37 protein-coding genes, 2 tRNA genes and 1 rRNA gene (1 of these 40 running past the window's edge) are annotated in these 42,951 nt (G+C 42.5%); 23 read left to right on the top strand and 17 right to left on the bottom strand.

The features are described 5' to 3' along the window. Positions 1–204: 204 nt before the first annotated feature. Positions 205–313, top strand: a 5S ribosomal RNA gene (gene rrf, locus ACQ93I_RS13720). A 380-nt stretch (positions 314–693) separates the two neighbouring features. Here the strand turns inward: rrf and ACQ93I_RS13715 are convergent. Further along, positions 694–1,836 (bottom strand): acyl-CoA dehydrogenase, encoded by a 1,143-nt coding sequence (locus ACQ93I_RS13715; protein ID WP_266071249.1) that lies wholly within the window; start codon positions 1,834–1,836, stop codon positions 694–696. An 89-nt stretch (positions 1,837–1,925) separates the two neighbouring features. Between ACQ93I_RS13715 and ACQ93I_RS13710 the strand changes: the two genes are divergently transcribed. Further along, positions 1,926–2,987 (top strand): anhydro-N-acetylmuramic acid kinase, encoded by a 1,062-nt coding sequence (locus tag ACQ93I_RS13710; protein WP_431698986.1) that lies wholly within the window; start codon positions 1,926–1,928, stop codon positions 2,985–2,987. 229 nt (positions 2,988–3,216) lie between these two features. Here ACQ93I_RS13710 and ACQ93I_RS13705 read toward each other — a convergent pair whose 3' ends face one another. The 3 genes from ACQ93I_RS13705 to ACQ93I_RS13695 all read right to left on the bottom strand — a co-directional run bounded on the left by ACQ93I_RS13705 (position 3,217) and on the right by ACQ93I_RS13695 (position 6,045). Further along, positions 3,217–4,326, bottom strand: a complete 1,110-nt coding sequence (locus tag ACQ93I_RS13705) for a porin (RefSeq protein WP_431698985.1) — start codon at positions 4,324–4,326, stop codon at positions 3,217–3,219. Positions 4,327–4,418: 92 nt separating this feature from the next. Beyond that, positions 4,419–5,666: an ammonium transporter gene (locus ACQ93I_RS13700; RefSeq protein ID WP_431698984.1), complete on the bottom strand. Its 1,248-nt coding sequence runs from the start codon at positions 5,664–5,666 to the stop codon at positions 4,419–4,421. Positions 5,667–5,706: 40 nt separating this feature from the next. After that, on the bottom strand, positions 5,707–6,045 hold the full coding sequence (locus ACQ93I_RS13695) for a P-II family nitrogen regulator (protein ID WP_431698983.1): 339 nt from the start codon (positions 6,043–6,045) through the stop codon (positions 5,707–5,709). Positions 6,046–6,436: 391 nt separating this feature from the next. Here ACQ93I_RS13695 and ACQ93I_RS13690 point away from each other — a divergent pair, with 391 nt between their 5' ends. The 9 genes from ACQ93I_RS13690 to ACQ93I_RS13650 all read left to right on the top strand — a co-directional run bounded on the left by ACQ93I_RS13690 (position 6,437) and on the right by ACQ93I_RS13650 (position 14,595). Further along, complete coding sequence (locus ACQ93I_RS13690) at positions 6,437–7,663, top strand: Glu/Leu/Phe/Val dehydrogenase dimerization domain-containing protein (protein ID WP_431698982.1); 1,227 nt, start codon at positions 6,437–6,439, stop codon at positions 7,661–7,663. 10 nt (positions 7,664–7,673) lie between these two features. After that, a complete protein-coding gene (gene nhaD, locus ACQ93I_RS13685; protein ID WP_431698981.1) occupies positions 7,674–9,047 on the top strand; it encodes a sodium:proton antiporter NhaD in 1,374 nt (457 codons plus the stop codon). Between the two features lie 97 nt (positions 9,048–9,144). Beyond that, complete coding sequence (locus ACQ93I_RS13680; protein WP_431698980.1) at positions 9,145–9,846, top strand: MotA/TolQ/ExbB proton channel family protein; 702 nt, start codon at positions 9,145–9,147, stop codon at positions 9,844–9,846. Between the two features lies 1 nt (position 9,847). Continuing rightward, positions 9,848–10,240: an ExbD/TolR family protein gene (locus ACQ93I_RS13675; protein ID WP_266071239.1), complete on the top strand. Its 393-nt coding sequence runs from the start codon at positions 9,848–9,850 to the stop codon at positions 10,238–10,240. Between the two features lie 72 nt (positions 10,241–10,312). After that, a complete protein-coding gene (locus ACQ93I_RS13670; RefSeq protein ID WP_431698979.1) occupies positions 10,313–11,131 on the top strand; it encodes an energy transducer TonB in 819 nt (272 codons plus the stop codon). Between the two features lie 5 nt (positions 11,132–11,136). Beyond that, positions 11,137–12,354, top strand: coding sequence for a bifunctional folylpolyglutamate synthase/dihydrofolate synthase (locus ACQ93I_RS13665; protein ID WP_431698978.1), 1,218 nt, complete (start codon positions 11,137–11,139; stop codon positions 12,352–12,354). Between the two features lie 104 nt (positions 12,355–12,458). Beyond that, a tRNA-Val gene (locus ACQ93I_RS13660) sits at positions 12,459–12,533 on the top strand. Positions 12,534–12,576: 43 nt separating this feature from the next. Continuing rightward, positions 12,577–12,651: transfer RNA gene (locus ACQ93I_RS13655), tRNA-Val, on the top strand. A 366-nt stretch (positions 12,652–13,017) separates the two neighbouring features. Continuing rightward, a complete protein-coding gene (locus ACQ93I_RS13650) occupies positions 13,018–14,595 on the top strand; it encodes an NADP-dependent glyceraldehyde-3-phosphate dehydrogenase (protein ID WP_431698977.1) in 1,578 nt (525 codons plus the stop codon). 63 nt (positions 14,596–14,658) lie between these two features. On the opposite strand, the gene ACQ93I_RS13645 is transcribed toward ACQ93I_RS13650, so the two are convergent. Next, positions 14,659–15,936, bottom strand: a complete 1,278-nt coding sequence (locus ACQ93I_RS13645; RefSeq protein ID WP_431698976.1) for a UDP-N-acetylmuramoyl-tripeptide--D-alanyl-D-alanine ligase — start codon at positions 15,934–15,936, stop codon at positions 14,659–14,661. Positions 15,937–16,000: 64 nt separating this feature from the next. Beyond that, positions 16,001–17,662 carry a gliding motility lipoprotein GldJ gene (gene gldJ, locus ACQ93I_RS13640; RefSeq protein ID WP_431698975.1) on the bottom strand — a complete coding sequence of 554 codons (1,662 nt, stop codon included), beginning with the start codon at positions 17,660–17,662 and terminating at the stop codon, positions 16,001–16,003. 421 nt (positions 17,663–18,083) lie between these two features. On the opposite strand from gldJ, the gene porV reads away from it, so the two are divergent. The 9 genes from porV to ACQ93I_RS13595 all read left to right on the top strand — a co-directional run bounded on the left by porV (position 18,084) and on the right by ACQ93I_RS13595 (position 27,471). Then, entirely contained in the window at positions 18,084–19,241 is a 1,158-nt protein-coding gene (gene porV, locus ACQ93I_RS13635; RefSeq protein ID WP_431698974.1) for a type IX secretion system outer membrane channel protein PorV, read from the top strand. Between the two features lie 122 nt (positions 19,242–19,363). Next, positions 19,364–19,846 carry a cytidine deaminase gene (cdd, locus tag ACQ93I_RS13630; RefSeq protein ID WP_431698973.1) on the top strand — a complete coding sequence of 161 codons (483 nt, stop codon included), beginning with the start codon at positions 19,364–19,366 and terminating at the stop codon, positions 19,844–19,846. 108 nt (positions 19,847–19,954) lie between these two features. Continuing rightward, a complete protein-coding gene (pdhA, locus tag ACQ93I_RS13625) occupies positions 19,955–20,953 on the top strand; it encodes a pyruvate dehydrogenase (acetyl-transferring) E1 component subunit alpha (protein WP_431698972.1) in 999 nt (332 codons plus the stop codon). A 6-nt stretch (positions 20,954–20,959) separates the two neighbouring features. Continuing rightward, positions 20,960–22,615 carry a pyruvate dehydrogenase complex dihydrolipoamide acetyltransferase gene (locus ACQ93I_RS13620; RefSeq protein WP_431698971.1) on the top strand — a complete coding sequence of 552 codons (1,656 nt, stop codon included), beginning with the start codon at positions 20,960–20,962 and terminating at the stop codon, positions 22,613–22,615. A 63-nt stretch (positions 22,616–22,678) separates the two neighbouring features. Next, positions 22,679–23,671 (top strand): M28 family peptidase, encoded by a 993-nt coding sequence (locus ACQ93I_RS13615; RefSeq protein WP_431698970.1) that lies wholly within the window; start codon positions 22,679–22,681, stop codon positions 23,669–23,671. Beyond that, positions 23,668–24,348: an SDR family NAD(P)-dependent oxidoreductase gene (locus ACQ93I_RS13610; protein ID WP_431698969.1), complete on the top strand. Its 681-nt coding sequence runs from the start codon at positions 23,668–23,670 to the stop codon at positions 24,346–24,348. The genes ACQ93I_RS13615 and ACQ93I_RS13610 overlap by 4 nt, the downstream gene beginning before the upstream one ends. A 5-nt stretch (positions 24,349–24,353) precedes the next feature. Next, on the top strand, positions 24,354–24,959 hold the full coding sequence (locus tag ACQ93I_RS13605) for a SprT-like domain-containing protein (protein WP_345597153.1): 606 nt from the start codon (positions 24,354–24,356) through the stop codon (positions 24,957–24,959). 1 nt (position 24,960) lies between these two features. Beyond that, on the top strand, positions 24,961–26,043 hold the full coding sequence (locus tag ACQ93I_RS13600) for a mannose-1-phosphate guanylyltransferase (RefSeq protein ID WP_431698968.1): 1,083 nt from the start codon (positions 24,961–24,963) through the stop codon (positions 26,041–26,043). Positions 26,044–26,046: 3 nt separating this feature from the next. After that, complete coding sequence (locus tag ACQ93I_RS13595; RefSeq protein ID WP_431698967.1) at positions 26,047–27,471, top strand: DUF389 domain-containing protein; 1,425 nt, start codon at positions 26,047–26,049, stop codon at positions 27,469–27,471. A 2-nt stretch (positions 27,472–27,473) separates the two neighbouring features. Here the strand turns inward: ACQ93I_RS13595 and ACQ93I_RS13590 are convergent, their stop codons facing one another. Both ACQ93I_RS13590 and ACQ93I_RS13585 read right to left on the bottom strand, forming a co-directional pair. After that, on the bottom strand, positions 27,474–28,238 hold the full coding sequence (locus tag ACQ93I_RS13590; protein WP_431698966.1) for an ABC transporter ATP-binding protein: 765 nt from the start codon (positions 28,236–28,238) through the stop codon (positions 27,474–27,476). Beyond that, positions 28,238–28,975, bottom strand: a complete 738-nt coding sequence (locus ACQ93I_RS13585) for an MlaE family ABC transporter permease (protein ID WP_431698965.1) — start codon at positions 28,973–28,975, stop codon at positions 28,238–28,240. Before ACQ93I_RS13585 ends, ACQ93I_RS13590 begins: the two co-directional genes overlap by 1 nt. Positions 28,976–29,086: 111 nt before the next feature. Here ACQ93I_RS13585 and pafA point away from each other — a divergent pair, with 111 nt between their 5' ends. Further along, complete coding sequence (gene pafA / locus ACQ93I_RS13580; protein WP_431698964.1) at positions 29,087–30,751, top strand: alkaline phosphatase PafA; 1,665 nt, start codon at positions 29,087–29,089, stop codon at positions 30,749–30,751. Here pafA and ACQ93I_RS13575 read toward each other — a convergent pair whose 3' ends face one another. The 4 genes from ACQ93I_RS13575 to gcvP form a co-directional block, all read right to left on the bottom strand. Beyond that, a complete protein-coding gene (locus tag ACQ93I_RS13575; protein WP_431698963.1) occupies positions 30,752–31,600 on the bottom strand; it encodes a glycosyltransferase in 849 nt (282 codons plus the stop codon). It lies immediately after the preceding gene. Positions 31,601–31,735: 135 nt separating this feature from the next. Further along, complete coding sequence (locus ACQ93I_RS13570) at positions 31,736–32,257, bottom strand: methyltransferase (protein WP_431698962.1); 522 nt, start codon at positions 32,255–32,257, stop codon at positions 31,736–31,738. Then, the gene (locus tag ACQ93I_RS13565) at positions 32,258–33,316 is read right to left on the bottom strand and encodes a 3-oxoacyl-ACP synthase III family protein (RefSeq protein ID WP_431698961.1); all 1,059 of its coding nucleotides are present in this window, start codon (positions 33,314–33,316) and stop codon (positions 32,258–32,260) included. Between the two features lie 224 nt (positions 33,317–33,540). Beyond that, positions 33,541–36,390 (bottom strand): aminomethyl-transferring glycine dehydrogenase, encoded by a 2,850-nt coding sequence (gene gcvP / locus ACQ93I_RS13560; protein WP_431698960.1) that lies wholly within the window; start codon positions 36,388–36,390, stop codon positions 33,541–33,543. Positions 36,391–36,505: 115 nt separating this feature from the next. Here gcvP and ACQ93I_RS13555 point away from each other — a divergent pair, with 115 nt between their 5' ends. Beyond that, positions 36,506–37,318, top strand: a complete 813-nt coding sequence (locus ACQ93I_RS13555; RefSeq protein ID WP_431698959.1) for a hypothetical protein — start codon at positions 36,506–36,508, stop codon at positions 37,316–37,318. On the opposite strand, the gene ACQ93I_RS13550 is transcribed toward ACQ93I_RS13555, so the two are convergent. The 5 genes from ACQ93I_RS13550 to ACQ93I_RS13530 all read right to left on the bottom strand — a co-directional run bounded on the left by ACQ93I_RS13550 (position 37,304) and on the right by ACQ93I_RS13530 (position 42,143). Next, the gene (locus ACQ93I_RS13550; RefSeq protein ID WP_431698958.1) at positions 37,304–37,564 is read right to left on the bottom strand and encodes a hypothetical protein; all 261 of its coding nucleotides are present in this window, start codon (positions 37,562–37,564) and stop codon (positions 37,304–37,306) included. The genes ACQ93I_RS13555 and ACQ93I_RS13550 overlap by 15 nt on opposite strands. Position 37,565: 1 nt before the next feature. Further along, a complete protein-coding gene (locus tag ACQ93I_RS13545) occupies positions 37,566–38,117 on the bottom strand; it encodes a sigma-70 family RNA polymerase sigma factor (RefSeq protein ID WP_431698957.1) in 552 nt (183 codons plus the stop codon). Positions 38,118–38,209: 92 nt separating this feature from the next. Continuing rightward, entirely contained in the window at positions 38,210–40,243 is a 2,034-nt protein-coding gene (locus ACQ93I_RS13540) for a M3 family metallopeptidase (protein WP_431698956.1), read from the bottom strand. A 205-nt stretch (positions 40,244–40,448) separates the two neighbouring features. Next, positions 40,449–40,934 (bottom strand): 5-(carboxyamino)imidazole ribonucleotide mutase, encoded by a 486-nt coding sequence (gene purE / locus ACQ93I_RS13535; RefSeq protein ID WP_266070208.1) that lies wholly within the window; start codon positions 40,932–40,934, stop codon positions 40,449–40,451. Positions 40,935–40,985: 51 nt separating this feature from the next. After that, on the bottom strand, positions 40,986–42,143 hold the full coding sequence (locus ACQ93I_RS13530; RefSeq protein WP_431698955.1) for a 5-(carboxyamino)imidazole ribonucleotide synthase: 1,158 nt from the start codon (positions 42,141–42,143) through the stop codon (positions 40,986–40,988). Between the two features lie 129 nt (positions 42,144–42,272). Here ACQ93I_RS13530 and ACQ93I_RS13525 point away from each other — a divergent pair, with 129 nt between their 5' ends. After that, positions 42,273–42,951 carry the 5' portion of an adenylate kinase gene (locus ACQ93I_RS13525; RefSeq protein WP_431698954.1) on the top strand. Its footprint extends 431 nt past the window's final position, so 679 of the gene's 1,110 nt are visible here — the first part of the coding sequence; its start codon is at positions 42,273–42,275; its stop codon lies off the right edge, out of view.

The raw sequence follows: 42,951 nt of genomic DNA, 5'->3' as shown, positions 1-42,951 counted from the left end.
AGCCCCTCTGCCCCCTAACCCCCAATTGGGGGAACCAGGGGCGGAGGGCGCGAAACCTAAAGCTTAATTACTTTGCTCAAAGTGTTTTCTTATATTATTATTTTCCAACTATGTCAAAGTTATTAGATGTTAGTATTGAGAATTGAGTATTGAGATTTTTTATCTCACTACTCACTACTAAAATCTCATTACTACTCAACGATTTAAGGTGGTTATAGCAACGGGGCTCACCTCTTCCCATTCCGAACAGAGAAGTTAAGCCCGTTAGCGCAGATGGTACTGCTATTTGTGGGAGAGTATGTCGCCGCCTTTCTTTTAAACCCTTCATCATTTATTTGATGAAGGGTTTTTTTATGCCCTAAAATTAGCATGGCCTGTGGCTACCCCCCGCTGGCGCGGATTTGTAATCCGTACCGTGTTCCACGGATCATGGGATCATGATCAAAACGTGGGGAATAGGCAGGAGGGGGATTGCAGTAGAAAAGCTTAATCTGGAACCAAATCTCAGCACCCCTCCTTCCAGGGAGGGGCAATCCGCCGCAGGCGGATGGGGAGGGTCTCGCTTCCGAAATGTGGCTGGCGCGGATTTGTAATCCGTGCCGGGTTCCACAACAACATCCCGGAAATATCCACAAAAAAAGCCCGATCTTAAAGACCGGGCTTATCCAATTATATTCAGTTTTTAAATCAATCCTAATCTCTCAAAATGCTCCTGGAGATCACAATTTTCTGGATCTCTGAAGTACCTTCATATATTTGAGTGATCTTCGCATCTCGCATTAATCGCTCTACGTGGTATTCTTTTACGTATCCGTTTCCGCCGTGTACCTGTACCGCTTCAACAGTGACATCCATTGCTGTTTTTGAAGCAAAGAGTTTAGCCATGGCCCCACTTAAATCATAATTTTCTCCATTATCCTTATCACAGGCTGCTTTCATTACAAGATGGCGCGAAGCCTCTATTGAAGTATGCATGTCGGCCAATTTAAAAGCTATAGCCTGGTGGTTCATGATCTCTGTTCCAAAAGCTTTGCGAACTTTCGAATATTCTTTTGCAAGCTCATAAGCCCCGGCTGCAATTCCTAAAGCCTGCGCTGCAATTCCAATACGTCCTCCAGAAAGTGTCTTCATCGCAAATTTAAAACCGAAGCCATCTTCGCCAATCCGGTTTTCTTTTGGAACCTTTACATCATTGAAGTTTAGAGAGTGGGTATCACTTCCACGAATTCCTAATTTCTGCTCCTTTGGGCCAATTTCAAAGCCTTTCCAGCCCTTTTCAATGATAAAAGCATTAATTCCCTTGTGTTTTTTTTCAGGGTGTGTTTGCGCAATCACAATGTAATAATCTGCAGTACTACCATTGGTGATCCAGTTTTTTGTTCCGTTAAGAAGGTAGTGGTCGTCTTTTTCAATCGCGGTTGTTCTTTGCGAAGTCGCATCACTTCCGGCTTCAGGTTCAGAAAGACAAAAGGCGCCAATAGATTCTCCTGTGGCTAGTTTTGGAAGATACTTTTGTTTTTGCTCTTCATTTCCGAATTTTTCAATCCCCCAACAAACCAAAGAATTGTTTACTGACATTACTACGGAAGCCGATGCGTCTATCTTCGAAATCTCTTCCATAGCCAACACGTAAGACACTGTGTCCATACCGCCACCGCCATATTCAGGAGACACCATCATGCCTAAAAAGCCAAGTTCCCCCATTTTCTTGATCTGTTCTTTCGGGAATTCCTGTTTTTCATCCCTCTCAATTACTCCGGGGAGCAACTCGTTCTTTGCAAAATCTCGTGCCGCATCGCGGATCATAATATGTTCTTCAGTGAGTTTGAAATCCATTCAGTATATTTTTAGAAAATGTTGAATTTTAAGGTCAAAGATACCCTTTTACATGCGTTTTTTCAATTGAGTTGGCTATTTTTACCGTGATGAACAAAAATAACTATAACGTTGTAGGTGTAATGTCGGGAACCTCCCTTGATGGCATTGATGTAGCCCATGTAAATTTCACCTTTTCTGAAATCTGGTCTTATAAAATTATTGCTGCGGAAACCATTCCTTATTCTCCGGAATGGGAAAAGAAACTTTCTGAAGCAGTAGGATATAATGAAGAACAGCTGCGGCAATTAGACACCGATTATACGAAATTGCTTGGAAATGTCATTTCAGAATTCCTTTCCAAAAATGACATTTTTGACACCCATGCTGTTTGTAGTCATGGCCATACAATAAAACACGAACCCGAAAATGCATACACCCTGCAAATTGGCAACCAACCAGAGCTTCCAAAGATCTTAAATTGTAAGGTGGTATGTGATTTTAGGGTGCAAGACGTGCAGCTGGGTGGCCAGGGCGCGCCTTTGGTGCCTATTGGTGACGAATTGTTGTTTGGCGAATACGATTACTGCCTTAATATTGGCGGTTTCGCAAACATTTCTACAATAAACGGTGGTAAGCGCCTGGCTTATGATATTTGCGCCGTAAACACTGTGCTCAATGTGCTTTCCCAACAAATAAACCTGCCATTTGATAAAGACGGAGAAGTGGCGGCTTCGGGAGAAGTGCTGCCAAAGCTTCTGGAGGAACTCGAAAAAATGCCATTTTACGGACTCCGTCCTCCAAAGTCCCTCGGAATAGAGTGGGTGCAAAAGCACATTTTTCCGCTTTTGAAAAAGTATGATGCTATTCCCGATCTTCTGAGAACCTATACCGAACATGCTGCGGAAATGATCGCCAATGAATTTCGGGATTCTTCCGAAGAAAAAGTTTTGGTAACAGGTGGTGGCGCTTTTAACAAATTCCTGATCCAGGAAATTAAGAAGCGTACTAGAACTCAAGTTGTAATTCCGGCGCCCGAAGTAGTGAATTTTAAAGAAGCCCTGATTTTTGCCTTTTTGGGTGTACTTAAACTAAGAGGAGAGAATAACGTGCTGGGTTCGGTCACAGGAGCTTCAAAAGATCATTCTTCAGGAAATATTTTTAATCCATAATTCTCATTAGATAATAGACAGGCTGCGCGACTACTAAAATCGCCAGTCATAGTCAATATTTATTCATAGGAGGGTAAATACCCCGAGGCTTGCCTCGTTAGTAAATGTTGTAAAGTTAGAAAACGTGTTCCACTAAAATGCTCCGTGGGCTTGCCCCGGAGAAATTTACTTAAGCTGAAATATAAGCAGGATAGAGATGCCAGGGGGCAAATCTATCCTGCCCGGATTTTTAAAAAGCATAAACTGCTGCGAGAACAAAAGAGGATAGATTATCTATTGGTTCCAGGTCCTGGTTTACAAAAACATCCCTGTCAACGCTGTCCAGTCTTAATTCGGGCTTAATAGTTAAGCTTCCAACAGTATAGTTGCCGGTAAGGGTAAAGGCGGTTAGATTCGCATCAGAATTGTACACTACTGTTTCATCGTGGCCATTTGCCAGTTCTTTAAAATATTCGGCTCTTAAGCCGATTGCAAAATTTTCAGAAGTTTGTATTTGCGGGTATAGTGCGACACCATAGAACCCAACATCATCTGTACTATTGTAGGTTGTATTAAGCCCCAGGTAAAAAGCCTCAGAGAAATCCCAACCGGTGGTGAGATCTATTTGAAAAGTGGGATCGAGGCCTGGAGCCTGTTCTCCATAAATGAGATTTAGGTATGCACTTCCGGAACTATTAGAGTAACCAAGTTGAGCTCCAAAGGTGTACACTCCAAAAGGATCAAATTCAGTATAATCTGTGGGGTTCATAATAGCTAACATGGCACTCCAGTTATTGTTTAGTGCGATGTCTGCTTTTAAACCGGTATGGGAAAAAGGGCCATAGGAAAACATATATGAAGTGGAGTAGTTGAAATTATCTACGGGTGAAATCACTTCATAGCCCAAAAAGGTATTGAAATCTCCCAGGGTAAGCCGGACATTCTCACTCACATTATAATAAACGTACAGCTGATTGACAATATTACTGGAGCCCATAGAAAGAAAAACCGCTTCTTCGCCGCGGGGACCAAAAACAAGATCGGCCACGAAGCCTATTTTTTCACCTTCATACCCAAGAATGACATTGACCATTCCTAATGCAAAACCGGGATCATTGGCAAAAGCGGTGGCGGGAGCCTGTGGGCCAGCAATTGGAGTTTCCCCATCGGGGCCATAGACATATTTATTGAGGCCATTGAAATTTGTCCTGAAATAGGTGTCTACAGATCCCCCAATACTAAAACCGGGTAATGCTTCTTCCAGTACTTCAGATTCCTGTGCAGAAACTGAAAGATTCCACAGCCCGATAGAGGCAAAAATTAAAAATTTCTGCATTTTTGTAATAGTGATTTGTTTCATGTTAAAACTTTGTTTGATTAGTTGAAATGAGTTGAACTGGTTTTTTTGAAATGAATTCAGGAGGGGCGCCCTGCCAGGCGTTCCTCCTTTTTTTATTGTTTTGCAGGTTCTACTTTGCCTGCGAACTCGGCATAAGCATCCATACCATGTTCATGAAGATCGAGGCCTTCCGTTTCTTCATGCGTTTCCATGCGAAGTCCCAGGGAACGTTTAATTGCAAAAAGAATCAAAAATGCCGACACACAGCAAAAAGCCCCAATTACAGCAACTCCTATAAGTTGGTTGACAAATTGCTCAAAGCCTGCCAGTGCTCCAAATATCCCAACGGCCAGGGTGCCCCATACTCCGCAAATAAGATGTACGGCTACTGCACCTACAGGGTCATCCAGTCTTACTTTGTCAATAAGTGCAACGCCTGCAACAATGAGTATTCCGGCAATTAGCCCAATTAGAACAGCATCTGTAGGGGACATGAGATCTGCTCCTGCCGTGATACCTACAAGTCCGCCCAAAATTCCATTGAGGAACATAGTGAGATCGTAGTTTTTATACCACATGGTAGATGCAAGGAAAGCAGAAATACCTCCGGCTGCAGCGGCAAGACAGGTGGTAACCAGAGTGAGAGAAGTTGCAGATGGATCTGCAGAGAGTACTGAACCTCCGTTAAAGCCAAACCATCCAAGCCAGAGGATGAAAACCCCGGCTGTTGCTAAAGGTACATTGTGACCGGGAATAGCATGAGAGCTACCGTCTTCTCCAAATTTTCCAATTCTTGCTCCCAACAATGAGATTGCTACAAGCGCAGCCCAGCCACCAACAGAGTGTACCAGGGTAGATCCGGCAAAGTCATAGAACCCAAGTTCATCAAGAAATCCGCCTCCCCATTTCCAGGAACCAGCGATTGGATAAACAATAGCAAGGTATATAATGGAGAACAGCATAAAAGCTGACAGCTTGATCCTTTCGGCGACAGCTCCCGATACAATAGTGGCAGCAGTTGCAGCGAACATACCCTGAAACAAAAAGTCGGTCCAGTAGGTATAACCTTCATTGTAAGAAAGATCGAGAGCACCGTCGGCTACCGGAGCGTGTAATCCAAAAAGTCCCACAAAATAGTCGGGGATAATTCCCATAATGAAAGAGCCGGGATACATGAGGTTAAAGCCAATGAGGCTATAAAGAAGAAGTCCGGTGCAAATGATAAAAACATTTTTAAAGAGGATATTAATGGCATTTTTTTGCCGGGTGAGTCCCACTTCCAGTAAAGAAAATCCTAGATGCATAAAAAACACCAGTGCGGTGCAGACCATCATCCATACGTTATTAGTAAGTAATTCCATTTTTTATAATATTAAGTTGAATAGTTTTGTAAGTAGTTAATTATGCCAGCGAGGGGGTACCTCTTTCTTTTGTTCTAATTCTATAAGCTTCCTCCACAGGGGAAACAAATATTTTACCGTCGCCAACAGAGCCGGTATATGCTGCATCGAGAATTGCCTGTACTGTTTTTTCGAGGAATTCATCAGAAACAACCACAGATATTTTCCTGCGTTGAATATCTGTTGTACTGTAGGCGACACCCCTGTATACATGTCCCTGTGTTTCATTACCTACTCCGGTAACATCCCAATAACTGAAGAAATTGACACCAATTTCATGAAGAGCCTTTTTTACATCGTCAAATTTTGACTTTCTAATGATGGCTTCGATTTTTTTCATAAAGACCTAATTTTGTGTTAAGACACATAAAATTATACTAAAAAACTGTTTAAGTCTAAAAGAATGGGGGTTAAGTATGTAAAAAAATTAGTTTCACATTTTACACCCCTATAAAATTAGGGGGGTGGTAATAAATAATATCTTTTTTTATTACATAAGTAAAATGAAAGCCACTCGTCGGGTTGATATTTTCGTTTTTCAGGAGGAAATCAGGAGAAAAATTGCGCAAAAACTTCAGAAAAAGAAGATTGGGTTCTAAAAAGCTATCAGATAAGGGAGTTCGAATTCATTTCTTGCAAACTCATCTTTTTTGTGAAATTCAAAATATATCATGCCAATAACACTACGCAATTCATAGTTTTTTATATTTGTTCAGCAATTTTTAAATATTATGAAAGAATTACTTAATCTATATCAAAATAAAGCTCCAGAAATTGTTTTTAACTGGAAAGATCCTGAAACCGAAGCCGAAGGCTGGGTGGTAATCAACTCCCTGCGTGGTGGAGCTGCAGGTGGTGGTACCAGGATGAGGAAAGGCCTTGACATGAATGAAGTGCTCTCCCTGGCTAAAACTATGGAGGTGAAATTCACTGTTTCGGGTCCTGCTATTGGCGGAGCAAAGTCGGGTATAAATTTTGACCCCAATGATCCTCGCAAAAAAGGCGTTTTAGAGCGTTGGTATAAAGCCGTGTCTCCGCTGCTGAAAAGTTATTACGGTACCGGTGGTGACCTGAACGTGGATGAAATACATGAAGTAATTCCCATTACAGAAGATTCTGGGGTGTGGCATCCGCAGGAAGGGGTTTTTAACGGGCATTTTAAACCTACCGAAGCCGATAAGATCAACCGTATAGGCCAGTTAAGGCAGGGCGTGATCAAGGTGCTTGAAAATAGCAAATTTTCACCCGATGTTTCCCGGAAATATACTGTGGCCGATATGATCACCGGTTATGGAGTGGCCGAAGCCGTGCGGCATTACTATGACGTTTACGGCGGAAATGTACAGGGGAAGAAAGCCATTATCCAGGGATTTGGAAATGTAGGTTCTGCCGCAGCATATTATCTCGCGCAAATGGGTGCAAAAGTTGTTGGGATCATTGATCGTGCAGGCGGATTAATCAACGAAGATGGTTTCTCTTTTGAGGAGATCAGGGAGTTATTCCTGAATAAAGAGGGTAATTCATTAAAATCGGAAAAGATGATCCCTTTTGAGGAGATCAATGAGCGCATCTGGAAACTGGAAGCACAGGTTTTTGCGCCATGTGCCGCTTCGCGTTTAATTACGCGTGAGCAGGTAGATCAAATGGTGAGTTCTGGTTTAGAAGTGATCTCCAGTGGAGCCAATGTTCCTTTTGCCGACAAGGAGATCTTCTTTGGCCCCATCATGGAATATTCCGATGAGAAGATAAGCGTGATTCCCGACTTTATTGCGAACTGCGGAATGGCCCGGGTTTTTGCCTATTTTATGGAACGCAGGGTACAAATGACCGATGAAGCGATCTTTAACGATACTTCAATTACCATCAAGAACGCGATTCAAAATACCTTTAACCACAATAGCAATAAGACAAATGTGAGTAAAACTGCATTTGAAGTCGCATTGACAAAGCTGGTGTGATGCTATGGTTATGGTAAGCATCTTAATTGTAATTTTTATTATTGGATACCTGGCAATAACGCTGGAACATCCATTAAAACTTGATAAAGCAGTTTCCGCCCTTTTAATGGCGACCGTTATTTGGGCCGGAATCGCTTTTGGTTTTAATAATGGGCTTCTTTCTATCGTAGATTATCACGGGGAAGTTTTTAACGTAACTAAAGGAAACCTGGCAGAACAAATGTGGGGTTTTAAAGCAAATCTCATGCACCACTTTAGTTCTATAAGTGAGATTTTGTTTTTTCTTATTGGAGCAATGACCATTGTGGAGATCATAGATCTTCATCGTGGGTTTGCTATTATTAAGAAAACCATTGTCACTACCGACAAAAAGAAGCTGCTGTGGATACTGGGGTCTCTTGCGTTCGTACTTTCTGCAGTCATTGATAACTTAACCGCTACAATCATTCTTGTTACGCTGCTGCGCAAGCTGGTTCCCAAACGAGATTACCGGGTATGGTTTGCTGCACTTATTGTAATTGCTGCTAATGCCGGGGGAGCCTGGTCGCCCATTGGTGATGTGACCACTACCATGCTCTGGATAAACAACAAAGTAACGGCAGCAGGACTGGCAGAGCATCTCATCATCCCTGCATTATTCTGTTTTATACTTCCGTTTGCTGCAGCTATGCGTCTTAAAGCATTTCAGGGAAAAACGGTTTTAAAGAAGAAAGTGATTGATGATGATTCTGAAAGGTTATTGAGTAGCCGAAAAATGCTTTATGCAGGTTTGGGTGCTATTCTTCTGGTTCCAATTTTTAAGGCAGTTACTGGTTTGCCACCATATATAGGTATGTTGTTTAGCTTAAGCCTTGTCTGGATGCTTTCAGAATATGTAAAGCCGGTGAAAAATATCAGCAAAAACGAGAAGAATTTATACTCAACGCATAAAGCTCTTTCGAATATTGAATTTTCAAGTATCCTGTTTTTCCTCGGAATTTTACTGGCAGTGGCAGGGCTGGAGAGCCTTGTGTTTGGAACTCTTCAGGGGCAGCAGGTTGGCACATTGTTTTATGCCGCCAGTCAGCTTTCTGAGGCGATTCCGAGTATGGACGCTGTAGTGGTCATTCTCGGGGGGCTTTCCGCAGTAATAGATAATGTACCACTGGTAGCAGCTTCTATGGCTATGTACGACTTCCCAATAGATGACAGGATATGGCATTTTATAGCCTATAGTGCGGGTACAGGAGGTAGTCTTCTCATCATAGGGTCTGCTGCGGGTGTAGCAGCTATGGGAATGGAAAAGATCAACTTCATGTGGTACCTAAAAAACATTGCGCCTCTCGCTCTATTAGGATTTTTAGGGGGAGCTGTGAGTTTTATAATCCTTAATAATTTCTTCTAGATTTATATTTGTGCTTTTAGGTTGTAATAAATCAAAGGCTGTTTATCTTTACAATTAAAATTGTATTCTCACGTTACATAAAAAACCAGATACACAAATGCTATACTTTTTTCAGGAAGATGGTCTTGCCCAGGCCGTAGAGGGGGCAGAGCCGGTAGTAGAGGAAAAAACTCTTTCTTTACTTGACTTGTTTCTAAGCGGTGGAATAGGAGGACAGGTGATCATCTTTATTCTCTTTATACTGTTGTTTGCCGCCATATACATTTATTTCGAGAGGTTGTTTGCTATCAAGGCAGCTTCAGAAACAGACAGTAACTTTATGAACCAGATCAAAGATAGCGTACTGCACGGCAATATTGAGTCTGCACGAATTCGTTGTGCCCAGGCTAATTCGCCTGTAGCCAGGCTTACTGCAAAGGGGCTTGATCGTATTGGGAGTCCGTTAGAAGATATCAATACTGCTATCGAGAATGCCGGTCGACTTGAAGTCTACAAACTCGAAAAGAATGTGAGCGTACTTGCTACTATTGCGGGAGCTGCGCCTATGATTGGTTTTCTTGGAACGGTTATAGGAATGGTCATCGCTTTTCATGAACTGGCAACCAGTAGCGGGCAGGCCGAAATGGGGGCCCTTGCAGAAGGTATTTACACCGCGATGACCACTACCGTGGCTGGACTTATTGTAGGTATTATTGCTTATATTGGGTATAACCACCTCGTGGTAAAAACCGATAAGGTAGTGCACCAAATGGAAGCAACAGCAGTAGATTTCCTTGACCTTCTAAACGAACCGGTATAGTATGAATTTAAGAGGCAGAAATAAGATCAGTCCAGAATTCAGTATGAGTTCCATGACCGATATTGTATTCCTGTTGTTGATCTTTTTTATGCTCACCTCGCCGGCTATCACTCCGGAAGCGCTTGATCTTATCCTGCCAAAGGCAAAAGGTAAGACCACGAACAAACAAAATGTGGCGGTGAGTATTACAAAAGACCTTCAGGTATATATCAATAAAGAAAGAGTGAGCAATAGCTCCCTTGAGGCAAGGCTTAAAGAAGTTTTGAGCGGCGAAGAAGATCCTACTATCATCCTGCGGGCTGAAGAAGGAGTGCCTATCGAGAAAGCAGTAGATGTAATGGATATTGCCAACAGGAATCGCTACAAGATCGTACTTGCTGTAAAACCTGAATAAATATCTTTGCTCCTCATTATTCCTCTAATTGTGGAACTATGTTTGCGGCATAAATTTTAAGAGAAGAACAAAGTGAAATACCTGGAAACAGAACATGAACGAAAGTCGATGGCAATAACAGTGGTGCTTCACGTACTGCTTATACTGCTATTGCTGTTCTTTGGTTTCACTTATCTCGATCCGCCACCAGAGAATGGCATAGCCATTAATTTTGGAACTTCAGAAGTTGGTTCGGGTACAGAGCAGCCCACTGAGCCCATAAAAACGGCACCCCAGCAAACTGCTGCTCCTGTAACTCCGGTAGAAACCAACATTAAAGAAGAAGTTGTTACCCAGGAGATCACTGAAGCGCCTGTAATTGAGAAGAAGAAAGAAGAAAAGGTAGTTCAGAAGGTGGAAACTCCGGTGAAAAAGGTAGAGGAGCCTGTCAAAAAACCCGATCCCAAACCTTTAAAATCTACTACCGATGCCCTGAGCAGTATACTTAACGGTCCGGCAAACGACGGGCAGGCGAGAGGCGGAGAGGGTAACGACGAGGCTGCGGGCGATAAAGGAAGCCCCGATGGTGATCCTAATGCCAAATCGTATTATGGAACAGGAATGGGCCTTGACGGGGATGGGAATTATCGTTTGGGAGGGCGTAAAGCTTTGAATAAAGAAAGATTTGTGCAAGATTGTAACGAATCTGGAATAGTGGTGGTTCAGATAGAGGTAAACCGTAACGGGCAGGTGACACGTGCAATACCCGGTGTTAAGGGAACTACAAACAACGCAACCTGTCTTACCGATCCTGCAAAAAGAGCCGCCCTGGCCACGCGTTTTAACAGCGACGCCGATGCACCCGTAAAGCAGGTGGGAACCATTATCTACAATTTTAAACTTACCGAATAACTTTGATGACTTATTCTGAAACTGTTGAGTGGATGTTTCAACAGTTGCCCATGTATCAGCAGGTAGGAAATAAAGCCTATCGGGTAGACCTTCACAATATTACCAGGCTGGTGAAGCAGCTGGGTGAGCCACATAAGCACTTTAAGAGCATACATGTTGCAGGTACCAATGGAAAAGGGTCTGTTTCACACATGCTCGCTTCGGTGTTGCAGGAGGCTGGCTACAAAGTGGGGCTTTATACTTCGCCACATTTAAAAGATTTTAGGGAACGTATCAAGATCAACGGCGAAATGATTTCTGAAGCCGCCGTGATGCAATTTATTGCGGCCAATAAAGCCTTTTTTGAGAAGGAAAACCTTTCGTTCTTTGAAATGACAGTAGGGATGGCCTTTAATTATTTTTCCGAAGAAAATGTTGACGTTGCTGTTATTGAAGTAGGGCTTGGCGGGAGACTTGATTCCACGAACATTATTTCTCCGGAACTTTCTGTGATCACCAATATAGGCTTTGACCACGTGAACATCCTCGGCAATACGCTGCCTAAAATTGCTGCTGAAAAAGGCGGGATCATAAAAGAAAATACTCCTGTAGTGATAGGAGAGTACCAGGAAGAGACTTTTCCAGTATTTAAACGATTGGCTGAATCCAAAAATGCGCCACTTTATTTAGCTGAAGACTTCTGCGGAAGAACTTATACTTCCGATCTCAAAGGGCAGTATCAGAAATGGAATATACGCACAGTTTCTATGGCTTTAGATGTGCTGAAGGATCTTGGATGGGAGTTGGGAGAGGAAGCAGCAGAAAAAGGTCTCAAAAATGTCATTTTTAACACTGATCTTAGGGGCCGCTGGGAAGTGCTGCAGGAAGATCCCAGGGTAATTTGCGATACAGCACATAACAAAGAGGGGCTGGTTTATGCTATGAAACAGCTCCAGGAAGAAAAATTTGATAATTTACACCTGGTTATAGGGGTGGTAAACGACAAAGATCTTACTTCGGTGCTGCCAATTTTTCCAAAATCTGCAAAATATTATTTTTCCAGACCCAATGTTCCCCGCGGACTTGCTGCGGAAGAATTACAGAAAACAGCAGCCGAAAATGGCCTTTTTGGAAAGGTATTTTCTTCAGTTACTGAAGCTTACGAAGTCGCGTTACAAGAGGCTTCTGCTAAAGATGTGGTCTATGTTGGAGGCAGTACTTTCACTGTGGCAGAAATAATTTAATTTTTTTGAAATTATTCTTTGCGTAATTAAAAATGTAGTCTATATTTGCATCCGCATTCAGAGAGAAGCACACTTCAAGAATGCTGAAGTTCATTAAAATTATAGGGCAATTAGCTCAGTTGGTTCAGAGCACCTCGTTTACACCGAGGGGGTCGGGGGTTCGAATCCCTCATTGCCCACACAATTCAAGGCTTCCTTTTTGGAGGCCTTTTTTGGTTTTCAGGGTGATTAGCTCAGCTGGTTCAGAGCACTACCTCGACAAGGTAGGGGTCACTGGTTCGAACCCAGTATCACCCACAAAATGGGAAATTCCCGATTTCAAAAATAAATAATTCCAAACAAACCTCACAGGTTTCCAAAACCTGTGAGGTTTTTTAATTAATAAATTTTCTTAATTCAATACAGTGATTTTATAGGAGAAGTTGGGGCCTCTAGAGCTGTAGCTCATGAGCCCAAAAAAAATTTCAAAACCCCACAGGCATTAGCTTGTGGGGTTTTTTCGTTTTAGCCCCGAATTATTTTATTGTTTTATGTTTTTCACAATTTGTTTAAAATGTAGAAGCTATGTTTTAATTGTTATCTTTAACACATGCCTTCAGGAGAATTTTTGCTGAAGGATAGATCAGGATAATCTTTTACATTAATTACAAAGTCCCTAACAAAATGAAAACTGTAGAAAAATTCGAGATCAACAACCTGTTGCATCAAAAAAGCTATCTCTCCAACGGTGAATTTATTCCGTGGGAAGGAGAAATGGATGAAGTTTATTCCACTATTTCTACCGGCGCAAGCTACAAACCCACCTTTCTTGGCACAGTGCCTCACATGAACGAGGCTACAGCGCTTGAAGTGCTGGAGAGTGCCTGCAAAGCTTATGGAAAAGGACAGGGGGTGTGGCCAACCATGAAAGTTTCTGACAGGATTGCGGCTATGGAACAATTCGTTTCTCAGATGAAGACCAAGAGAGAAGAAGTGGTGAAGCTGCTCATGTGGGAAATTGGAAAATCCCTGCCCGATTCAGAAAAAGAATTTGACCGTACAGTGGAGTATATTTACGATACTATAGAAGAATACAAGCAGCTTGATCGTGACAGTGCGAAATTTCAGAAAAGAGATAAAGTAAATGCGCACATCAGGCGTGGTCCGCTAGGTGTGGTGTTATGTCTGGGGCCATATAATTACCCCCTCAACGAAACTTTTGCCTTGCTTATCCCTGCGCTCATTATGGGGAATACTGTCATTTTTAAACCTGCCAAACATGGGGTGCTCTTGTTATCTCCTTTACTGGAAGCCTTCAGAAATAGTTTTCCTAAGGGCGTGGTGAATGTGATCTTTGGGAGAGGGAGAGAAGTTGCTGCCCCAATTATGAAGAGTGGGAGAATTGATGTGCTGGCGCTTATAGGTAACAGTACATCGGCAATTGCCCTGCAGGATCAGCATCCTTACAAGAACCGTCTAAGGCTGGTGCTTGGCCTGGAGGCGAAAAATCCTGCTATTATACTTCCAGATGCAGATCTCGATCTTACTATAGAAGAAGTTCTCACCGGTACTTTGTCTTTTAACGGGCAACGTTGCACGGCTCTTAAAATAGTTTATGTGCACGAAGATATTAGGGAAGAGTTTAATAAAAGATTCGCTCAACGGGTTGATCAACTAAAATTTGGAAATCCGTGGGAGCCTGGTGTGAAACTTACGCCACTTCCCGAGCCCAATAAACCGGCATATATCCAGGAACTTATAGATGATGCAAAGGAGAAAGGAGCTTCGGTACTCAATAAAAGGGGAGGGGAAACTTCCGAAAATTTCATTTTCCCGGCTGTTCTATATCCTGTGACTTCAGAAATGCGGGTTTACAAGGAAGAGCAATTTGGTCCAGTAATTCCTGTAAAGCCTTTTTCTGATATTGATTCTTTGCTCGACGAGATTGCTGCTTCAAATTATGGGCAGCAGGTGAGTCTGTTTGGCAGAAGTATTAAACAATTAGCTCCGCTAATAGATACTATGGTGAACCTTGTGTGCCGTGTAAACCTTAACAGTGCCTGTCAACGCGGGCCTGATGTTTTCCCGTTCACCGGAAGAAAAGATTCGGCAGTGGGCACCTTAAGCGTACACGATGCCCTGCGTTCTTTCTCAATACGGACTTTTGTGGCGTCAAAAGAAAATGATTACAACAATGCCATCATAAGGGAACTCCTGCAAAGCAGGAATTCGAATTTTGTAAGTACAGATTATATTCTGTAAAAGAACAAGCCCTGGTCTATAGAAGATCGGGGCTTATTTTTTCTTTCAGTTAATTGGAATGGCTTATAGCAGTTCCAGGGCACGTTCCAGGGCCATGCCTCGAGAACCTTTTACAAGAATGACACCCTGATTAAATTCTGAAGGTTGAAACCACCCTTTAAAAGCTTCAAAAGTGGCAAATTTCTTCATCTTTTCTGATTCCAAAGAGGTAGCTGCAAAATTTGAACCTATGAGGAAGATTTTGTCAACTTCAGACTTTGCATAGTTCTCAGCTATTTCCTGATGCTCAGCTGCGGCCATACTTCCCAGCTCAAACATATCACCCAAAATTGCTATTTTCGGAGACAGGTCCATCCTGCTTAGATTGTCTAAAGCTGCAGCCATACTTGAAGGATTAGCATTATAGGCATCCATAATGATCTTGCGGTTGTCTTTAAGTATGATTTGAGAGCGATTGTTCTGCGGAATGTATTCTTCCAGGGCTTCTTTGATCTTTTCTTTGGGTACTTTGAAGTAGGTGCCTATCGCGTAGGCTGCAGCCATATTTGCGCTGTTGTATGCTCCGGTAAGATTTCCTGTAATTTCATTGTATTCGGCTTTAACCCCGGCAAAGGAGTCGTTGCTGGTATATTCCACTTGAACATCGGCCGCTGGAGTGGAGCCGAAAGTGAAATTTTGAGCATATTCCTTTTCCTCCTTTTGCAAAGGGTCATCAAGATTCAAAAAGAGCATTTTTTCGTTCTTTTTTAAATATTTATAAAGTTCTTTCTTTCCTTTTATCACTCCTTCAACTCCGCCGAATCCTTCAAGATGTGCCTTGCCAAAGTTGGTGATATAACCAAAATCCGGGAGGGCGATACTGCAAAGGAAGGTGATCTCCTTTTGATGATTTGCTCCCATTTCAACTATTCCCAGTTCGGTTTCACTGTTCATGGACAGCAAAGTAAGAGGGACTCCTATGTGGTTATTGAGGTTGCCAACAGTTGCTACTGTCTTGAACTTTTTTGACAATATTGCATTGAACAATTCTTTGGTGGTTGTTTTACCGTTACTGCCGGTAAGGGCGAGAATGGGAATTTTGAGGTGCTGGCGGTGAAACGTGGCTAGTTCCTGAAGTGCTGTGAGGCTGTCTTCAACTTTTATAAACCTATCGTTATTTTCGAGGGGTTTATCAACTACAGCGTAAGCTGCACCTTTGTTAAGAGCTTCAGAAGCAAAATCATTGGCATCGAAATTTTCCCCTTTTAAAGCGAAAAAAATACTACCTTCTTTAATTTTTCGGGTGTCGGTGCTAATTCCGGAGCTGGTGAGAAAAAGCTCATGGAGTTGAGGTATGTTCATAAATTAAAGCTATAAAAAAAGCCCTAATTTTATTAGGGCTTTTCATTAATATTTTGACCGAAGATTAATCTCTTGCTGTCTTGTTTTTGTTTAAAGATTTTGACCCTACACGAGACATTGCATTTCTAAACCCGATATAATCGGTTGCCATATCTTGTGGGAAATATCTTCTTTGGGCAGGATCTAACCAGTAAGCCCGGTCTCTCCATGAGCCTCCTTTATATACCCTCACGTTGTCATCTACTAAAGTTGTACGTCCTGTAGATTGATCATATTGAAGGCTTTGACCTCCAAGGCTGTCTACACTGGCTGTATGAACCGGAGAGTTGTACATGCGTTTGTTAGGATCTGCAGTAGCTTCTTCTCCAAATGTGTCGTAGTATCTGCTGGAATTCCTGTCACCATCTCTAAAGTTTCTCTGGTCACTTTCATTGAAGTTGGTGCGCAGGTATGTGTCTTCGGGTGTGATTGGAACAGTTTTAATTTCTCCCGGAAGGTTTCTTGCTACTATTCTTCCATTGCTTAGAGTATCATATTCTATTTCATCAACGCCTAAAACTTTCACAGTTCCATCTTCGGTGATGGCGTGCTTTGTATACACGTTTCCGCGGTAGTAGTTGAAGTCGTTAAATTCGTCATCTACTATGGGGCGGTAAACGTCAGCAACCCACTCAGCAACGTTTCCGGCCATATCGTAAAGTCCGAAATCATTTGGTTCGTAAGATTTTACTTCGGCAGTAATATCGGCACCATCATCGCTCCATCCGGCAATTCCGCCGTAATCTCCATCTCCCTGCTTGAAGTTGGCCATTTGGTCACCACGTTTTCTAGCGTCACCACTTCGGGTGTACTGGCTGTCCCATGGATATTTTTTTCTTCCGCGGTAAACATTGTAGTTTCTGATCCCAACAAGGGCAAGAGCTGCATATTCCCATTCGGCTTCGGTAGGAAGGCGGTATTCTGGAAGAAGAACGCCATGCTTGCGCTGCACGTAAAGGTTTGTACTGTCTTTGGTCATAAAACGGTCAGCTTTATTTCCTCCTCTTACAAGGCTGTCGCTTCCGCCGTACACCTGGTTTGGTGCGTTTAAATAAGTTTCTGTGCTAAAGCCCTGTCCGGGTTCAGCAGCAAAACGAGAACCTTCAGCAGTATAACCCTGCTTTTCAAGACGCAGTTCGTTTACCCTGTCTGTTCTCCACTTACTAAATTCAACCGCCTGTATCCAGCTCACTCCCACTACAGGATAGTTGGCATATGCCGGGTGACGCAGGTAGTTATTGGTCATGGTTTCATTATAACCTAACCTGTTTCTCCATACAAGGGTATCGGGTAGGGCGCCATGATAAATATTTCTATATCTCTCTTCGCTTGGAGGGTATACCCTTTTAAGGTAATCGAGATATTCGAGGTACATTAGATTGGTCACTTCGGTCTCATCCATGTAAAAAGACTGAACGTGTTGTTGGGTAGGCGTGTTATTCCAGTCGTGCATCACATCATCCTGCACCCTTCCCATTGTAAAGGTTCCTCCTTCAACAAAGACGAGGCCTGGGCCTGCATCCTGCTCATCATAATCGGCATTGTAATTAAAACCACCCTCTTTGGAGTTGATGTCCCAACCCGTAGCGCGGGAGTTATCTTTGTAATCCCTTGAGTTGTTACAGCTAAAAAGTCCAGCACTCAAAGTGATGGCAAAAAGAGCTTTTACAGCAACTTTATTTCTCATATTCACATTATCTTTTATAGCAATTAAGGCTCTGCAATATAGTAATTAACGCAAAACTACCAAGATTATTTCAACTGAAACAGAATCCTGTAGTTTCCTGAAAATCTTTATGATAACGCACCTTTAAGGTAATTATTTTATGGGCTGTAAAAACAGCTAATCAAACTTTGAGATGCATTAAGACGCAAAAGTAGTGGTTTTTTGACAACTTTTTTCTTTTCTTTAAGCTTGAGTTGAATTAGTTACAATTTAAAACTCTGTATTTTCGCTTATAACAGGTGTGAATGAAAGAATTTAGAGTTGCTGCACAAGCTTCTGTTAAATTAAACGTTATAAGTAATATTATGGTAAAAGCAGAAATTCGGTTCGAATAATACATTCTAAAGGTTTTCAGGTATATTTGTTAATTATTAATAGTCTTATGAAAAAAATTTCACTCTACACCTTTGCGGTGATTTTGCTCGTTGGTGGGAAATCTTTTGCTCAGGAAGAGCGTAACCGGGTGATCACCACGGCGGCTTCTACTTTAATGATAGCAGCCGATGCGCGTGCTGCAGGGTTGGGTGACCAGGGGGTGGCAACTTCTGCCGATGCCTACTCGCAACAGTGGAATCCGGCAAAATATGTTTTTGTTGAAAGTAAACAAGGCCTGGGAGTGAATTACACTCCTTATTTGAGTGAGCTTGTAAATGACATCTTTCTTGGGAATGTTACCTATTATAACCGAATAAGTGATAGAAGCGCCTTTGGGGCAAGTCTAAAATATTTCAGCATGGGGAACATTGAGGCCCGTGACTATCCTGATGAAGTTGCCAGGATTCTCAGCCCAAATGAATTTACGCTCGACCTTTCATATGCCCTTAAGTTAAGTGAACATTTTTCTATGTCTGTGGCGGGAAGATTCCTTCGCTCCGATCTTAAGATTGCAGAGCTTGATCCCGATGCCAGTGCGGCAAATACTTTTGGTGTAGATGTCTCGGCTTTTTATCAAAGTGACCGTATCACTTTTACTCAGTTTGACGGTCGCTGGAGAGCGGGTGTAAATATTGCGAACATAGGTCCTAAAATAAAATATGATGCTGGGGGGCAGGAAAACTTTATTCCCACAAATTTAAAACTTGGTGGTGGTTTTGATTTTATCCTTGATAATTCTAACCGGATAGGAACTTATCTCGAATTCAATAAGCTCCTGGTGCCTACCCCTAAAGATTTTGACAATGACGGCGACAGGGATGCCGAAGATATTCAGGAATACAACTCTATAGGTGCTATTGAAGGGATTTTTAAATCTTTTGGAGATGCGCCCGATGGCTTTAGCGAAGAAATTAAGGAGGTTACTTATGCGATAGGGGCCGAGTATGTATATGAGGAAGTATTTTCCCTTAGAACAGGATATTTTCATGAAAGCCCGGAAAAAGGCTCACGGGAATTTATTTCTTTTGGTGCCGGTTTTAGACATAATATTGTAGATATAGATCTTTCTTACCTCTTTTCAACTTCCGAAGTGGTGAGTCCGTTAGAAGGAACCTTGAGATTTGGGTTGACCTTTAACTTTGGAGAACAATACGCTCAATATTAGTAGTAAGATTAAATTTCTGGTATTCTTTTGATTATTACCTAACTTTGTGCCTCACAACGAGGAAATAACAAGCTCCCGGACTATTTTAGTTACGGGAGATTTTTTCTAGATAAAGAACAGGAATGAAAAAAATAACAATAAGTGCCGATCTTGCAGTCTACGAAAATAACGCTGAATTGCCCGATGATGTGCAAAAACTGATGCAGGAGGCGATTGATGCAAGGGAGAAATCTTACTCTCCATATTCACAATTTAAAGTAGGTGCCGCGATTCTTCTTGAAAATGGGGAAGTGGTAACCGGAAGTAATCAGGAAAATGCCTCCTATCCGGCTGGTTTATGTGCCGAAAGAACTGCAATCTTTTATGCAGGCGCAAAATATCCAAACACCAAGATCCTTAAAATGGCTTTGACTGCCCGCTCTGAGAAGCAGGAAGTCGCAGTTCCCACACCGCCTTGCGGGTCGTGCAGGCAGGCTATTGCCGAGTATGAAGTAAAGCAGGATCAGCCTATCGAGATCTTCTTTATGGGAGAGAAAGGCAAGGTGGTAAAGGCGCAATCTGTGTCCGATCTTTTGCCGCTCATATTTGACAGTACATACCTATAACGTTTTCGCGCTTTTTCAATAGGAAACTGTTTTTAGTTCCTTTTGAAAATAGTATTTTTGTGTTTCGCTTGGCGCAAGCATCGCTTAGCCTAAAAAATAAGTAGTTAAATGAAGAAAATAACAAAAGCCACTTACATAAAGTGGTATGAGGACATGCTGTTTTGGCGGAAGTTTGAAGACAAACTGGCTCAAGTGTATATTCAGCAAAAGGTAAGAGGTTTCTTGCACCTTTACAACGGGCAGGAAGCAATACTTGCAGGTGCATTGCACGTAATGGATTTGTCAAAAGACAAAATGATCACTGCCTATAGAAACCACGTGCAGCCAATTGGGATGGGTGTGGATCCAAGAAGGGTGATGGCCGAGTTGTATGGAAAGAAAACCGGTACCTCTCACGGTATGGGTGGTTCCATGCATATTTTCTCAAAAGAACACCGCTTTTATGGTGGGCATGGTATCGTTGGAGGTCAAATTCCTCTTGGTGCCGGTCTTGCCTTTGCAGATAAATATTTTAAAAGAGATGCAGTAACCTTAACCTTTCTTGGTGACGGTGCTGCAAGACAGGGCTCCCTTCATGAAACTTTCACCATGGCTGTGAAATGGAACCTGCCTGTGGTTTTCTGTGTAGAGAACAACGGGTATGCAATGGGTACCTCGGTGGCACGTACTTCAAAAAGTACAGAGATCTGGAAGCTGGGTCTTGGATATGATATGCCATGTGGGCCTGTTGACGCAATGAATCCAGAAAAGGTAGCCGAAGCTCTTGACGAAGCTATTAAAAGAGCACGTAAAGGTGAAGGGCCAACATTCCTTGAATTGAAGACGTATCGCTATCGCGGTCACTCAATGAGTGATGCACAGCAATACCGTACTAAAGAGGAGGTAGCCGAGTATCAAAAAATTGATCCTATCACCCAGGTAAAGGATATCATTTTAGAGAACAAATACGCTACAGAAAAAGAAATTAAGGCCATAGACAAGAAAGTTAAAGACCTGGTTTCTGAATGTGAGAAGTTTGCTGAAGAATCTGATTTTCCAGATGTACAGCAGTTGTATGACGTAGTCTACGAACAAAAGGATTATCCGTTTTTACCCCATAAATTATAAAGAATTATGGCAGAAATTATTAAAATGCCGCGCCTTAGCGACACCATGGAAGAAGGTGTTGTTGCTAAGTGGCTAAAACAAAAAGGTGACAAAATTGAAGAAGGGGATATTCTTGCCGAGATCGAAACCGATAAGGCGACTATGGAATTTGAATCTTTCTACGAAGGTACCTTATTGCATATAGGAATTGAAGAAGGAGAAACTGCACCTGTAGATACCCTACTGGCAATAGTAGGAGAAGAAGGAGAGGATATTTCCTCACTTTTGGATGGGAAAGCAGATGCTCCTAAAGAAGATTCAAAATCTGAAACTGAAGAAAAACCTGAAACTTCGTCTGATTCAGATTCTTCTTCTGAAGATGATGCTGAAGGAGGTGAAATTCCTGAAGGAGTAGAAGTAGTGAGAATGCCACGCCTTAGTGACACTATGGAAGAGGGAACAGTTGCTTCCTGGATCAAGAAAGAAGGAGATGAGGTTGAGGAAGGAGATATTCTTGCCGAAATTGAAACCGATAAAGCAACTATGGAGTTTGAATCTTTCTATTCCGGTACTTTATTGTACGTTGGGATTCAGGAAGGAGAAACTGCACCTGTAGATGCTGTTCTGGCTATTATTGGCCCAAAAGGAACAGATGTTTCATCAATAGTTAAGTCGGGAGGGGCATCAAAACCTGCAGCTTCAAAAAGCACCGAAGAGAAAAAAGAAGAAAAGCCCGAAGCTTCTAAAGAAACTTCGCAAGAGGCTACAGCTTCAGATGGAAGTAGAATTTTCGCTTCGCCGCTTGCCAAAAAGATGGCCGATGATCTTGGTATCGATCTTTCTCAGGTAAAAGGTTCCGGAGAGAACAATCGTATTGTCAAAAAAGACATCGAGAATTATAAAACTTCAGGAAAAGCTGCCGAGGCAAAACCTGCTGCTGCGGCCCAGCCTCAACAACAGGCACAGCCGTCTCCGGTACAGGCTTACACTCCGGCCGGGGAAGAAAGTTTTGAAGAGGTGAAGAATTCTCAAATGCGCAAAACTATTGCGAAGAGACTTGCCGAATCTAAATATAACGCACCGCACTACTACCTTACTATTGAAGTAGATATGGCTAATGCTATGGCCAACCGCAAGCAGATCAATGAGATCCCAGACGTGAAGGTTTCCTTTAACGACCTGGTGATCAAAGCATCGGCGATGGCTTTGAGAAAACACCCAAAAGTGAATTCTCAATGGACTGGAGATACTACTAAAATTGCGAAACACATCCACATGGGAGTTGCGGTAGCGGTTGAAGAAGGCCTCGTTGTTCCGGTATTGAAATATGCAGATCAAATGTCGCTTACCCAAATTGGCGGACAGGTGAGAGAACTTGCAGGGAAAGCCCGTAACAAGAAATTACAGCCCCAGGAAATGGAAGGCAGTACTTTTACGGTTTCTAATCTTGGAATGTTCGGGATCACAGAATTTACCAGCATCATTAATCAGCCTAACTCCGCTATACTTTCAGTAGGAGCTATTGTTGAGAAGCCGGTAGTGAGAAATGGGCAAATTGTGGTAGGAAATACCATGAAGCTTACTCTTGCCTGCGATCACCGTACGGTAGATGGCGCAACCGGGGCTCAGTTCCTGGAAACACTTAAGACCTATATTGAAAATCCTGTGACCATGTTGGCCTAAGGAGATTTACAGACTAATAACGAAAAATCCCGCTTCTCGCGGGATTTTTTTATCTTTAGCCGCATGAGAAAATTCACCCTTACCGGTCTTGCAGCTGCAGGCTTTTTAGTTTTTACAGCCTGCGGGCAATCCAAACAAGTGGCTACTGAGACAGCCGCTGTTTCTTTTCAAAAAGAGAGTGTCAAAAATGCCATTTTAGAAGAGGATATTTCTTCAGCCTTAAAATATCTTTCTTCCGATGAACTTCAGGGAAGATCAACGGGTACAGATGGTATAGAGAAAGCTGCTCAATATATAGAGAACGTGTTCAAAGAGCAGGGCGTAAAACCCTTTTTTGACACCTATAGAGATACCTTTGAGGTAAAAGGTTTGACAGGATATAATCTTGTAGGCCTTGTTGAGGGAACAGACCCTCAGTTAAAAGATCAATACATAATTGTGGGCGCGCATTACGATCATGTAGGCCATGCCAAGCCTTTTGAAGGTGATTCCCTGGCCAATGGTGCCAATGACAATGCTTCGGGAACTACAGCGGTTTTGGAGCTGGCTAAATTCTTTGCTGAAAATCCGCCGAAAAGGAGCATGCTTTTCAGTCTTTTTTCTGCTGAAGAATTGGGGCTGGTAGGAGCTGCCGAATTAGCAAAAGAATTCAAAGCTGAAGGAATTGATCTGTACACCATGTTCAATATTGAAATGATTGGGGTGCCAATGAAGGGTAGAGATTACCTGGCGTACCTCACCGGCTACGAAAATTCCAATTTAGCCGAAAAATTCAATGAATATTCTGAAGCCCAGGTTTTGGGATTTCTACCTGAAGCTAAGCAGTACAGTCTTTTCCAAAGAAGTGACAATTATCCCTTTTTTAAGGAATTCAATGTGCCGGCACAAACCATCTCAACTTTCGACTTTACAAATTTTCCCTATTATCATCATGTAAAAGATGAATTTGAGGAAATGGATGTAGCTCATATGGAAAACCTCATTGAAACCATAATTCCGGGAATTGCCGGTATGGCAAATAGCACACAAAAAGAAATAAAACTCAAGGAGCAATGAAAAAGATAGTGATCACCGGTACCAGCCGGGGAATAGGTTTAGAACTTGTGAAGATCCTGGCCGAAGCCGGACATGAAGTACTAGCATTATCCCGAAATCAGGATTCCATTAAGAAGCTGGACCTGGAAAATGTGCATTTCTTTGAATTTGATATTACCAGAGAAGAAGACCTTCAGAAGGCTTCAGAATTTGTGAAGGAACAATGGGGCGGCGTAGACATCCTTATAAATAATGCAGGTGCCATTATAAATAAACCTTTTGAAGAAATAACTTCCGAAGAGTTTGAGAGCGTGTATAAAGTGAATGTCTTTGGTGTTGCCGCTCTTACCAGGAAATTGTTGCCTTTAATAAGTAAAGAAGGGCATGTAGTTACGGTAAGCAGTATGGGCGGAGTGCAGGGTAGTATGAAGTTCCCTGGTCTTTCGGCATATAGCTCGAGTAAAGGTGCAGTAATAACACTCACAGAACTTCTTGCTGAAGAATACAAAGAAAGCGGCCCCGCATTTAATGTGCTTGCTTTGGGTGCGGTACAAACAGAAATGCTCCAGGAGGCTTTTCCAGGTTATAAAGCACCTCTACAACCCGGGGAGATGGCGCAGTACATCGCTAACTTTTCTCTTACCGGAAATAAATTTTACAACGGTAAGTTGTTACAGGTTTCCAGTAGTACACCATAACAGGAATGAAGCATATACTTGAGAAATATATCCCTACCCATGCTGTTGAACCAATATTCGGCTTAATTAAGGCCAATAATGTTCACCTTAAAATTGTGAACGAAAGAAAAACCCGACATGGCGATTATCGCAGTTTGCCGGGCGGGGTTCATCAAATTACGGTGAATGCAAGTCTCAACGAGTATCGATTTCTTATTACCCTGGTTCATGAAATAGCACACCTGGTGGCTTTTGAACATTTTGGAAGGCAAATTAAACCTCATGGGGAGGAGTGGAAAAGATGTTTCCAGAAGCTCATGCTTCCATTTATTAGGCCCGAGATATTTCCGGTGCAGTTACTGCCTTTAATTGCGAGGCATTTTAAAAATCCGAAGGCGAGCAGTGATACAGATGCTCACCTTTCGGTAGCTCTAAAACAATTTGATGCCGAGAATGACAAAAACTATATTTTTGAAATTCCGCAGGGAGGGGTTTTCAGAATATACAATGGCAGGATATTTAAAAAAGGCGAACGGCGTGTAAAAAGATATGAATGCGTAGAAGTGAAAACAGGCAGAATTTACCTGTTCCAGCCCAACGCAGAAGTGGAATTATTAAAAACAGCCAATTGATATGAAGGAGAATAATTTTGCAGTTTTAATGGCTGGCGGGGTAGGCTCCAGGTTTTGGCCGGTGAGTACCGCAGCAAAACCGAAACAGTTCAGGGATTTAATGGGTAAGGGGGAAACCCTTATTCAAACCACTTTTAAGCGCCTCACGCACTTAGTGCCTGCAAAGAATATATATGTACTCACCAATGAAGGTTATGAACACCTGGTGAAGGAGCAGTTGCCCGAGCTTGGCGAGGAACAAATTTTACTGGAACCGGTAATGCGTAATACCGCCCCGGCTGTGTTACTTGCGGCTCTAAAGATTAGAAAAAAGAACAGTGATGCGGTGATGATCATGGCTCCCAGTGATCATTGGATAGAAGATGAACAGGCTTTCCTAGATGATATCACTATCGCTTTTGAAGCGGCACGGGAACAGGACAAGATCCTTACTTTGGGAATAAAACCGACTTTTCCCAATACCGGTTATGGGTATATCAAATTCAATCCGTCGGCCCCGGGGAGAGTGAAGCCGGTGGAGTTATTTACTGAAAAGCCTTCTTATGAGGTCGCTAAAGATTTTCTAAAGAGTGGGAATTTCTTGTGGAATGCAGGCATCTTCGTCTGGAATGTGGACTATATAATCAGGTCATTTCAGAAAAACCTGGAACAAACTTTTGAGCTCTTTTCAAAAGGGGAGGCGATATATAATACTTCCGAAGAAAAGAGTTTTATCAGGGAGAATTATCCGGCGGCAGAAAATATTTCGATTGATTATGCCATTTTAGAGAAGGAACAGGGTACTATTGATGTGATCCCGGCTTCTTTTGACTGGAATGACCTTGGCACCTGGGGTTCTCTTTATGAAGAGACAGGAAAGGATGAAGATGGTAACGTGGCGCTAAACGCCCGTCTTTTTGCTGAAAATGCCACGGGAAACCTGGTATCTTCAGACAAAAATAAAGTGGTGGTCATTGAAGGATTGAAAGACTGTGTTATAGTAGACGAAAATGAGATTTTGCTCATTGTGCCGCGGGCAAAAGAGCAGGATATTAAAGGAATCAGAGAGCGGGTGAAAGAAAAATTCGGTCAAAATTTGGGCTAGAGAATGGAAGATACATCAGGAAGTGGTACAGCAATGCCGGCAGGGCATGTGAACAAGGGCAAAACTGCTCTTCGGGAGATCAAGGAGTTTTTAAGGGAGCTTCTCGATATTCATGATGACACCGACAGGGAAACAACCCTGGAAACGGTGAAACGGGACATTTCCTTTAAAGGTCACAATGCCTGGATTCTCATATTCTCCATTTTTGTGGCTTCTATTGGCCTTAATGTGAGTAGTACTGCTGTGGTAATTGGTGCCATGCTTATTTCTCCTTTAATGGGGCCAATTGTAGGGATTGGTTTTTCTGTAGCTATAAATGATATTGACACTTTAAAACGAAGCCTCGTCAATTTAGGGGTGATGGTGTTCTTAAGTGTACTCACAGCTTATTTGTATTTTTTGATCTCTCCAATTAAAGAAGAAACACCTGAGCTTGTAGCCCGGACTTATCCTACAATACTCGATGTTTTAATTGCCATTTTTGGAGGTTCGGCGCTTATTATAGCCAAAACAAAAAAAGGGGCAATAGCCAGCGTTATTATGGGTGTGGCTATAGCCACGGCACTTATGCCGCCACTCTGTACGGTGGGATATGGGTTGGCAATAGCTAATTGGGAATATGCAGGGGGAGCTCTTTACCTTTTTACCATCAATTCCATTTTTATAGCCCTATCCACTTTCTTAATGGCGAAACTACTGCGTTTCCCATTAGTTAAGTACGTGAACAGCAAACGTAGAAGGAACACCGCACGTTTGGCTTCTTTGGTGGCAATCCTCGTAATGATACCCAGTATTATTTTATTTGTGAATTTACTGAGGGAACAGGTGTTTGTAAGTAAGACAAAAGAATTTGTTCACGAAGTGGTGAATTACCCCGGGGCCGAAGTTGTTAAATTTGAACAGGATTACAAGACCAAGATTATTGAAATCTACCTGATTGGCCGCCCGGTGCCACAAGAACAAATTGAACAGTGGGTGCAGGCTATTACGCAGGTTCCCAACCTGGAGGATGTGGTGCTCGAAATACACCAGGGATCTGACCAAAGTTCTGAACTGGCCAGCCGACTTTCTACCGAAGTGAGGGCAGGAATCCTTGAGGATCTTTATGTGAAAAATCAGCAACTGGTGGAGAATAAAGATGCCCGTATTCAGTTGCTCGAACAGGAGCTGGTAAAATATAGAAGTACCGGGATTCCTTTTGAAAGCGTTTCAAGAGAAGCCAAGATCAACTATTCCGAAATTCAGGAGATGAGCTATGCCAATAGTCTTGTCACGAACTTCTCGAAAATTGATACTATTCCAACCTTCAATGTAAAATGGTCATCCAAATTGAATGCTGCAGCACGTAGATCTCAAATGGATAAGCTCGAAAAATGGTTACAGGTGCGCCTATCTCTGGATACTCTTGTTGTAAGAACTGTAAATTAGCCTTAGAGGCCCTGTTGTTGGGCGTCCCGCACTTTCTTAAATAAATCGGAGGAGTAGACGAAATCTGTTACTGTTTTGTCGTCAGTTTTAAAAACCTTGCTTTTGTCTCCTTTCCATGCCAGTACCCCGTCTTTCAAAAAGGCGATATTTTCACCAATTTCCAGTACCGAGTTCATGTCGTGGGTAATCACTACGGTGGTGATATCATATTCCACAGTGAGTTCGTGAATTAGATTATCTATCACCGTGGCAGTACGTGGATCAAGACCTGAGTTGGGTTCATCACAAAATAAGTATTTTGGACGATTAACAATAGCCCGGGCAATAGCTACCCTTTTTTGCATCCCTCCACTTATTTCTGCCGGATATTTGTTTCCCGAATCGGAAAGGTTCACTCTTTCAAGCACCTCATCGACCCGGTCTTTGAGCTCTCTTTTTTTCTTTTTGGTAAACATTCTCAAAGGGAACATGACATTTTCCTGAACGGTCATGGAGTCAAACAAGGCTCCTCCCTGGAACAGCATACCCATTTCCTGTCTCAGTTCTCTTTTTTGCTCATCGGTAAATGACGAATAGGCTTTTCCGTCGTACTCAATAGTACCTTCATCTGGAGTGAAAAGCCCAAGCATACTTTTCATCAAAACACTTTTACCCGAACCCGATTGCCCTATGATCAGGTTTGTCTTACCGGTTTCAAATACGAAATCAATACCTTTAAGGATGTGCTCGTCATCAAAACTTTTCTTTAAACCTTTTACTTCGATCATTAGCTAAGTAGTAATTGAGTTACTATGTAATTCGTGATAATAATAACAACACTGGTCCATACAAAAGAGGTGGTACTTGCCTGTCCCACTTCCAAAGAACCTCCTTTCATGTAATAGCCATGGTAGGAAGGTACAGTGGCCAGGATAAAAGCAAAAAGGAAGGTCTTGAAAAACGCATAAAAAAGATGGTATGGATCAAATTCTTCCTGTAATCCCTGTAAAAAAACATCTGCCGGTACAAATCCTCCCATCACTGCTGCCGTGTAAGCTCCCAAAATTCCCAGGAACATTGAAATAGCAATGAGGAATGGGTACGTGAGCATGGCGATGATCTTTGGGAAGACCAGGTAGTTGAGGGAATTGATCCCCATTACCTCGAGCGCATCAATTTGCTCGGTAACCCGCATTGAACCTATACTGGAAGTGATGAAAGATCCCACTTTTCCTGCCATAATGATAGAAATAAAAGTAGGGGCAAATTCCAGGATGATAGACTGTCTTGCAGCAAAAGCAATTAAACTTTTTGGGATTAACGGGTTATTCAGGTTGAGTGCCGTTTGTAAGGCAACAACTGCACCTATAAAAAAGGATAGGAATGCAACAATCCCCAGAGACCCTATAATAACTACGTCTATTTCCTTAAAGATCAGTTCCTTTAAAACCGAGCGTTTGGTCATTCTTCCAAATACGCCCTTTAACATTAAAAAATATTCCCCAATAGACTGCAGGTACCTCATTGTAAGCTTTTGTTCTGGCTAAAATACTAATTTTTGAAAGAATGTATTTAAGCTTAACTTAATCTTTATACTCCTTAAACTTTGTATTTTTACGACACTAAAAATTTTACAATGAGATATTTTATTCAGATTGTCCTGTTGTCCTTCTGTTTTGCGACAGTTAGTGCACAGGAAGCCCCTCAACGATCTTTTGATCCTGAAAAAGACCTTCATGCCACCCCAAAACTCGTAGTGGGAGTGGTGGTAGACCAAATGCGATATGACTATATCACCAGGTTCTGGAACCACTTTGGTGATGATGGTTTTAAAAGACTTGTTTCTGAAGGTTTTAACTTAAGAAACAACCATTTCAATTATATTCCTACATACACAGGGCCGGGGCATGCTTCGATTTATACTGGTACATCTCCTCAAACCCACGGAATTATTGGGAATAACTGGTATGATAAGTTTGATAAGGAATATGTGTACTGTGTAGAAGATTCCACAATAGATCCCGTGGGGACTGAAGACGAGGCGGGTAAAATGTCACCGCACCGCTTGATCACTACCACAGTGGCCGACGAAAACAGGCTGCATACACAAATGAGAGGGAAGACCATAGGGATAGCCTTAAAAGATAGAGGTGCTGTTCTTCCGGCGGGTCATACGGCCAGTGCAGCGTACTGGTTTCATGGTCAGGATGAAGGCAGGTGGATCACCAGCTCTTTCTATACTAAGCAATTACCTCAATGGGTGCAGAAATTTAATGCTTCTGGAAAAGCAGACAGCTACCTAAAACCCTGGACTACTTTATCAGACATCAATACTTACATTGAAAGCGGTACTGATATCAACAATTTTGAAGGTGGCTTTAAAGGAAAAGCCGACACCGGATTTCCTTACGACCTAAAGTCTCTAAAAGAGCAAAATGGAGGTTATGATATTTTAAAAGCTACTCCATACGGAAATAGCCTTACTGCCGACTTTGCTATTGCAGCTCTTGATGGAGAACAATTGGGGCAGGATGCCGACACCGATTTCTTAACGGTAAGCTTTTCTTCAACAGATTATGTGGGGCATAACTTCGGCGTGAATTCAAAAGAGGTACAGGATACTTACGTAAGGCTGGATCGCGATCTTGGAAAACTGCTGAAGGCGCTCGATCAAAAAGTGGGAGAGGGGAATTACACTTTGTTCCTTACTTCCGATCATGGGGGAGTTCAAGTACCTGCTTACTTGGAAACCGTCGGGATTCCATCAGGATATTTTGAGTGGGACAAGCTTAAAAAAGAGCTCAATAATTTTCTCAGTAGTAAATTTCAGAAAGATAACCTGGTAGAGAACATTTCGAATAATCAAATCTTCTTCAACTACGATGAGGTCTTGAAAATGGACATTTCTTCCGAAGAACTTCAGCAGGAGATCATGCATTTTCTGCTTCAGTATGAAAATATCAGCAGGGTGTTCACCAGAAGTCAGTTGCAATCAGCCAGTTTTTCAGAAAAAATTGCATCGGCTGTTGATAACGGATTCAATCAAAAAAGGAGTGGTGATGTTGCGATAATTCTTGATCCTTCGGTGATTTCTTATTCCCGTACCGGCTCAACGCATGGTTCGGGTAATAACTATGATACTCATGCGCCGCTTATTTTCTTCGGAAAAGGGATCAAAGCGGGCAACAGTCTCGAAAGAACTGAAATAGTAGATATTGCACCAACAATTTCTGCGCTATTGGGGATCCCGTTTCCTAATGGGGCCACAGGGCGGCCGTTATACATGGTCTTTGCCAGGTAACTAGAAAATTTTTGACAGCATTTTTTTATACCGGAGCCTTCTTATGAAGGCTCCTTCTTTTTTATCTACCAAAAATGGCATTTTTGAATCCTTAGCCCTTCTATAGCCTTCCATATAATCTAATGCAAGCGCGGCATTTCCTTTTTTAAGGGCGAGCTTGACCGAAGCAATCGAAGTAATAACCCAGCCGTAGCGCAGCTTGTAAAAAGCTTCTCCCTGTTTCCATTTGGCGGCTTTGTTATACGTGAATCCGGTGGGGCGAAGGTGTTTAACAGCTAGAGAGGCGTCGGTTTTGATCTTCCAGCCGTGAAACTGTGCCAGTAACTCATCAACGGTATCCCAACCCATAGAAGGTTTAAGTCCGCCAATGTCTTCAAAACAGGCTTTTCGATAAGCTTTTAAGGCTCCCCGAATATGGTCTTTTCCGGTTAAATTTTCCAGCTGCCATTTTCCGTCTTTTTCCAGCTGACAAAACCCTCCTGCCATTCCCACTTTTGGATCTTCCTTAAAATGCCTGCTAATAGTTTCGAGGTAGTCTTCTGGAAAGATCAAATCGGCATCAAATTTACAGATGACCTCATAGTTTTGATCCAGATGGTTTAATCCGTAGTTAAAGGCGTTTACTACTTTGCTGCCGGGCAAATGTGCTTCGGAAGAAGTGGTACTCACAAGGGAAATGAAAGGGAATTTATCAGCATAATCTTTCACTACCTGTGCTGTAGCGTCCGAAGATTGGTCGTCAACCACTACCAGCTTTTTGGGCTGCAGGGTTTGTTCAGAAAGCGACTTCAGGGTTTGCCCTATAAATGCTGCCTCATTATGTGCAGGGATGACGATGTAGAATTTCACTGGTTCAAAACTTTCAGTAAAAGTACAATTTCTGAGCCTCTGTTTCCGAAGCAGGAGAGATTAGAGTATCACTGTAATTACGCTGTATATTGCTTCAATAGAAAAAGAGGTGTCAAAAATGCCATTTTTGACAGGTTATTTTTTCTCGGCGTACACGGCGTAGTAGCGTGGCGTGAACTGTCTAAGCAGCGGCCTTACTCCAATCTTCTTTACAGGGTTTGTCCATTTGTGCCGTTCCTTTATTTCCCAGCCGGCTTTCTCCAGCAGCCAGTCAAACTGCCAGTCTTCAAACTCGTGGTAGTGCCTGTCCCATTTATCGGTTTTACTGCGATAGGCGGGAGAGAACCACAGGCTTAATGGGATGGTAGTAACCAGTTTTTTAGCGCGTATGTCCCGAAGTACATTAAATGGGGCTACAAGATGCTCAAAGATCTCAAAGGCAGTGACAATTTCTGCATTAGAATTTTTTACACTTGTGGTGTCCAAATCCAGGTCTTCACCTGTAGTATTGGTGACCTGGTAGCCCTGTGCTTCCATTAGCTCACTAAACGGATTTCTCACGCCCAGGTCCAGAATACTGGCGGGAGCAGGAGCAACATGGGTTAAGAATTCAAGGGTTTCTTTATATCGCTTGTTCGGGAAACTCTTTTCGTACATCTAGAACTGGTACACAATGGCATTAATATTCATCCCGGCACCCACGCTGGCTAAAATGATCACATCTCCTTTTTCAAGGGTCTGGCCGTCCATCTTTTTCTTCAGAATAAGGTCGAGCAGGGTAGGTACGGTAGCCACACTACTGTTGCCAAGTTTATCAATACTCATTGGCATTATACCCTGCGGCACCTGTTGCCCGTAAAGCCTGTAAAAACGTTTTACAATGGCTTCATCCATTTTTTCATTTGCCTGGTGAATGAGGATCTTCTTAATATCTTCTATCTTTTTGCCGCTTTTTTCAAGGCAGCTCTGCATGGCAGCGGGAACATAGCTTAATGCAAATTCGTAGATCTTACGGCCGTGCATTTTTATGTATCTGCGGTCATCTGTAGCTTTAGCGTTATTTGATTTTCCGAAGAAAATAAAATTAGCTTCTTCAAACGAGTGGGTGGCACTTTCATGGGCCAGGATTCCTCCTTCTTCTTCACTGGTTTCAATCACGGTAGCTCCTGCTCCATCAGAGTAGATCATGGAGTCCCTGTCGTGCTTGTCTATTACCCGCGATAGAGTTTCAGAACCTATTACAAGGCATTTTTTTGCCATGCCGCTTTGTATGAAAGCTTTTGCTTGGATCACTGCTTCAACCCATCCCGGGCAGCCAAAAAGTATATCGTAGGCAACGCATTTTGGATTCTTAATGCGCAGTTTATGTTTTACCCTGGTGGCAAGACTGGGAACGGTGTCGCTCTGTAGATCACTGTGAAGTACATCGCCATAGTTGTGGGCAACGATTATATAATCGAGTTCTTCAGGATCAATACCGGCATCTTCTATTGCGCTGTTGGCAGCGAGATAAGCAATGTCAGAATTGTTAAGCTCATTGTGCACGTACCGCCTTTCAGCAATACCGGTTATAGCTTTAAATTTTTCAATGATAACTGTATTGGGCTGGGAAAAGTTTGATCCATCCTCATATAAAAATTCATGTTTTTGAAAGTCTGAATTTTTTTCAACTCTGCCTGGGATGTAACTTCCCACCCCTGTGATTTTTATGCTCATTCTGTGTCAGTTATAAAGTTGACAAGTCTCAAAATTAATAAATGTTATGCCGCTTTCCCTATATTTTTTGCATTAAAATACACTTTTGCGGCATCTGTAAAGGATTTGATAAAAACTTCTACTATGATTAAAAATAGTGAAATTTTCTGCTTTTTTGTTAATGAATTGTTAATGAGAGCAAAGCAAAAAAAACCGGAGGTGATGTGCCTCCGGTGTTTCTCTTTTTAATCTTCCATATATTCTTCTATGGGCGCACAGGTGCAAATGAGATTCCGGTCTCCAAAGGCTTCATCAACCCTTCGAATGGAGGGCCAGAATTTGTTATCGGCCAGGTAATCTATAGGGAAGGCTGCTTTTTGCCTGCTGTATGGGAAATTCCACTCGTCGGTAGTCAACATAGCCAGCGTGTGAGGGGAATTCTTCAGCACGTTGTTAGGTTCATCTTCTGTAGCTTCGTCAATCTCTTTACGTATAGAGATAAGTGCATCACAAAACCTGTCAAGTTCAGCTTTACTTTCACTTTCGGTAGGTTCTATCATCAAAGTTCCGGCAACAGGGAATGAAACTGTTGGGGCGTGGAAGCCGTAATCAATAAGCCTTTTAGCAATATCGGTCACTTCAATTCCTTTGGCTTTAAATGGGCGGCAATCCACAATCATTTCGTGGGCAGCTCTTCCGCATTCTCCGCTGTAAAGGGTTTTGTAGTGTTCTTCTATACGAGATTTAATGTAGTTGGCGTTTAAAATGGCAAATTGCGTCACCTTTTTAAGGCCTTCTGCGCCCAGCATTTTGATATAGCCATAAGAGATAAGGCAAACAAGCGCAGATCCCCATGGGGCTGATGAAATTGCGGTAATAGCATCATCACCACCTGTTTGTACTACCGGATTCCCTGGTAAGAAGGGCACAAGTTGTTTTGCAACACATATTGGGCCTACACCCGGGCCACCACCGCCATGCGGAATAGCAAAGGTCTTGTGAAGGTTGAGGTGGCAAACATCGGCGCCAATTGCCCCTGGACTGGTTAGGCCTACCTGTGCATTCATATTTGCACCATCCATATAAACCTGCCCGCCATACTGGTGGATAATATCGATAACTTCAATAATGGCCGACTCAAATACTCCGTGAGTTGAAGGGTAGGTCACCATGAGTGCCGCCAGGTTATCTTTGTGTTTAAGGGCTTTTTCCTTAAGATCTTCTATGTCAATGTTGCCCGATTCGGTAGACTTAGTTACTACCACTTTCATTCCGGCCATCACTGCTGAAGCAGGATTGGTACCGTGAGCTGATGATGGAATAAGACAAATATTCCTGTGAGATTCCCCGCGAGATTCATGGTACTTTCTAATCACCATGAGCCCGGCATATTCTCCCTGTGCGCCCGAGTTTGGCTGTAGGGAAGTGCCGGCAAATCCTGTAATTTCTGTGAGTTGTTCTTCCAGTTTTTTCAGAACAATTTGATAACCTTCTGCCTGCTCTACAGGAACAAAAGGATGTAAATTCCCCCACTGCGGATAGCTTATTGGGAGCATTTCGGCTGCGGCATTAAGCTTCATGGTGCATGAACCCAATGAGATCATGGAATGATTAAGGGAAAGATCCTTGCGCTCTAATTTCTTGATGTATCGCATCAACTCTGTTTCTGAATGATAAGAGTTGAAGACTTCATTTTTAAGGAATTCCGTTTTGCGTTCTACTGAAGCGGGAATGTAATTCTTTTCTGAAAGCTCTGAAGCTTTAACGGCTTCTTTACCGGCGGCTTCAGCAAAAATTGCAAGAATGATATTTACATCATCAAGGTTTGTAGATTCATTCAGGGAAATTGCCACTACGTCTGGAGACGGGTAGTAGAAATTCACCTCATTTCGTTCTGCAATCCCCTTTACTTTTGCTGCTTCAGCCTTAATAAGTACAGTATCGAAAAATGTAGAATTCAGCTGAGAAAAACCTAATTTCTCAACATTTTCAGCAACAGTTGCGGCCAGGCTGTGAACCCTGTTTGCAATGAATTTTAATCCGCGTGGGCCGTGGTAAACAGCATACATACCTGCCATTACAGCTAAAAGTACCTGTGCGGTACAAATATTTGAGGTCGCTCTGTCTCTTTTAATATGTTGCTCCCGGGTTTGAAGCGCCATACGAAGGGCAAAGTTGCCATCGGTGTCTTTGGTCACGCCAATAATTCGGCCGGGAATGCTTCTTTTGTATTCTTCTTTAGTGGCAAAATAGGCAGCATGAGGTCCACCGTAACCCAAAGGAATTCCAAAGCGCTGGGTAGTTCCCACTACCACGTCTACTCCAAATTCTCCCGGCGCACGTAGCTTCACAAGACTTAGAATGTCGGCAGCTACTGCAGTTTTTATATTGTGTTCTTTGGCTTTAGCAACGAATTGTGAATAATCGTACACCTGGCCCATTCTTCCTGGATACTGGAGAAAGGCTCCAAAAAACTCTTCGGAAAAATCGAATTCTTCATGATCTCCAATCACCAGTTCAATACCTAGCGGAATTGCACGGGTTTTAAGAAGATCTATAGTTTGCGGAAGTACAAGTTCTGAAACAAAGAACTTATTGATATTATTTTTCTTTTGATCTCTTTCCCGCACTTCATATAGCAAAGACATAGCTTCGGCGGCGGCAGTACCTTCATCAAGCAAAGAAGCATTAGCCAGTTCCATTCCGGTAAGATCGGCTATTACAGTTTGGAAGTTCAAAAGTGCTTCCAGTCTTCCCTGGGCAATCTCGGCCTGGTAAGGAGTGTAGGCGGTATACCAACCCGGATTCTCCAGAATGTTACGCTGAATTACAGGTGGGGTGATGGATTGGTGATAGCCAAGCCCAATATATGTCCTGAAAACCTTATTTTTGGCAGCCAGCGAGATGCTGTGAGCAATATATTCATGTTCGCTCATGGCCGGGGCAAGCTCAAGGTCCTTTTTTAGGCGAATATCATCGGGCAGGGTTTCGTAGATTAGTTGATCTATTGAATCAACTCCAATAGTCTCCAACATATCCTTTAGATCATGTTCCCGTGGGCCTATATGACGTGTAGCAAAAGAAAAAGTATTCATCAAGTAAAAGTTGTGTTTTGAAGGGCGAAAATAAGCATTTTCAACCTAATTTTTAGTGATTTAAAACAGCAAGATTGGTAAAGTTTTTAAGCTCTGGCCTGTTGCCTTTACAGTTGTGAAAAAAATATTTGATTTCTATATTAATAGCAGTATTCACGTGGCTTTAGCGGTGGTTTCGCTTTGCCTTGTAACTGTGCTGCATTTTGGAGGGCAAATTGACTCCAGTCTGCTGGTTTTTATCTTTTTTGCGGTAGTAACAGGATACAATTTTGTGAAGTATGCCGCAGTAGCCGGCCTGCATCACCGAACGCTCACCCGCGGACTCAAAAACATTCAGATATTTTCTCTTTTTTGCTTTACCGGGTTGCTCATTTCTTCCTTTTTTATTGATTTCAAAATTCTGCTGCTAAGTGCCATTTTAGGATCCCTAACTGCACTTTATGCCCTGCCTGTCTTCAGTAAAAGAAGAAATTTGAGAAGCATATCGGGCATTAAGATATTCATTATTGGTATTGTGTGGGCCGGGGTGACCGTAGTGCTTCCCGGAATAGGTGTCAAAAATGCCATTTTTGGAGACTTGTTTCTCGAAATGTTTCAGCGGTTTTTGTTGGTGCTGGTCTGGATCCTGCCGTTCGAGATAAGGGACTTAAAGTATGACCTGGAGCAGCTGGGAACCCTTCCGCAGCGAATAGGGGTTACCAGGACCAAAGTTGTGGGTTTGCTGTTGCTGGTAATCGTGATTGTGACAGATCTTTTGAAAACTTCCAATTCCAAGGCCTCTTTTAGTGCTTTGGTGGTAATGTGTCTTCTAACTGCCTTTTTTGTAATGGCCAGTAAAGAACACCGAAGCCGCTATTTTACCGCTTTCTGGGTGGAGGCTATTCCTATTTTCTGGCTGGGGGTGCTTTTGTTGCTAAGAACTTTTTGAAGTTCCGTTTTTGATCTTATTTCTGAAAGCTTCCTTTTCCTGTGAAGAGCAGGTTTTAATATATGCTTTTTTCAGAAGATTGCTCAGTTTCTTGTTATTGTGATAGTAATCATTACAGGTTCGGCAGAAGTAGAGGTGGAGCTTCAGTCTTAGCTTTTCTATCAAACCGGCCTCTTTATATTCGGCCTTTGTGCAAACTTTTTCTGCTTCGGCGCAGCTAAGTTTCATAAGATGTAATCTCTTCATGCTAAAACCAATTTTTCTCCAGGCATTTAGCCAGAGAAGTTCTGGCCCTGTGAATAATCACCCAAAGGTTAGACGGACTAATTTCAAATTCATTACAAATGGTTTCGGTATCTACACCATCAATGGTCTTCATTTTAAAAATGGTTGCCTGTTTTTCGTTGAGCTGGTCAACACAATCCAAAATGGCAAGTCCCAGTTCGTGGTTTTCCATCTCGTCTTCGGCTGTCATGTCAGAAAAGTCGGCTACCCTTTCTTCCAGCCAGTCACCTTCATTGTCGCTGTCCCGGAACTGCATTTTAACTTCGGCCTGTCCTTTTTGGGAATTGTTCCGGCGGTAATGGTCAATGATCTTTCGTTTTAAGATTGAAATGAGCCAGGTTCTTTCCGCAGCTTCTCCCTTAAAATTTTTCATGGAGTTGAGCCCGGCCAGGAAGGTTTCAGAAACAAGATCGTTAGCCATTTCCCGGTCATTTACGCGCACAATGGTGTAGTTGAACAGGTAATCTGCATACCTGTCTACCCATTTTTCTGGATTAATGCTGTTTGCTTCCATAATTGGCCGGTTCTCTCAAAAATAGCAAAAGATTTGGTTAATGCTTTTGTGCATTCGCCAAACCTTCTGCTTATCTTGTAGTATATGTTGTCTTATTTCTTCGGAAGCAATCCTGCTCTGCGCAACAAGGCTTCGGGAGCAGCCTCTTTTCCCCGGAAGCGTTTGTACAAGGTCAACGGATGCTCGGTGCCTCCCTGTGAAAGTACGGTTTCCCTGAATTTATTGGCTGTTTCCCTGTCAAAAATGCCATTTTTAGTAAAGAATTCAAAAGCATCGGCGTCCAGTACTTCTGCCCATTTGTAGGAATAGTAACCGGCAGCATAGCCTCCCTGGAAGATATGTGAAAACGAGGTGCTCATGCAGTTCTCTTTCACTTCAGGATAAAGCTGAGTAGTCTCAAAGGCTTTTTCTTCATGGGCTTTAACATCATCAATGCCAGAAGGGTCTTTGCTGTGCCAGCTCATGTCAAGCATTCCAAAACTAAGCTGCCTTAAAGTGGCCATGCCTTCATGGAAGGTAGCCGAATCTTTTATTTTTTGAATAAGATCATCGGGAATCACTTCGCCGGTCTCGTAATGTGTGGCGAAAAGTTTCAAAGCATCTTTCTCATAGCACCAGTTTTCGAGTACCTGGCTTGGAAGTTCCACAAAATCCCAGAAAACGTTAGTACCCGAAATACTTGGATATATTGTATCTGCCAACATGCCGTGAAGGGCGTGACCAAATTCATGGAAGAGGGTAGTAACCTCGTTGAACGTGAGCAGAGATGGCTCTTCATCTGTAGGTTTTGTAAAATTGCAGACTATAGAAATATGTGGGCGCTCATTTTTACCTTTTTGGCGATACTGAGATTTGTAAGAAGTCATCCATGCACCACCACGCTTGCCTTCGCGCGGATGGAAATCGGCGTAGAACAGGGCAATTTCCTTACCTTCTTCGTCAGTAACGAGGTAGGTTTGCACCTCAGGATGGTATGTTTCTACCTCAAAGACCTGTTGGAAATTGAGACCATAAAGTTTTTCGGCTACGATAAATACGCCTTTGATGACGTTGTTGAGTTCAAAATAAGGCTTGAGCTGTTCATCATCAAGGTCAAAAAGTTTTTGCTTCAGTTTTTCTGAATAATAGGCAGCATCCCATTTTTCGAGTCGGTCGATCTGGTCAAGGTCCTGCGCAAAACTCTCCAGTTCTTTAAATTCCTTTTCGGCTGCCGGTTTAGCTTTTTCCAAAAGTTCTTCCATGAAGGAATTTACTTTTTCAGGAGTTTCGGCCATACGTTCTTCCAGTTTGAATTGCGCATAGGTAGAATAGCCCAAAAGATTTGCCTTTTTATGCCGCAGTTTTACAATTTGCAGCACATTCTCCCTGTTGTCAAGCTCGTCGCCGTGAAAACCTTTGGCCCCAAAAGCAATGGCAACTTCTTTGCGCAGCGCTCTGCTTTTGGCGTATTTCATAAACGGGATGTAGCTGGGGTAGTGAAGGTTAAAGATCCATCCTTCTTTGTTCTTTTCTTTTGCCAGCATCTTTGCTGCGGCACGGGCACCTTTGGGCAGGCCTTCAAGATCTTCTTCGCGAGTGATATGGAGTTCGTATTTGTTGGTTTCGGCCAGCACGTTTTCTCCAAAGTTGAGGCTTAAGGAAGCCAGTTTTTTATCCAGCTCTCGTAGCTCCTGCTTTTGCCCGGCATCAAGGTTCGCGCCGTTGCGTTTAAACATCTTGTACTTCTTGTCCAGCAGGGTACTTTGTTCAATGCTGAGGTTGAGGCTGTCTTTGTTTTCATAAACCGCTTTTACCTTTTGGAAAAGTACCGGATCCTGGATAATGTCATTTTTGAAGTCGGTTAATACCGGAGATATTTCCTGGGCCAGTTTCTGAATTTCTTCATTGGTTTCGGCTGAGTTGATGTTGAAGAAGATGCTGGTGATCCTATTTAGTTGTTCTCCTGCAAATTCAAGGGCTTCTACGGTGTTCTCAAAAGTAGGGGCTGCACTTGAAGCAGTGATTTGCTCGATATCCTGTTGCGCCCGCCTGATAGCTTCTTCTATGGCCGGTTTGTAGTGCCCGGTTTTTATTTTCATAAAAGGAGCGGTATCGAATTTTTCCAGGAGTGGATTTCTTTCTGTCATATAGCTTGAATAATTGGCTTAAAAGAATGCGTTTTAACGAAATTTTTTGGAAAAGTTCGGAAAATTCTAAAATTATTCTTTACTTCACATTTCCCAAATTACTAAAGTCAGTAGCTTTTAGGTTTTTGATTAATATATTTAGAATGGTTAATAAATACTATTAAAACAACGAATGCTACTTTAAAGCCACGTGAAAGCGTGGCTTTTATTTTTTAATGCTTTTTGCGCCCTCAATTACTTTCTGTTTAAGGTCTTCCTTGTAATCTACGATTTTTTGAAGAACGTCCTGGTTTGAGCTACCAAGAATTTGAGCTGCTAGAATACCTGCATTTTTGGCTCCGTTTAGTGCTACAGTAGCTACCGGAACTCCTCCCGGCATTTGAAGAATAGACAATACAGAATCCCATCCATCAATAGAATTACTCGATTTTACCGGCACCCCAATAACCGGCAGGGGGGAAAGAGATGCAATCATTCCCGGAAGATGCGCGGCGCCACCGGCACCTGCAATAATTACATTTATGCCGCGGGTATGAGCATTTTTCCCATAATCGAAAAGTTTGTCGGGAGTACGGTGAGCAGAGACTATATCTACTTCAACTTCTACATCAAAGGACTTCAATATATCAATTGCTTCCTGCATTACCGGCATATCGCTGGTGCTGCCCATAATAATTCCTACTTTGCTCATATAATAAATTTTAGACCTCACAGGTTTTTGAAACCTGTGAGGTCTGTTTTGTTATTCGCTAATTACTCTAATTTTATTTTTGACCTCTTCAGCAATTTGTCTAGCTTTAGAAAGATCTGCATTTACAATCGTCACATGTCCCATTTTCCTGAAAGGCCTCGTTATCTTCTTTCCGTAGATATGAGGGGTGACCCCTTTTAACTTCATGATTTCGGAAATGTTCTCGTAAACCACATTTCCTGAATAACCTTCTTCGCCTACCAGGTTCACCATTACGCCGCCGGCCTTGCTTTCGGTATCTCCCAAAGGAAGGTCAAGAATGGCTCTCAAATGCTGTTCAAACTGGTTGGTAAATGCTGCTTCTATGCTGTAGTGGCCGCTGTTATGAGGCCTGGGCGCAACTTCATTAACCAGGATCTCATCTTCTTCTGTCTGGAACATTTCAACCGCCAGTAAACCAATGTGTTCATAGGCTTTTGAAACTTTTTCGGCAACGTTTCTCGCTTTTTCGGCTACCGCGGCATCAATCCGGGCCGGACAAATCACGTATTCTACCTGGTTGGCTTCGGGATGAAATTCCATCTCAACCACAGGGTAGGTCTTTACCTCTCCCGATGGGTTGCGAGCCACAATTACTGCAAGTTCGTTCTTAAAAGGGATGAGATCTTCAGCAATACAGGCAGTTTCGGGTAAATCTTCGGCTGTTTGGAGGTTCTTGACCACTGCAACACCTTTACCGTCATAACCTCCCGTTGTACTTTTCCACACAAGAGGCAGGGAAATTTCCCCTTTTTGAAGGCCTTCCAAAAATGCCATTTTTGAGGAGTATTTTTGGTAACGGGCAGTAGGGATTTCGTGGCTGGTAAAGAAATTTTTTTGTACGCCTTTGTCCTGAATTTTCTTCAAGGTTTTGGATGAAGGATAGACTTTTATTCCTTCAGACTCTAATTTTTCAAGAGCTTCTACATTGACTGCTTCAATCTCAAAGGTGAGTACATCTGCTTTTCTTCCGAAGTTCACTACGGTGTCAAAATCCATGAGATCGCCGCGGGTGAATTCATCGCAGGCAATCCTGCAGGGCGCTTCGGCATTAGGATCGAGTACAATGGTGCGAATGTCAAACTTTCGGGTTTCGTAAAGGAGCATTTTTCCAAGCTGGCCTCCACCAAGTATTCCGAGGGTGAAATCTGAAGAAAAATAATTGATCATTAATGAGGTGTTTCAGCAAAAATAATTTTAAAAATCTGAAATGCCGCAAGATTCAGTTATAAATGCGTAGGGTTTGGCATCCTGAGTTGATTGGAATATGTATCTTTGCTTCCCAAAAATATTTTTGTTTTGGTACAACTACACGATCTAAAATTTACTCCTTTTATTTCTGAAGCCGAAATCAACGTCGGTATAGAAAAAGTGGCTGCGCAGATAAATGCCGATTTTGAAAATAAAACGCCAGTTTTTCTGGGGGTTTTAAACGGGGCTTTTCTTTTTGCGGCCGAAGTTATTAAGAGATTTAAGGGCGACTGTGAAGTGAACTTTGTGAAGCTAAGTTCTTATGAAGGTACGGGAACCACAGGTAAAGTAGAGTCTTTAATGGGCCTTACCAGTTCTTTGAAAGGTCGTAATGTAGTGGTGATAGAGGATATTGTGGACACTGGAAATACTCTTGAGAGCCTCGACCGGATTCTTAAGAGCGAAGAAGTGAACCTATATAAAATTGCAACTTTATTTTACAAGCCGGCATCCTACAAGAAAAGCCTTCCCATAGATTATGTGGGGATGGAAATTCCGAATGATTTTATTGTGGGATATGGCCTTGATTATGATGGGCTGGGCAGGAATCTTACCCAGGTCTATAAACTTAAAAACAGTAAAATGACAAACATTGTTTTGTTTGGGCCTCCTGGTGCAGGTAAAGGAACCCAGGCAGCTGTCCTTAAAGATCATTACAACCTTAAGCACATTTCTACAGGAGATGTCTTTAGGTACAACATTAAAAATGAAACTGAACTTGGTAAGC

Origin of the sequence: Salinimicrobium sp. WS361 (assembly GCF_050750585.1) — a bacterium.
In the GTDB taxonomy this organism is placed as follows: Bacteria; Bacteroidota; Bacteroidia; order Flavobacteriales; family Flavobacteriaceae; genus Salinimicrobium.
The sequence above is the reverse complement of the archived record's forward strand: the minus strand, read 5'-3'. Positions and strand labels throughout refer to the sequence as shown.

What these genes read in the sequence shown, in the direction of transcription:
- pafA (WP_431698964.1), top strand. Translation starts at nt 29,087, where the DNA reads ATGAGATATTTTATTCAGATTGTCCTGTTGTCCTTCTGTTTTGCGACA.
- ACQ93I_RS13650 (WP_431698977.1), top strand. Translation starts at nt 13,018, where the DNA reads ATGAAAACTGTAGAAAAATTCGAGATCAACAACCTGTTGCATCAAAAA.
- ACQ93I_RS13600 (WP_431698968.1), top strand. Translation starts at nt 24,961, where the DNA reads ATGAAGGAGAATAATTTTGCAGTTTTAATGGCTGGCGGGGTAGGCTCC.
- ACQ93I_RS13615 (WP_431698970.1), top strand. Translation starts at nt 22,679, where the DNA reads ATGAGAAAATTCACCCTTACCGGTCTTGCAGCTGCAGGCTTTTTAGTT.
- ACQ93I_RS13710 (WP_431698986.1), top strand. Translation starts at nt 1,926, where the DNA reads ATGAACAAAAATAACTATAACGTTGTAGGTGTAATGTCGGGAACCTCC.
- gcvP (WP_431698960.1), bottom strand. Translation starts at nt 36,390, where the DNA reads ATGAATACTTTTTCTTTTGCTACACGTCATATAGGCCCACGGGAACAT.
- gldJ (WP_431698975.1), bottom strand. Translation starts at nt 17,662, where the DNA reads ATGAGAAATAAAGTTGCTGTAAAAGCTCTTTTTGCCATCACTTTGAGT.
- ACQ93I_RS13570 (WP_431698962.1), bottom strand. Translation starts at nt 32,257, where the DNA reads ATGTACGAAAAGAGTTTCCCGAACAAGCGATATAAAGAAACCCTTGAA.
- ACQ93I_RS13645 (WP_431698976.1), bottom strand. Translation starts at nt 15,936, where the DNA reads ATGAACATACCTCAACTCCATGAGCTTTTTCTCACCAGCTCCGGAATT.
- nhaD (WP_431698981.1), top strand. Translation starts at nt 7,674, where the DNA reads ATGGTAAGCATCTTAATTGTAATTTTTATTATTGGATACCTGGCAATA.
- ACQ93I_RS13605 (WP_345597153.1), top strand. Translation starts at nt 24,354, where the DNA reads ATGAAGCATATACTTGAGAAATATATCCCTACCCATGCTGTTGAACCA.
- cdd (WP_431698973.1), top strand. Translation starts at nt 19,364, where the DNA reads ATGAAAAAAATAACAATAAGTGCCGATCTTGCAGTCTACGAAAATAAC.
- porV (WP_431698974.1), top strand. Translation starts at nt 18,084, where the DNA reads ATGAAAAAAATTTCACTCTACACCTTTGCGGTGATTTTGCTCGTTGGT.
- ACQ93I_RS13715 (WP_266071249.1), bottom strand. Translation starts at nt 1,836, where the DNA reads ATGGATTTCAAACTCACTGAAGAACATATTATGATCCGCGATGCGGCA.
- ACQ93I_RS13695 (WP_431698983.1), bottom strand. Translation starts at nt 6,045, where the DNA reads ATGAAAAAAATCGAAGCCATCATTAGAAAGTCAAAATTTGACGATGTA.
- ACQ93I_RS13700 (WP_431698984.1), bottom strand. Translation starts at nt 5,666, where the DNA reads ATGGAATTACTTACTAATAACGTATGGATGATGGTCTGCACCGCACTG.
- ACQ93I_RS13620 (WP_431698971.1), top strand. Translation starts at nt 20,960, where the DNA reads ATGGCAGAAATTATTAAAATGCCGCGCCTTAGCGACACCATGGAAGAA.
- ACQ93I_RS13530 (WP_431698955.1), bottom strand. Translation starts at nt 42,143, where the DNA reads ATGATCAATTATTTTTCTTCAGATTTCACCCTCGGAATACTTGGTGGA.
- ACQ93I_RS13690 (WP_431698982.1), top strand. Translation starts at nt 6,437, where the DNA reads ATGAAAGAATTACTTAATCTATATCAAAATAAAGCTCCAGAAATTGTT.
- pdhA (WP_431698972.1), top strand. Translation starts at nt 19,955, where the DNA reads ATGAAGAAAATAACAAAAGCCACTTACATAAAGTGGTATGAGGACATG.
- ACQ93I_RS13675 (WP_266071239.1), top strand. Translation starts at nt 9,848, where the DNA reads ATGAATTTAAGAGGCAGAAATAAGATCAGTCCAGAATTCAGTATGAGT.
- ACQ93I_RS13610 (WP_431698969.1), top strand. Translation starts at nt 23,668, where the DNA reads ATGAAAAAGATAGTGATCACCGGTACCAGCCGGGGAATAGGTTTAGAA.
- ACQ93I_RS13540 (WP_431698956.1), bottom strand. Translation starts at nt 40,243, where the DNA reads ATGACAGAAAGAAATCCACTCCTGGAAAAATTCGATACCGCTCCTTTT.
- ACQ93I_RS13595 (WP_431698967.1), top strand. Translation starts at nt 26,047, where the DNA reads ATGGAAGATACATCAGGAAGTGGTACAGCAATGCCGGCAGGGCATGTG.
- ACQ93I_RS13550 (WP_431698958.1), bottom strand. Translation starts at nt 37,564, where the DNA reads ATGAAGAGATTACATCTTATGAAACTTAGCTGCGCCGAAGCAGAAAAA.
- ACQ93I_RS13680 (WP_431698980.1), top strand. Translation starts at nt 9,145, where the DNA reads ATGCTATACTTTTTTCAGGAAGATGGTCTTGCCCAGGCCGTAGAGGGG.
- ACQ93I_RS13565 (WP_431698961.1), bottom strand. Translation starts at nt 33,316, where the DNA reads ATGAGCATAAAAATCACAGGGGTGGGAAGTTACATCCCAGGCAGAGTT.
- ACQ93I_RS13545 (WP_431698957.1), bottom strand. Translation starts at nt 38,117, where the DNA reads ATGGAAGCAAACAGCATTAATCCAGAAAAATGGGTAGACAGGTATGCA.
- ACQ93I_RS13585 (WP_431698965.1), bottom strand. Translation starts at nt 28,975, where the DNA reads ATGAGGTACCTGCAGTCTATTGGGGAATATTTTTTAATGTTAAAGGGC.
- ACQ93I_RS13665 (WP_431698978.1), top strand. Translation starts at nt 11,137, where the DNA reads ATGACTTATTCTGAAACTGTTGAGTGGATGTTTCAACAGTTGCCCATG.
- ACQ93I_RS13590 (WP_431698966.1), bottom strand. Translation starts at nt 28,238, where the DNA reads ATGATCGAAGTAAAAGGTTTAAAGAAAAGTTTTGATGACGAGCACATC.
- ACQ93I_RS13705 (WP_431698985.1), bottom strand. Translation starts at nt 4,326, where the DNA reads ATGAAACAAATCACTATTACAAAAATGCAGAAATTTTTAATTTTTGCC.
- purE (WP_266070208.1), bottom strand. Translation starts at nt 40,934, where the DNA reads ATGAGCAAAGTAGGAATTATTATGGGCAGCACCAGCGATATGCCGGTA.